50 protein-coding genes and 1 riboswitch are annotated in these 45,401 nt (G+C 37.5%); of the genes, 27 read left to right on the top strand and 23 right to left on the bottom strand.

The features are described from left to right. The 4 genes from FFR48_RS03515 to hisA all read right to left on the bottom strand — a co-directional run. The coding region (locus FFR48_RS03515) for a phosphate signaling complex PhoU family protein (protein WP_307722504.1) at positions 1–373 on the bottom strand (373 nt) is incomplete at its 3' end. A 28-nt stretch (positions 374–401) separates the two neighbouring features. Further along, the gene (locus FFR48_RS03520) at positions 402–1,724 is read right to left on the bottom strand and encodes a PAS domain-containing sensor histidine kinase (protein ID WP_137666397.1); all 1,323 of its coding nucleotides are present in this window, start codon (positions 1,722–1,724) and stop codon (positions 402–404) included. Positions 1,725–1,777: 53 nt separating this feature from the next. Then, complete coding sequence (locus FFR48_RS03525; protein ID WP_137666398.1) at positions 1,778–2,530, bottom strand: winged helix-turn-helix domain-containing protein; 753 nt, start codon at positions 2,528–2,530, stop codon at positions 1,778–1,780. 999 nt (positions 2,531–3,529) lie between these two features. After that, positions 3,530–4,303, bottom strand: a complete 774-nt coding sequence (gene hisA / locus FFR48_RS03530) for a 1-(5-phosphoribosyl)-5-[(5-phosphoribosylamino)methylideneamino]imidazole-4-carboxamide isomerase (protein WP_137666399.1) — start codon at positions 4,301–4,303, stop codon at positions 3,530–3,532. A gap of 146 nt (positions 4,304–4,449) precedes the next feature. Here hisA and FFR48_RS03535 point away from each other — a divergent pair, with 146 nt between their 5' ends. The 3 genes from FFR48_RS03535 to FFR48_RS03545 all read left to right on the top strand — a co-directional run bounded on the left by FFR48_RS03535 (position 4,450) and on the right by FFR48_RS03545 (position 6,021). Beyond that, entirely contained in the window at positions 4,450–5,331 is an 882-nt protein-coding gene (locus tag FFR48_RS03535) for a DMT family transporter (RefSeq protein ID WP_162501837.1), read from the top strand. A gap of 179 nt (positions 5,332–5,510) precedes the next feature. Next, on the top strand, positions 5,511–5,786 hold the full coding sequence (locus FFR48_RS03540) for a BrnT family toxin (protein ID WP_137666401.1): 276 nt from the start codon (positions 5,511–5,513) through the stop codon (positions 5,784–5,786). Continuing rightward, positions 5,770–6,021: a hypothetical protein gene (locus FFR48_RS03545; protein WP_190347993.1), complete on the top strand. Its 252-nt coding sequence runs from the start codon at positions 5,770–5,772 to the stop codon at positions 6,019–6,021. The genes FFR48_RS03540 and FFR48_RS03545 overlap by 17 nt, the downstream gene beginning before the upstream one ends. 398 nt (positions 6,022–6,419) lie before the next feature. Here the strand turns inward: FFR48_RS03545 and FFR48_RS03550 are convergent, their stop codons facing one another. Further along, on the bottom strand, positions 6,420–7,157 hold the full coding sequence (locus FFR48_RS03550; protein ID WP_137666402.1) for a Uma2 family endonuclease: 738 nt from the start codon (positions 7,155–7,157) through the stop codon (positions 6,420–6,422). Positions 7,158–7,272: 115 nt separating this feature from the next. Further along, a complete protein-coding gene (locus FFR48_RS03555) occupies positions 7,273–8,370 on the bottom strand; it encodes a Gfo/Idh/MocA family protein (protein ID WP_137666403.1) in 1,098 nt (365 codons plus the stop codon). Between the two features lie 109 nt (positions 8,371–8,479). Between FFR48_RS03555 and FFR48_RS03560 the strand changes: the two genes are divergently transcribed. Beyond that, entirely contained in the window at positions 8,480–8,713 is a 234-nt protein-coding gene (locus FFR48_RS03560; RefSeq protein ID WP_137666404.1) for a DUF6737 family protein, read from the top strand. Between the two features lie 57 nt (positions 8,714–8,770). Here the strand turns inward: FFR48_RS03560 and FFR48_RS03565 are convergent, their stop codons facing one another. Continuing rightward, positions 8,771–9,346, bottom strand: coding sequence for a thioredoxin family protein (locus tag FFR48_RS03565; RefSeq protein WP_096571998.1), 576 nt, complete (start codon positions 9,344–9,346; stop codon positions 8,771–8,773). Positions 9,347–9,412: 66 nt separating this feature from the next. Here FFR48_RS03565 and FFR48_RS03570 point away from each other — a divergent pair, with 66 nt between their 5' ends. Beyond that, positions 9,413–9,817 (top strand): NIL domain-containing protein, encoded by a 405-nt coding sequence (locus FFR48_RS03570; protein WP_137666405.1) that lies wholly within the window; start codon positions 9,413–9,415, stop codon positions 9,815–9,817. 146 nt (positions 9,818–9,963) lie between these two features. After that, entirely contained in the window at positions 9,964–10,944 is a 981-nt protein-coding gene (locus tag FFR48_RS03575; RefSeq protein WP_137666406.1) for a CHAD domain-containing protein, read from the top strand. Positions 10,945–11,003: 59 nt separating this feature from the next. On the opposite strand, the gene FFR48_RS03580 is transcribed toward FFR48_RS03575, so the two are convergent. Continuing rightward, positions 11,004–11,945 carry an N-acetylmuramoyl-L-alanine amidase gene (locus tag FFR48_RS03580; protein WP_137666407.1) on the bottom strand — a complete coding sequence of 314 codons (942 nt, stop codon included), beginning with the start codon at positions 11,943–11,945 and terminating at the stop codon, positions 11,004–11,006. A gap of 309 nt (positions 11,946–12,254) precedes the next feature. Here FFR48_RS03580 and bchH point away from each other — a divergent pair, with 309 nt between their 5' ends. The 4 genes from bchH (at position 12,255) to FFR48_RS29250 (ending at position 18,261) form a co-directional block, all read left to right on the top strand. Beyond that, positions 12,255–16,001: a magnesium chelatase subunit H gene (gene bchH, locus FFR48_RS03585; RefSeq protein ID WP_137666408.1), complete on the top strand. Its 3,747-nt coding sequence runs from the start codon at positions 12,255–12,257 to the stop codon at positions 15,999–16,001. Positions 16,002–16,237: 236 nt separating this feature from the next. Then, positions 16,238–17,557 carry a DNA (cytosine-5-)-methyltransferase gene (gene dcm, locus FFR48_RS03590; protein ID WP_137666409.1) on the top strand — a complete coding sequence of 440 codons (1,320 nt, stop codon included), beginning with the start codon at positions 16,238–16,240 and terminating at the stop codon, positions 17,555–17,557. 271 nt (positions 17,558–17,828) lie between these two features. Beyond that, positions 17,829–18,035 carry a type II toxin-antitoxin system HicB family antitoxin gene (locus tag FFR48_RS03595; RefSeq protein ID WP_137666410.1) on the top strand — a complete coding sequence of 69 codons (207 nt, stop codon included), beginning with the start codon at positions 17,829–17,831 and terminating at the stop codon, positions 18,033–18,035. Positions 18,036–18,129: 94 nt separating this feature from the next. Next, entirely contained in the window at positions 18,130–18,261 is a 132-nt protein-coding gene (locus FFR48_RS29250) for a type II toxin-antitoxin system HicA family toxin (RefSeq protein WP_228051754.1), read from the top strand. Positions 18,262–18,343: 82 nt separating this feature from the next. Here the strand turns inward: FFR48_RS29250 and FFR48_RS03605 are convergent, their stop codons facing one another. The 3 genes from FFR48_RS03605 to FFR48_RS03615 form a co-directional block, all read right to left on the bottom strand. Continuing rightward, complete coding sequence (locus FFR48_RS03605) at positions 18,344–18,907, bottom strand: Uma2 family endonuclease (protein WP_137666411.1); 564 nt, start codon at positions 18,905–18,907, stop codon at positions 18,344–18,346. A 115-nt stretch (positions 18,908–19,022) separates the two neighbouring features. After that, on the bottom strand, positions 19,023–19,433 hold the full coding sequence (locus FFR48_RS03610) for a type II toxin-antitoxin system death-on-curing family toxin (RefSeq protein ID WP_137666412.1): 411 nt from the start codon (positions 19,431–19,433) through the stop codon (positions 19,023–19,025). Then, positions 19,411–20,046, bottom strand: coding sequence for a hypothetical protein (locus FFR48_RS03615; RefSeq protein WP_137666413.1), 636 nt, complete (start codon positions 20,044–20,046; stop codon positions 19,411–19,413). Before FFR48_RS03615 ends, FFR48_RS03610 begins: the two co-directional genes overlap by 23 nt. 156 nt (positions 20,047–20,202) lie before the next feature. Between FFR48_RS03615 and FFR48_RS03620 the strand changes: the two genes are divergently transcribed. Both FFR48_RS03620 and FFR48_RS03625 read left to right on the top strand, forming a co-directional pair. After that, the gene (locus FFR48_RS03620) at positions 20,203–20,763 is read left to right on the top strand and encodes a Uma2 family endonuclease (RefSeq protein ID WP_137666414.1); all 561 of its coding nucleotides are present in this window, start codon (positions 20,203–20,205) and stop codon (positions 20,761–20,763) included. 190 nt (positions 20,764–20,953) lie between these two features. Beyond that, the gene (locus FFR48_RS03625) at positions 20,954–21,481 is read left to right on the top strand and encodes a cytochrome b (RefSeq protein WP_236103978.1); all 528 of its coding nucleotides are present in this window, start codon (positions 20,954–20,956) and stop codon (positions 21,479–21,481) included. Between the two features lie 106 nt (positions 21,482–21,587). On the opposite strand, the gene FFR48_RS03630 is transcribed toward FFR48_RS03625, so the two are convergent. Then, entirely contained in the window at positions 21,588–21,881 is a 294-nt protein-coding gene (locus tag FFR48_RS03630) for a hypothetical protein (RefSeq protein ID WP_096571987.1), read from the bottom strand. 220 nt (positions 21,882–22,101) lie between these two features. Then, the gene (locus tag FFR48_RS03635) at positions 22,102–22,920 is read right to left on the bottom strand and encodes a SirB1 family protein (protein WP_096571986.1); all 819 of its coding nucleotides are present in this window, start codon (positions 22,918–22,920) and stop codon (positions 22,102–22,104) included. A 333-nt stretch (positions 22,921–23,253) separates the two neighbouring features. On the opposite strand from FFR48_RS03635, the gene FFR48_RS03640 reads away from it, so the two are divergent. Next, on the top strand, positions 23,254–23,508 hold the full coding sequence (locus tag FFR48_RS03640) for a TIGR03643 family protein (protein WP_096571985.1): 255 nt from the start codon (positions 23,254–23,256) through the stop codon (positions 23,506–23,508). 53 nt (positions 23,509–23,561) lie between these two features. Here the strand turns inward: FFR48_RS03640 and FFR48_RS03645 are convergent, their stop codons facing one another. Together FFR48_RS03645 and FFR48_RS03650 are read right to left on the bottom strand one after the other, a co-directional pair. Then, positions 23,562–23,795 (bottom strand): toxin-antitoxin system TumE family protein, encoded by a 234-nt coding sequence (locus tag FFR48_RS03645; protein ID WP_236103979.1) that lies wholly within the window; start codon positions 23,793–23,795, stop codon positions 23,562–23,564. Between the two features lie 7 nt (positions 23,796–23,802). Next, positions 23,803–24,207 (bottom strand): hypothetical protein, encoded by a 405-nt coding sequence (locus FFR48_RS03650; protein WP_236103980.1) that lies wholly within the window; start codon positions 24,205–24,207, stop codon positions 23,803–23,805. A 206-nt stretch (positions 24,208–24,413) separates the two neighbouring features. Here FFR48_RS03650 and atpD point away from each other — a divergent pair, with 206 nt between their 5' ends. The 5 genes from atpD to FFR48_RS03675 all read left to right on the top strand — a co-directional run bounded on the left by atpD (position 24,414) and on the right by FFR48_RS03675 (position 28,580). Then, positions 24,414–25,862 carry a F0F1 ATP synthase subunit beta gene (gene atpD / locus FFR48_RS03655; RefSeq protein WP_137666417.1) on the top strand — a complete coding sequence of 483 codons (1,449 nt, stop codon included), beginning with the start codon at positions 24,414–24,416 and terminating at the stop codon, positions 25,860–25,862. Positions 25,863–25,962: 100 nt separating this feature from the next. Then, positions 25,963–26,376 carry an ATP synthase F1 subunit epsilon gene (atpC, locus tag FFR48_RS03660; RefSeq protein ID WP_137666418.1) on the top strand — a complete coding sequence of 138 codons (414 nt, stop codon included), beginning with the start codon at positions 25,963–25,965 and terminating at the stop codon, positions 26,374–26,376. Positions 26,377–26,909: 533 nt separating this feature from the next. After that, entirely contained in the window at positions 26,910–27,524 is a 615-nt protein-coding gene (locus FFR48_RS03665; RefSeq protein ID WP_137666419.1) for a type I restriction endonuclease, read from the top strand. Positions 27,525–27,720: 196 nt separating this feature from the next. Beyond that, entirely contained in the window at positions 27,721–27,960 is a 240-nt protein-coding gene (locus FFR48_RS03670) for a hypothetical protein (protein ID WP_096571979.1), read from the top strand. 242 nt (positions 27,961–28,202) lie between these two features. Beyond that, on the top strand, positions 28,203–28,580 hold the full coding sequence (locus tag FFR48_RS03675) for a GxxExxY protein (protein ID WP_096571978.1): 378 nt from the start codon (positions 28,203–28,205) through the stop codon (positions 28,578–28,580). Positions 28,581–28,756: 176 nt separating this feature from the next. On the opposite strand, the gene FFR48_RS03680 is transcribed toward FFR48_RS03675, so the two are convergent. The 5 genes from FFR48_RS03680 to FFR48_RS30500 form a co-directional block, all read right to left on the bottom strand. Next, complete coding sequence (locus FFR48_RS03680) at positions 28,757–29,761, bottom strand: transaldolase (protein ID WP_137666420.1); 1,005 nt, start codon at positions 29,759–29,761, stop codon at positions 28,757–28,759. Between the two features lie 272 nt (positions 29,762–30,033). Next, a complete protein-coding gene (gene pyk / locus FFR48_RS03685; RefSeq protein WP_096572853.1) occupies positions 30,034–31,464 on the bottom strand; it encodes a pyruvate kinase in 1,431 nt (476 codons plus the stop codon). A gap of 219 nt (positions 31,465–31,683) precedes the next feature. Further along, entirely contained in the window at positions 31,684–32,697 is a 1,014-nt protein-coding gene (gene gap / locus FFR48_RS03690) for a type I glyceraldehyde-3-phosphate dehydrogenase (protein ID WP_096571976.1), read from the bottom strand. 313 nt (positions 32,698–33,010) lie between these two features. Continuing rightward, a complete protein-coding gene (locus tag FFR48_RS30495) occupies positions 33,011–33,175 on the bottom strand; it encodes a hypothetical protein (protein WP_371851422.1) in 165 nt (54 codons plus the stop codon). 45 nt (positions 33,176–33,220) lie between these two features. After that, positions 33,221–33,502, bottom strand: coding sequence for a hypothetical protein (locus FFR48_RS30500; protein WP_347239074.1), 282 nt, complete (start codon positions 33,500–33,502; stop codon positions 33,221–33,223). Positions 33,503–33,693: 191 nt separating this feature from the next. Here FFR48_RS30500 and menB point away from each other — a divergent pair, with 191 nt between their 5' ends. Beyond that, on the top strand, positions 33,694–34,527 hold the full coding sequence (menB, locus tag FFR48_RS03700) for a 1,4-dihydroxy-2-naphthoyl-CoA synthase (protein ID WP_096571975.1): 834 nt from the start codon (positions 33,694–33,696) through the stop codon (positions 34,525–34,527). 170 nt (positions 34,528–34,697) lie between these two features. Here menB and FFR48_RS03705 read toward each other — a convergent pair whose 3' ends face one another. Together FFR48_RS03705 and FFR48_RS03710 are read right to left on the bottom strand one after the other, a co-directional pair. Continuing rightward, entirely contained in the window at positions 34,698–35,021 is a 324-nt protein-coding gene (locus FFR48_RS03705; protein WP_096571974.1) for a hypothetical protein, read from the bottom strand. Positions 35,022–35,294: 273 nt separating this feature from the next. Beyond that, entirely contained in the window at positions 35,295–35,888 is a 594-nt protein-coding gene (locus FFR48_RS03710; RefSeq protein WP_137666421.1) for a DciA family protein, read from the bottom strand. Between the two features lie 293 nt (positions 35,889–36,181). Between FFR48_RS03710 and FFR48_RS03715 the strand changes: the two genes are divergently transcribed. The 4 genes from FFR48_RS03715 to FFR48_RS03730 all read left to right on the top strand — a co-directional run bounded on the left by FFR48_RS03715 (position 36,182) and on the right by FFR48_RS03730 (position 39,822). Further along, entirely contained in the window at positions 36,182–37,366 is a 1,185-nt protein-coding gene (locus tag FFR48_RS03715) for a hypothetical protein (protein WP_137666422.1), read from the top strand. 111 nt (positions 37,367–37,477) lie between these two features. Then, entirely contained in the window at positions 37,478–38,167 is a 690-nt protein-coding gene (locus FFR48_RS03720; protein WP_137666423.1) for a PspA/IM30 family protein, read from the top strand. A 225-nt stretch (positions 38,168–38,392) separates the two neighbouring features. After that, complete coding sequence (locus FFR48_RS03725) at positions 38,393–39,184, top strand: PspA/IM30 family protein (RefSeq protein ID WP_137666424.1); 792 nt, start codon at positions 38,393–38,395, stop codon at positions 39,182–39,184. Positions 39,185–39,486: 302 nt separating this feature from the next. Further along, positions 39,487–39,822: a thioredoxin family protein gene (locus FFR48_RS03730; protein ID WP_137666425.1), complete on the top strand. Its 336-nt coding sequence runs from the start codon at positions 39,487–39,489 to the stop codon at positions 39,820–39,822. Here FFR48_RS03730 and FFR48_RS03735 read toward each other — a convergent pair whose 3' ends face one another. Continuing rightward, on the bottom strand, positions 39,823–39,966 hold the full coding sequence (locus tag FFR48_RS03735) for a hypothetical protein (protein ID WP_162501838.1): 144 nt from the start codon (positions 39,964–39,966) through the stop codon (positions 39,823–39,825). Between the two features lie 27 nt (positions 39,967–39,993). Between FFR48_RS03735 and FFR48_RS03740 the strand changes: the two genes are divergently transcribed. The 4 genes from FFR48_RS03740 to FFR48_RS03755 all read left to right on the top strand — a co-directional run bounded on the left by FFR48_RS03740 (position 39,994) and on the right by FFR48_RS03755 (position 45,240). Beyond that, a complete protein-coding gene (locus tag FFR48_RS03740) occupies positions 39,994–41,220 on the top strand; it encodes an LL-diaminopimelate aminotransferase (RefSeq protein ID WP_193944122.1) in 1,227 nt (408 codons plus the stop codon). A 143-nt stretch (positions 41,221–41,363) separates the two neighbouring features. Then, entirely contained in the window at positions 41,364–43,250 is a 1,887-nt protein-coding gene (gene uvrC, locus FFR48_RS03745) for an excinuclease ABC subunit UvrC (RefSeq protein WP_137666426.1), read from the top strand. Between the two features lie 88 nt (positions 43,251–43,338). Next, positions 43,339–43,436: riboswitch (TPP riboswitch) on the top strand. Positions 43,437–43,442: 6 nt separating this feature from the next. Next, positions 43,443–44,819: a phosphomethylpyrimidine synthase gene (gene thiC / locus FFR48_RS03750; protein WP_137666427.1), complete on the top strand. Its 1,377-nt coding sequence runs from the start codon at positions 43,443–43,445 to the stop codon at positions 44,817–44,819. Between the two features lie 238 nt (positions 44,820–45,057). Further along, positions 45,058–45,240 (top strand): PCP reductase family protein, encoded by a 183-nt coding sequence (locus FFR48_RS03755; RefSeq protein ID WP_096571967.1) that lies wholly within the window; start codon positions 45,058–45,060, stop codon positions 45,238–45,240. Positions 45,241–45,401 lie beyond the last annotated feature (161 nt).

Consider the following 45,401-nt stretch of genomic DNA (forward strand, 5'->3'; position numbering starts at 1 on the left):
AAGGATGAGGTGGATAAGGAAATATTTTAATGGCTATTTCCGCTAAATCCTTGGCATAATCTCCAATACGTTCTAAGTCTCGTACTAATTGCATAAAGGCACTAAAACAACGTAACTCTTGAGGTGTAGGTGCTTGCAGTGTCATCATGGATGTACAATCTGATTCTATTTGTCTATAAAAGTGGTCAATTTTTTTATCTAATCGGGGAAGTTTCTCGGCTGCGGTTAAATCGCGATTAAATAAAGCTTGATGGCTCAGGCGAAATGATTGTTCTACCAAAGCTCCCATACGCAATATATCGCGCTCTAAACGCCTAATGCTGCGTTCAGGTTCAGGTCGTTCAAAGTTGGGATTATAAAAAACAGCTTTCACATCTTTAATCTCAAAATTTTATATATTCTTAACTATAGTCTTCACTTAGTGGGTTTGCCATGACTTGAGGCAGGTGAATTTGTATCCAAGCACCACCGGTTTCGGGATGGTTCATGGCCTTGATTGTGCCACCGTGGGCTATGATAATCTGGCGGACGATGGACAAACCTAAACCACTACCAGTAATTGCGGTTTCACTACTTTCAGGCTCATGGTGTCTGGCTTTGTCTCCTCGGTAAAATCGATCAAAGACGTGGGGTAAATCTATAGGCGCAAAACCAAGACCAGAATCAATGATATTAATTTCCAATAGTTGAGATTGATGATCGTTCATCATAAATTCACTCACAGAAATCACGTTAACTTCAATGTGAATATTAGTGTGAGGGAGGGTGTATTTAATACAGTTATCTAATAAATTGACAAATACTTGGTGAATGCGGGATTTATCAGCTTGGATGCTGATGCTTTCTAAACCGGAATAAGAAAGATTAAGATTGTGATATTGCGCTAATGGCTCTAAATTTTCCCACACTGAGAAAATCAGCGATCGCACTTCCACCGTTTCCAGATGTAACAACATGGTGGAGTTAGTTTCCATTTGTGTTAGTTCTAACCAACTTTGCACCAAATTAATCAACCGGTCAACTTCCTGCATCAAACGCTTCACCCAACGATTCAAGGGCGGATCTAAACGGCTTTGCAGGGTTTCTGCTACCAGACGAATAGAAGTGAGGGGTGTTCTCAGTTCATGAGCGAGATCAGAAAAAGAGCGATCGCGCTGCTGATTCATATCTAGCAATGGTTGGCGATTTTCTAAGAATACACCTACCTGTCCTGCTGGTAAAGGTAAACTGGTAGCCTCCAAAGCCAAAGGCTTTAACTCTAACATAGCTTTAGCATGATCACGGGAAGGGTGAAAAATCCATTCTCGCACCTGCGGTTTTTGCCAATCACGGGTTTGCTCAATTAATTGATCAAGTTCATAAGACCTTACCAACTCTAACAATAAGCGCACCTGTCCAGGTTGCCACCTTTGCAGATGCAATATTTCCCGTGCTTGCTGATTACACCATAATAGTTGATTTTCCTCATCTACTTGCAAATATCCTAAAGGTGCAGAATCAAGCAGTTCTTTGTAGGTTTGCAATGACAACTGCAAATCTTGTTGCTGTTGCTTCACCATTGACATTTCCTGCCGTAAGCGGGGGAGTACAGGCAATGCTATTTTATAAGAATGGGAGTTTAAAGGCTGGATCACTCGCTCCAAATAACTATTGAGTTGAAACTGTTGCCAAAGCCAAAAACCAAGGCCGACTGCCAAACCCAGAAGAAATCCCAATAAGAACATTTGAGTCGTTAGTTGCTATTTAATTACTCAAAACTAACAACTATATGCACCAATTAGCCAAAACGATAGCCAAAACCTCTCACAGTCACAATATACTCTGGATGGCTGGGATCTTGCTCTAACTTTTCCCGTAACCAGCGGATATGCACATCTACTGTTTTGCTATCACCTAGAAAATCAGGTCCCCATACCTGATCTAACAATTGCTCCCGTGACCATACTCGACGAGCATAACTCATAAATAGTTCCAGCAAGCGGAATTCTTTTGGTGATAAATTTACCTCTTTTCCCCGCACCAACACCCGGCATTCTTGAGGATTCAAACTAATATCTTTATACTTGAGTACGGGTATTGATGGTAAATTACTTAAACGTTGCCGACGGAGCAGGGCGCGACATCTAGCCACCAGTTCCCGCATACTAAATGGCTTGGTTAAATAGTCATCTGCTCCTACTTCTAAACCCAGAACTCGGTCAGTTTCACTACCCTTAGCACTGAGAATCAAAATAGGTACTGAGTTAGCTTGATGACGCAATAACCTGCAAATATCTAATCCATTAATTTGCGGTAGCATCAAGTCTAAAATTACCAAATCAAAAGCAGATTCTTCTGAATTGGATCCGCAATTTCTGAGATACTCTACAGCAGATCGTCCATCATTAGCAGTGATGACTTCATAACCTTCTTCTTCCAAAGCCATAACTAGCATTTCTCGGATGAGTTCTTCATCTTCTACTACTAGAATGCGGCTAGTTTGTCCAAGTTCCGCTTTAGCAGAATATTTAGTTAATTCAGTGGTATACATTGATGGCACAAGGTTTTGAGACTGTACTCGTCTTGATAATTGCTTAACTACTCATCATCTACATTGATTGCAGAGTAGCTATTTTGGGCTGATTGTATTGAATATCACAACTCAAATATATCATAAATCACATTTCCTCGCAATGAACAAGTATTTTCAACCACTTTGGTGATTTATTCTGGTTAATTGACATTCCCTCGACTAGAATTCGGGGTATTGGGTTTGCTGAAAAAGTTATCTGTGAAGGACCAGTGACAGGTGACAGTTTCAAGAGTTGCAGGACTTACGCAAAAGGGAACGAAAGTAGGGGTAATTCATGAATTACCCCTAGGCAAGAATAAGGTTTTCAGTCACATCTTGCGTAAGTCATAAGTTGGATAGGAACGATTTTTTCTTTAAGTAGGAATTAAATGCAAGGTTTTTCAGTTGCCACCTCATACAAGCTTGCACTTTTGAAAGCACTTCGGCTTACTTCGACTTACTTCGACTTACTTCGACTGCGCTCAGTACAAGTCGCTCAGTACAAGTCGCTCAGTACAAGTCGCTCAGTACAAGTCGCTCAGTACAAGTCAAAATAGCTAAAACCCTTTACCTGTAAAGTTTTCAGATTTATATGGCTAACGCCACGCTACGCTATCAGCAAGCCATAAATAATGCCAGTATTTATTGCGTGGCAAGGGGTTCATCGTTTTGATAAACGCAATTTAGCATAATATGTAATGCAGAACCATCAATAATAAATAATTGATAATTATCAATTATCAATTATCAATTATCAATTAATCTATTCTGTCTTTGGTTTTCCTAGTCCTTTTGGTGGTTGTGGTCTTTTACTTTTGGCTTTATTATTTGTTTGCGCTTTTTGGTTATTTTGATTGGAATTACTGTTTTGGTTAGACATGAGATTTATCTGTAATATTTATTTAGTGCCGATTTTATCTACATCAGCAATATCTATTATTCCCGAAATCTATCAGAGATATTACTGATGTCACCTATTTAAGCAAAGCTAGAAAAATCCAAATTGGGTGGAATATCTTGAATACGTCCAGGACCAATGGCTTTTAAAGCTTCATTTAACAAGATATCCCCAGTATACAAAGCTTTACCCACAATTACACCTGTGACTCCTTGGGGTTCTAAAGATAATAAACTTAACAAATCGGTAACAGAACTAACACCACCAGAAGCGATGACGGGTATAGAAATTGCTGCTGCGAGTTCTCGTAATGCGTCTAAATTCGGTCCTTGTAATGTACCATCACGGTTGATGTCGGTGTAGATGATAGCTGCTGCACCTAATTCTTGCATTTGGGTAGCGAGTTGGGTAGCTAAAACTTCCGAGGTTTCTAACCAACCGCGTGTAGCAACTAAACCATTACGGGCATCTATGCCAACTATAATCTGTTGGGGAAATTCTTGACAAAGTTCTTGGACTAGCTGGGGTTGTTCGACTGCCACAGTTCCCAGGATACCCCATTGCACACCGAGATTAAATAATTGTACAACACTAGAGCGATCGCGTAAACCTCCACCAACTTCAATGGGTACTGAGACTACATTACAGATGGCTTCAATGGCTGCTAGGTTAACGATTTTACCAGCTTTTGCCCCATCTAAGTCAACTAAGTGTAATCTGGTTGCACCTTGGTCTACCCACATTTTCGCAGTTTCGGCGGGGTTTTCGCTGTATACTTGCGATTGTGCATAGTTGCCTTTATATAGGCGTACACAACGACCTTCTAATAAATCAATTGCTGGTATTACTTGCATAATTGGTGATTGGTGATTGGGTAATTAATTTTATGTTTCCCCATTATTACCTATTCCCCATTTCCACAAAAAGACTTTCTCAGCAAACCCTAAGAGGTTGTTGGAAAGTTACGCTGACGTTAACACACCCTACATTTACTGAATCCATGACTTGGCTATATTTCTCACTGGCGGCGGCTACCTTTGAATCTCTGCGAGATGTCTTTAGTAAAGTTGTGACAAATAAAGGCAATCAACCCTTAGATGAGTATTTAGTTGCGTGGGCATTAAGGGCATTTACTCTAATTATTTATATTCCTTGGTTGTTATTATCACCTAACCCAATACCTACCATCGGGAAAGATTTTTGGTGGGCTTTGTTAGCTGATGCTACTCTATCTACTATTGGCGGCATTTTATATATGAGGGCGTTGCGTTTTGGAGATATATCTTTAACTATACCGTTAATGGGATTTTCGCCGTTATTTTTAGCGATCGCTTCTCCTTTGATTCTGAATGAGTTTCCTGCAAAATCACAACTTATAGGTATTTTATTAATCTGTTTTGGTGCCTATTTTTTAAATATAAAGCCCAAGGAGAACAATTATCTCACACCGTTAAAATCTTTGATGACTACCCAATCTTCTCAATTAATGTTAATAGTAGCTTTTCTCTGGGCTTTAACTACTTCTTTTGATAAAATTGGGGCAACAAATTCCTCGCCATTATTTTTCTCAGCTTCTCTCTATTTTTGTACAGCTATCATGACTTTGCCTATTGTAATCTTATGCTCTCCTAATTGGTTTTCTAAGTTAAAAAGTAATTTCTATAAATTGGTTTTATTAGGTAGCTTAAAAGCACTTGATATGTGGTGTCATGTGATAGCGATCGCATCTACAGTAGCAGCAAATTCCGTGGCGGTAAAACAAAGCAGTTTATTGATGACTGTAGGATATGGCTATTTCCTCTTTCATGAAAAAAATATTAAACATAGATTCTTAGGTTGTATTATTATCATTGTTGGTGTATGTGTATTAAGCATTTTTTAGAGTATTTTCTAGAGTATTTTCTAGAGCGATCGCTATTAGTGTAAGTTTCTGTGGGCATATTGCGATAAATTTTAAATTTTAAGGCGATCGCCGATTGGTTGGCTCAATGAAATGTAATGTAATGCACTTTTTTAATGCTAAACTCAGATTTTGAATTATAGTAACTAAGTATTGTTTAGATGCAGTTTGAATGGAATCCAGACAAAGCGAACTCAAACTTGAAAAAGCATGGTGTTTCATTCAAGGAAGCATCTACTGTTTTTAACGATCCTTTATCTGTGACATTTCCTGACCCAGATCGCTCTTTTGGCGAGGAGCGTTACGTTATCATTGGATTATCAAGTACCAATCGTATCTTGATAGTCCCTCATACAGATCGAGTAAATCGAGTTCGGATTATTAGCGCGCGAGAGGCAACCCGAAATGAAAGGAGGTTTTATGAAGATGGAGAGTAACCACGAACTAGAAGACGACTTAAGACCTGAGTATGACTTTAGCAAGATGCAGGGTGGTGTTAGAGGGAAATATGTCGAACGCTACAAGGCAGGAACGAATGTAGTGTTACTCGATCCTGATGTTGCTCAAGCATTTCCAACAAGTGAAGCGGTTAATGAAGCACTCCGGCTGCTCATGCAAATTGCCCAAAGACAGAAGCCTAACAATGCGTTGGAGCAGACCTCTCAAACGTGATCTTTAAAAGCTAAAGGTCATCTGCGGCGAGCATCCGATTGATTACTCGGCAATAATAGGTTGGATTATTAGCAGAGCAAATGAAGAAGGATACACATAAACCGGATTATTATCATTGTTGGTGTATGTGTATTAAGCATTTTCTAGAGTATTTTCTAGAGTATTTTCTAGAGTATTTTCTAGAGCGATCGCTGTTTTCTCATTGGAAGAGGGAACACTATTTTCACCTGACTATTAAGCGTGTCGAGTAATTGTAAATTTTTGTTACAAATATCGGAAGCTGAGGTTGATGCTGTTCATATCGCAGTTGCAATGGTTAATTTGATTTTTTTCAACAATGAAAGCTGATCAATGTTGGGCTTCCTAAAGTCAACCCAACCTACATCTACATACCCAATTTACTCAGCATGATTAGGTAAATTATGAGGATCAACTCCTTGCGATCGCAAATAAGCCATTAACCTTTCTTTCTCCTTACGTTCTTTTTCAATCATTTCCAGCGCCCAAGGTAACAAATTACCTGTTTGATTCCACCATCGCAACCAATAACCTGTACGTCCTTCCTTTGCACCTTGCCAAGTTCCTAAAAATAGACCCATTGACTCAATCCAATGACGACCATTTTCCTCTGGTTGCTTTAATTCATAACGTCCATTTTCCAGTTGATAATATTCTAATAATCCTCCATCTGGATCAAAAATGATATAAATAGGAACTTGCAAAATCTGTTCATAAAAAAACCATTTTCCCGGCGGATAGGTACGTTTAAATGAATATTCTCCGCCGTCTTTATCTGACAAAAATTCCATAACCACAGCCGGTATATCCCCTTCTAAATGGGGTGTATAGCTTTTCCGTCCTGGTAATATTTCTTTAACTGAAGGTATATATAGCCAATCTGGTGCTTTGGCGATAAATTGATTATTTAATGTGGCACATAAAGCAAAATTAACAGCAATTAACATCTGTGGTTGAATAAAACCACTGATTTCTAAACTTTCACACAAAGCACCTGCTAAAAGTGGTTGTCCTGTATTGTCCACTGGTTCATCCTCTAGTTGATAACCATCGGGTAACGCTTCCCATGAGATAACCAGTCCCGTCTGTGATTTACTTTCACTGAGTAGGGTTGCCATAAAAGTTACGTTTACTTGATTTATTTTTATTCTATCATCTGAATTTCATCTATTATTATTTTCGTAGTGAGGACTTCAGTCCTCAAAGGAGGAATAAATTCCTCACTACAGTTAACTATTCAGCTAAAAACTCTCCTAAACTTGGAACATCTACCCACATTTTAGAATCATTTGATTGATGAGACAAATCCATCAATAATTGAGAATAAACCCCTTCTTTCAAAGATGGTATAATCTCTTGTTTGCTTTCAATTCCTGTCACCCATTGATCTACAACTCTTAAAAATGAACAAATTCGACCATCAGCATAATGTTGAGGAAATAATAATTGTTGAGGAATTTCCATTTCTGTTAAACTTCCCCCAACTTGAGAACGCCAAATTTTAAACCCGTGAATATAATCTTTTTGTTCTTCACTTCCTAAAACTAATGTTCCTTTATCTCCATAAACTTCTATCCAATGGGGTCGAGCTGCATGAACTACTGCACTAATAGCAATTTGACATGGTGTACCATTTGTTAATTCCAAAGATATCAAACAATTATCATCTGTATTTACTGCTTTTAATTCCCCATTTACAGGATCAATTCTTTGGGAAATAGCTGTATTAAAATAAGCATTTAATTTCCTAACTGGTCCAAATAACCAGTTAATATAATCAAAAGCATGAGAACCTAAAGAACCCAATACCCCACCACCTTGATCTTTACGAGAATACCAATTATAAGGACGGGATGTATCAGCACGAGAAGAACCTAACCAGTCAATTTTTATTAACCGAATATTTCCCACATAATTTGTATTTAACAACTGCTGAAAATATTGCCATGCAGGAATAAAGCGGAATTCAAAATCTACTGTGGCAATGACATTTTTAGTTTTGGCTAATTGATATAATTCTTTAGCTTCATTTGCGTTTAAAGTCACTGGTTTTTCTAATAACAGATGTTTACCAGCTTCTAATACCTGTTTCCCCATTTTATAATGTAAAAATGGCGGTGTGGAAATACTCACAGCGTCTACCTCTGGTAAATTGATAATTTCAGTGAAGTTATCACTAAAATGAGGAACATTATTATTTTCTGCAATGATTTTTGCTTTGTTGATATCTCGATGATAAACCGCAGTTATTTGGGTTTTGTGATGTGCTTGAAATGCGGGAATATGTACTTTTTGACCAAAACCAGTACCAACAATTGCAACCCCAATCATATTGTATCTTTGATTTATTTGCTAAATTTACCTTTTAGTATTATACTAAATATTGATACTATTAATTGTTTTAAATAAAATCCAATTTCTTAACTATGGATTTACTAGGATGAATGAAAAACAAACTATCAATCCTTGGAATTATAAACCTTGGTGGTGTCAACCTTGGTCAATTATCCTCACAGGTATCACATTAATTGGCGGTAGTTGGTTAATACTCAAACTTATATGGTTGACAATTATTGTTGCTATCCCTGTATTAAGTTGGATGGGTTTCTTTTTATTAATCTGGCCAAAATTAATGGTTGAAAGCGGCATTTTAGATCAAAAAAGTAATGAGTAATAAGTAATTATCAATTACCAATTACCCATTATCAATTACCTATTACCCAGTCCCCAGTTACCCTCCATGACTGCGGGGATCATCTTGACTATTTGTTGATACTGGGGCGGAAAATTTGGAAGTTTTACCACTCATTTGCGCGTAGGGTAGGGGAGAACCATTTACCAAAGCTTCTAAGTTGCTGGCCATGATGGAACGGGGTATGTCACCAATAGCTTCGGCTATACTTTCTCCTTGTTTACCCAAAAATACAAAGTGAGGAATACCATCTACTCGATATTTGAGCATTTCTGGCAACCATTTGTTATTATCTACATTCAGCATGACAAAGTTTAATTTGTCTGCATATTGTTGTTTGAGTTCGGCTATGTCGGGTGCCATTTTTTGGCAGACTGTACACCAATCTGCATAAAATTCTACTAAACTGGGTTTATTATTGCTAACTGCAACTTCTAAGGGTGTGGATGCAGCATCTAGTTCGGTGAGAGAAACTGAGGTTGTCTGGGTTTGCAGTCCTAAAAATAGGGCAGCACTCAGGGCGATCGCTACAATAACAATGAGGAAGTTTCTCAAACGCTTGCCCAATGTAGATTCAGGCTTGGTAGGAGCATTAAATGGTGCATCTGTACTCATAATTTATTTATTAAGACTTATTAAGCAGTTTCATCATCTAGTTTAGCAAAACTTAGTTTTTTACCCATGAAAAAACGAGTCACCCTGACTTTTCCTAAACGTGCAATTCAAATGCCTGTCACTTACCGACTGGCAAAAGATTTTAATGTTGCGGCGAATATTATCCGCGTTCAGGTAGCCCCTAATCAAATTGGTAAACTGGTAGTGGAATTATTGGGGGATATTGATCAACTAGATGCAGCTATTGAGTGGATGCGATCGCAACACATCAGTGTTTCCCATAATTTAGGTGAAATTGTCATTGATGATGATCTATGCGTTGACTGTGGTTTGTGTACTGGAGTTTGTCCAACGGAAGCTCTTTCTCTCAACCCAGATACATATCAACTTACATTTACGCGATCGCGTTGTATTGTTTGTGAACAATGTATTCCCACTTGTCCGGTACAGGCTATTTCTACCAATCTTTAAAATCTTTAAAAATGAGATTATCTGAATAATTACATATCAAATAACTAGCAGCCAATGTTGTTAAAAAGTCTATAAAATAATAGATTTCAATTTTTCGCTACTGCTATGATGCAAAAATATGATGAGATAGTGAATTGATATAACCTATGAACTTAGCCACAACACCCACAGTCAAAAGTCTAGGAAATTGTGCATATCAAGCAATCGAAAAACACTTTCACAAAACCATAAAATGGGAAAAATCAGTTAAAAAAGACGAAAATCCAGAAGCACTACACCAAATGCGTGTGGGAATGCGTCGTTTACGTACAGCAGTTAGTCGGTTTGAGCTATGTTTAAATTTACCCAAATCAGCCAGCGATAAAAATATTGGTAAAATTGCCAGAATACTAGGAAATCTCCGAGATTTGGATGTCTTAAAAGAGATACTGGAAAATAATTATAAACCACATTTACTTCCAAAGGAACAAGCATCTTTAGAGATAGCTTTTTCTACTTTAGCCAAACAACGGGAAGTTGCTTTTTCCCAGGTGCAAAAAATATTGAAAGATGAAACTTATAAATCTTTGAAAAATCATTTTCAACAATGGTTAGAAAAGCCTAGTTATCAACCATTAGCAGATTTGCCAATTCAGCAAGTGCTACCAGATTTACTGTTACCTGAAGTCAGTAAATTATTATTGCATCCAGGATGGATGGTTGGTACTCAAGTTGTAAACTCAGAAGTAGTTGTACAAAGCAACTGGACACCGGAAGAGTTAGAAAAAAATCTGAAAAATCAAGGGAAAATTCTTCATGATTTGCGAAAACAAGCTAAAAGAGTTCGCTATCAAATGGAATTATTTACTGATTTATACGGTGAAGCTTTTACCACACATATTTCACAGGTAAAAAGTATCCAAGAAATTTTGGGAATGCTGCAAGATAGCATGGTTTTAAATGAGTGGCTGGAAAATATCTTTAAGTCAGAAATTAACGAGCAAATAAGTGGTCTAATAACTTTATTAGCTGTAAATCGTTACCAATTATGGCAGCAGTGGCAACCACTACAACAGCAATATTTAAAACCAGAAACGAGACAGAATTTATATCTAACAATATTGCCATCTTTATCAATTGATAATTGATAATTGATAATTGATAATTATTAATTATTAATTATCAACTATCAACTATCAATTGTTCATTAACCTATTAATTTCTGCCAAGTTGCAGGACCAATAATACCATCAGCAGTTAAACCATTTTGCTGTTGAAATCTCTTAATTGCCGCTTCTGTATTGCGACCATAAATACCATCTGCAACAGTACCTACACGATGTTGTATATATCTCATTACTGGTCCGGTGGTTTGATTTCCTTGCACTAATCGTTTTGATAATATCTGATTAATGGCATTCCATGTAGTGCTAGTTGCCATTCCACTGGGAATAATTCCCACAATTCTTTGAAACTTCTCTACAGCAGAAGTTGTGGCAGGTCCAATAATATTATCCTCATCCAAACGCCTATTATTTCTATCAGTTATTTGCAGTCGATTTAAAGTTTGTTGCAATCTGAGAACAGAGGTATCTGTATTTTGTTCCTCATCTCCTACTATGTTTACAGGAGAAGATACCACTTTACCAGTTAACCCTGTAACAATAGCATTGGCCATTGCTTCCCCATCATAAAGTTGCATATCTTTCGCGGAATCAATAAAGCAACATTCTATGAGAATACCTGGCATATTTGTATTTCTAATCACGTACAGGTGAGAACCATTCTTGACACCGCGATTAAAAAATCCTAACTTGATAATTTCATCTAATACTGGTTGGGCGATTTTTCTCCCAGCATCACTCATAGCAAATACTTCTGTTCCATTAGCTTGCCCATTAAAGACATTAAAATGAATAGAAACAAAAACATCAACTTTGTTTCTATTAGCTATATCACAACGTCTACCCAGAGATTGACTAACTGATCTGGCACTATTTGGTGTACAAGATATTGCTTCATGACCTAAGCTTTTTAACTTAGCTATAACTTTATTTCCCACGTCCATAGTTAAGTTATCTTCAAATTTAATACCTCTTACTCCCGTATCTGGAGGACAATTATGTCCCATATCAATTCCAAATTTCATGGTGTATCCTCAACGTACTTTCAACAGAAAAGATTTAATTAAGAAAATGGGCTTGTTTGGGATTTTTTCTAGTCAAAAACCAGAATTATGATATCACATATTATAATTGCTCAAAATCGACAGCAACTAGATATTTATGTAATCACAATGTAACTTGTAAATTTCCCAATACAGTGAAAAAAGGTAAATCCATCTTAACTTCAGTTTCAATAGGCAAATGAGATATTCTACTCTTTAGGTAGATATTCCCCCATTAGTCCGCAACAATGTTTAAGATCAAAGTAAAGAAAGATTTCGTAACTGAGTGACATGAAACGTATTGTCTTAATTGCTGGTTTTGAATCCTTTAACGCTGATTTGTACCGAAAAGCGGCTTTTTTGGCTGTTTCTCGCTGTCCTGAGTTAGATATTCGCGTTTTTAGCGATCGCAATATTACCACCAACCCAGAAGAGGTACAAGCCGCACTTCAAGGTGCTGATGTATTTTTCGGTAGTTTAATATTTGACTATGACCAAGTTTTATGGTTAAGAGAACATATTGCTAACATTCCCATCCGGCTTATTTTTGAATCAGCACTAGAATTAATGAGTTTAACGAAAATAGGGGTGTTTTCTATCGGTGATAAACCTAAAGGAATGCCTAAACCTGTTAAATTCATACTCGATAAATTCAGTAATGGTAAAGAAGAAGACAAACTCGCAGGTTATATAAGTTTCTTAAAAATTGGACCAAAACTATTAAAATTCGTACCAGTACAAAAAGTCCAAGACCTCCGCAACTGGCTCATTATCTACGGTTACTGGAACGCAGGAGGAACGGAAAATGTAGCAGCTTTATTTTGGACACTTGCGGGAAAATACTTAGATTTACAAGTCGGTGATATTCCTGCACCTATCGAAACCCCCAACATGGGTTTATTACATCCCGACTATCCAGGGTATTTTACATCACCTAAAGCATATTTGGAGTGGTATGAAAAAAGGAGTCAGGAGTCAGGAGTCAGGAGTCAGGAGAAAGAAAAGAATAAAATTACCCAGTCACCAGTCCCCAGTCACCAGTCCCCAGTTATCGGAATTTTACTTTATAGAAAGCACGTCATTACAAAACAGAATTATATCCCCCAATTAATCAGAAAATTTGAAGATTCGGGTTTAATACCTTTACCAATTTTTATTAACGGAGTTGAAGGTCATGTTGCTGTGCGTGACTGGATGACAACCGACTATGAAACCCAACAAAGACAACAAGGAAATATTGAAACTCCTTCCCTTTCTTCAGCAGCAGTCAAAGTTGATGCGATCATTTCTACAATTGGGTTTCCTTTAGTTGGTGGACCTGCGGGTTCAATGGAAGCGGGAAGACAAATAGAAGTTGCAAAACGCATTTTAACTGCTAAAAATATTCCCTATATTGTCGCTGCACCTTTATTAATTCAAGATATTCATTCATGGACTCGTCAAGGAATTGGCGGTTTACAAAGTGTAGTTTTATATGCACTTCCTGAATTAGATGGGGCAATTGATACTATACCTTTAGGTGGTTTAGTTGGTGAAGATATTTATTTAGTTCCAGAAAGAGTACAAAGGTTAATTGATAGAGTTAAAAATTGGGTTTCCTTACGTCAAAAATTAGCATCAGAAAGAAAAATTGCCATAATTTTATATGGTTTTCCTCCTGGTTATGGTGCTGTAGGAACTGCTGCTTTATTAAATGTTCCTCGCAGTTTAATTAAATTACTTCATGCACTTAAAGAACAAGGTTATACAGTAGGGAAAATTCCTGAAGATGGAGAGGAATTAATTAAACAAGTAAAAGCAATAGATGAAGAAATGGAAACCTGGGAAAAAGATAAACCTTTCCCCACAGATGCTAATACTGTCAATGCTAGAAAATTAGAAAAATGGTTAGGATATCTCCGCACTTCTAAAATTGAAAAACAATGGAAATCTTTAACAGGTGCAGGAATTAAAACCTATGGCGATGAATTACATCTTGGGGGTGTAACATTAGGAAATGTTTGGATCGGTGTTCAGCCACCTTTAGGAATACAAGGCGACCCGATGCGGTTAATGTTTGAGCGAGATTTAACTCCCCATCCTCAATATGCTGCTTTTTATAAGTGGTTGCAAAATGAATTTCAAGCTGATGCAATTGTCCATTTTGGAATGCACGGAACTGTGGAATGGTTGCCTGGTTCACCTTTAGGAAATACTGGTTATTCTTGGTCGGATATTCTGTTAGGAAATCTGCCAAATTTATATATCTATGCTGCTAATAATCCTTCAGAATCAATTTTAGCTAAACGTCGTGGTTATGGGGTTTTAATTTCTCATAATGTACCACCCTATGGACGGGCGGGTTTATATAAGGAGTTGGTAAGTTTACGGGATTTAATCGCAGAATATCGGGAAGATCCAAAGAAGAATTATGTGCTGAAAGAAGGTATTTGTAAGAAGATTGTTGATACTGGTTTGGATGTTGATTGTCCTTTTGATGATGCGAAAAAATTGGGTATTGCTTTTACGCCGGAAAATGTCAGGATGTTTAGTGGTCATGCTTTTGATGATTATTTAATTAAGTTGTATGAGTATTTGCAGGTGTTAGAAAATCGGTTGTTTTCTTCTGGTTTACATACTTTAGGTGAAGCGCCAAGTGAGGAGGAGTTAAAGGGTTATTTGGATGCTTTTTTTGGAGAAGAGAACGAACCGCAAAGACGCGAAGAACGCGAAGAAAGAAGAGAAGAAGAAGAGAAAATAATTACAAGTTTGTTGAATCAATCTACTGATGAGTTGACGAATCTTTTGCGGGGTTTAAATGGTGAGTTTATTCCTCCTGCACCGGGTGGAGATTTGTTGAGGGATGGGGCGGGTGTGTTACCTACTGGGAGAAATATTCACGCTTTAGATCCTTATAGAATGCCTTCTCCTGCTGCTTATGAAAGAGGTAGGGAAATTGCACGGAAGATTATTGATCAGCATTTAGCAGAACATCAGAAATATCCTGAAACTGTGGCGGTTTTATTGTGGGGTTTGGATGCTATTAAAACTAAGGGTGAATCTCTTGGTATTCTGTTAGAATTGGTGGGTGCTGAACCTGTTAAGGAGGGTACGGGAAGGATAGTAAGATATGATTTAAAACCTCTTTCTGATGTGGGACATCCGCGCATTGATGTGTTAGGAAATTTATCTGGTATTTTCCGTGATAGTTTTGTGAATATTATTGAATTATTGGATGATTTATTTCGACGTGCTGCGGAAGTTGATGAACCGGAAGAACAGAATTTTATTAGAAAACACGCTTTAGAATTAAAAGCGCAAGGTGTGGAAAATTCCTCAGCAAGATTGTTTTCTAACCCCTCTGGTGATTTTGGTTCTTTGGTTAATGATAGAGTGGTTGATGGTAATTGGGAAAATGGCGAGGAGTTGGGTAAAACTTGGGAAAGTCGCAATGTTTTTAGTTATGGAAGAAAGGATAAAGGACAAGCTAGGCCGGAGGTTTTGCAGACATTATTAAAAACGAGCGATCGCATTGTTCAAGAAATAGATTCTGTTGAATATGGTTTAACTGATATTCAGGAATATTATGCCAATACTGGAGGTTTAAAAAAAGCGGCTGAACAACAAAGCGGGAAAAAAGTTACAGCTAGTTTTGTGGAAAGTTTTTCTAAGGATACCACCCCTAGAAATTTAGATGATTTGTTAAGAATGGAGTACCGAACTAAGTTATTAAATCCTAAATGGGCGGAAGCAATGGCTAACCAAGGTTCTGGTGGTGTTTTTGAAATTTCCCAACGAATGACGGCTTTAATAGGTTGGGGTGGAACTGCTGATTTTCGAGATCATTGGGTTTATGAACAAGCTGCGGATACTTATGCTTTAGATGCAGAAATGGCGGAAAAGTTACGCAAAGCAAACCCGGAAGCTTTTAGAAATATTGTTAGTAGAATGTTGGAAGCACACGGGCGCGGTTTATGGAATGCTGATGGTAATAGGTTGGAAAAATTGCGTCAGTTGTATGAATTGAGTGATGAACAATTAGAAGGTGTGACAGTTTAGAAACTTAAAAACGTAGGTTGGGTTAAGCACCGCGCAACCCAACACATTTACAGTACAATTAAATTGATAAATCAAATAAAAACATTATGAAATTTATCATTACGATATTTCAAGATAAAGATGGGATGTTTATTGCTGAATGTCAAGCATGACAAAATAAATTCTTAAAAAGTATTTACAAATAATCCAATTAATAATAAGATAAAAATCTCAAATATTTTTACGTTCGTAACTCTATGTTAAAGACTATTAAATTTATTGATTTGTTTGCCGGAATTGGAGGAATGCGTTTAGGTTTAGAAAAAGCGTGTGAAAATTCAGGAATTAAAAACGAGTGTGTTTTTACATCAGAAATAAAAACCTCAGCAATTAAAGTTTATCAAGATAATTTTAAAGAAGATAAAATTTGGGGTGATATTACAGAAATATCAACTCAGGAAATCCCTGATTTTGATATTTTACTGGGGGGTTTTCCTTGTCAACCTTTTAGTAGTGCAGGAACAAGACAAGGATTTTTAGATACTAGAGGAACGCTGTTTTTTGAAATTGAACGTATTCTCGAAGATAAATCACCTTTTGGTTTTTTATTAGAAAATGTGGAAGGTTTAGTACAACATGAACAGGGAAGAACATTAGCAACTATTATCAATCAATTAGAAAAATTAGGTTATCAGGTAAAATATAATGTTTTAAATGCCCAAAATTTTGGTATTCCTCAAGATAGAAAAAGAGTGTATATAGTGGGAACTAAAAATAATGCTATTTCTTTAACATTTTCTAAAAATGCTAAACCTAGACTATTAGATATTTTAGACACAGGTTGTCCAACTTTAAAGACTAATTTTGTGAAAAACCTCCTACAAAATTATCCTATTGAACAACTGTATGGGAAATCTATCAGAGATAAAAGAGGAGGAGAAGATAATATTCACAGTTGGGATTTAGAATTAAAAGGAAGTGTGAGTTTAGCACAAAAGGAATTATTGAACTTATTGTTAAAACAAAGAAGAAGAAAAATATGGTCTGCGAAAAAAGGGATTCACTGGATGGATGGAATACCCTTAACAGTAGATGAAATTGCTACTTTTTATCCTCATGCTAACCTAGCAGAAATGTTAGATGATTTAGCAAATAAAGGTTATTTAAAATATGAACATCCAAAAGATATTCAAGAAGTAGTGAATAAAAATGGTAACAAAGTGAAAAAACGAGAATATAGATATGATTTACCCAAAGGTTATAATATAGTAGTGGGAAAATTGAGTTTTCCTGTTAATAAAATTCTCGATCCTCAAGACATTGCACCCACATTAGTAGCGACAGATATGCAGAAATTAGCAGTAGTTGATGGGGATGGTATAAGATGTTTAACCGTGAGAGAGGGGTTAAGATTGTTTGGTTTTCCTGAAGATTATCAGATTAATTTACCTATTAATAAAGCATTTGATTTATTAGGAAATACTGTAGTAGTTCCTATTGTGAGAGAAATTGCAGAAAGAATCGTTATACAAAAAATGTTATCAATTCCTAATCAAGTATATATATTAAGTAGATAATAAATAAGGTGACTTAATTATATCATCATAATGGTTTTTGACACAAGTGTTGAATCCTGCAATAAAACTTTACAATCTTGGCGTTTTACCCAGGTAAAACATTTGAAATTATAGTATCATCAATGTAAAAATTTATTGTTTATTTAAGATTTTTTTTATACTTCGCTAAAACAGCATGATCATTTCCTATGGTAATCGTAGGTTGGGTTAAGCATCGCGCAACCCAACACATTTACAGTACAATTAAATTGATAAATCAAATAAAAACATCATGAAATTTATCATTACTATGTTTCAAGATGAAGATGGGATGTTTATTGTTGAATGTCCCTCTATTCCTGGTTGTGTCAGTCAAGGAATAACTGACGCAGAAGCACAGGAAAATATTCAAGAAGCTATTAGGGAATGTTTAGAAGTTAGGTTAGAAAAAGGGATGCCTTTAACAGTAATAACTCGTGAAGTGGAAGTGTATATATAATGCCATCTGTACCAATATTAAAACCTGCGGAGGTTATTAAAACTTTTACAAAACTTGGCTGGGAAGTTTCTCGTCAACGCGGAAGTCTATTATTATGACCAAAGAAGGACATCCTGCTACTCTTTCTATCCCTAATCATAATCAAGTAGCACGGGGTACTTTACGCAGTCTTATTGCTAAAGCAGGAATAACAGTAGAAGAATTTATGAATGTTTTAGAAAATTAAAATTATAATCGTAGGTTGGATTAAGCAACGCGCAACCCAACCAAATGTTTTATCTAACAATCAGTTGACTTTAATGTGGATTTCAAATTTGTAATTCAAACCCTGGTAAAACATCTTCCCCGGAAAGTACAGCAGAAAGTTGGACAATTTCTACAGGTTTTTCACTTCTATAAATTTCTACTTCTTTATCCTGTGGGTTAATTAACCAACCCAAACGCAAACCATTATCTATATATTCCTGCATTTTTTCTTGCAGAGTTTTCAATCTATCGGTTTCTGATCTCAGTTCAATGATAAAGTCTGGTGTAAGTGGGGGAAATTTCTTTCGTTCTTCTTCTGTTAATGCTTCCCAGCGTTCTAATTTTATCCAAGCAACATCAGGTGAACGTTTTGCACCATTGGGAAGTCGGAATATTGTTGAGGAACTAAATACTATCCCTAATTTTGTTTGGTAATTCCACAGACTGACTTTAAAATTTAAGTCGGCTTCACTACGGCCGCTTTCTCCTCCTACTGGTGGCACAATAATTAACTCTCCTTCTGCATTTAGTTCTAAGCTTACATCTTTATTAGCCATACAGAGTTGGTAAAATTGTTCATCTGTAAGGCGAATAATTGGATCTAGGTTTAAGGTGACTGTGTTCATTTAACTACTCTTAGCCTTTAAGTAATATGTTTTTTGATGTAAAAACCTCAAGTAGATTTTTTCCGTTCTAATTTTCAAGGGTTATGGATATTACAATCTTATCAAGAATCATCTGTTAAAATAATTCTATAATACAATCTCTCAATATTTCTATCAAATCTTCCTTACTCACTTTATTATCAGCAACCTGCATTGTTAATTGATATGCTTCCTCTGGTGTCATATTCAAATCATAATCATTGATATTTAAAAACGTCACCATCACATCAAAAGCTGTGCGTTTATTACCATCTACAAAAGCATGATTTTTACAAATGTGAAATAAATAAGCTGCTGCTTGTTCATAAATTGTTGGATGTAATAATTCACCTCCAAAACTTGCTTGAGGTTGGTAAATTGCAGAATCTAATAAACCTTTATCGCGGATACCATCTGATCCACCATATAGCTTAATCTGTTTTTTATGTATACTTAATACATCTTCTTTATTAATGAATTTAGGATTATGCCAGTTTTCTATACACATAATCCCATTTTTTTGTAGATGCTAAAGAAATTAACATGGCTTCTGATTCTTGAGGTGTTATATCTCCTAAGTTAAAAGCATTAATTTCTTTTTCCGTGAATACATTTGTCCTTAAACAAGCCTTGATAAGTGATTGTAATAAGTGCTTTAAAGATTCAATCCAAATGTATATTTCAGATTCACACAGTTTTAAAAAAACCTTATCTAGAGTTTCTCTTTGAAATTTATATTGATTATAAATTTCTACAAAACCTATAGTCATTTTTTTGAGACTTTCTCCATTTATGATTAGGAATGAATCAGAATCTATAATTTCTTTCATCATAAAATACTGTTTTATAGATAATAACAATTGATTAAAAGGGTGTTCACCATTGCTTGATTTTTCAAGAATTACCTGAGATATTTTTCTTACTCTAATGAATTTTTCAATTAACTTTAACAATTCCTCCTGTAGTTGAATAACAGATATTTCCTGAATATTAACCAACTCAAGTATCTCCGCCATTTTTTCATCTTGCGGGTTAGGATCATTTAAGCATCTTTCCAGAACTTCTATCCTTTCCTGGATGCTATCAATAATCTCTTCGGGAAATGTAAAGCTGTATACCATACCTTATCTACCTTTATGGTGACATTATGTGCCTTCCTAAAACTCTTTTAACTCAAAAATACATAATCTTGAGTCCTAAAATCAGTATTTTGACAAAATTGGCAATAAATCTATTATAATAAAACATAAAAATATGTACTAAACCCATTTTAATATATGATCGCAAATCACGATATTTACATCACTCCCGAACAATATTTAGCACTGGAAGAAAAAAGCCCCGTCAAACATGAATACATCAACGGTTACATCTACGCAATGGCTGGTGCGTCAGATCCTCATATTACAGTAACAGGTAATATTTTTACTCTCATTCGGAATCACATTCGTGGTAGTGGATGTCGAGTTTTTTTTACTGACATGAAAACCAGAATAGAAACCATCAATCGTTTTTACTATCCTGATGTGATGGTTACTTGTGATGAAAGAGATAAAGGATTATTAAATTATAAAAAATTCCCATGTTTAATGATTGAAATATTATCTGATTCTACAGAAGCATTTGATCGGGGTGATAAATTTAAAGACTATCAAAATATCGAAACTTTACAAGAATATGTTTTAATTGATGTCAAAAAACCTCAAGTAGATCGTTTCCGACGTAATGATCAAGGTTTATGGGTTTTACAATCTTATCAAGAATCATCTTTTGAATTGCAAAGTATTAATTTTCAGGGAAATATGAATGATTTATATGAAGATGTAAGTTTTTTATAGTAGATACCTACCTAGCGAGATTTTCCACTACCTTCAATCTACCTTAACCCCAAAATACAAGCGTATAACTTAAATCCTTGCTAAACTAAATTTACAAATGTTCATAATCATAGATAAAAATCAATCATAATATATGATTTCAACTAATACACCCTCAAAACCTAGACAAAATTCCGCATTTAAACACCTCATGTCTATCCATTGGTGGATGTCAATTGGTTATTTAATCCTATTTTTAACTGGTACAATTATGTCCAGGTTGCCAAGAGAGGTTTTTATTCGTCCTTCTCTTTATGATTTTCATAAATCAATTGGCGCTTTAACAATGGCCATTCTCACTTGGAGAATTTTAGTATTGTTGCGGGTTTGGTGGCGCAAATATACAAAAAAATTTCCTAAATTCACTACCGAATGGTTTCAAACTGTCGCCCTTCATACCAGTTTGTATATCTTTATGTGGGTTGTTCCTGTTACGGGTTTCTTACTTTCTAATTCTTTTAAAAGTAATAATGTTAAAATTTTTGGTATTCTTTTACCTGATATGTTTCCCCAAAATTCAGCAATGGTGGAAGTCGGTAGAAGTTTACATTTTTGGTTAGCTTACACATTTTTGGCTTTTATTATTTTACACTCAATTCAACAAAAAAAAGTAGTGCGATCGCTTTGGCGTAAATTTACCAAAACTATCACACTTGGGAATAATTTATCTAGTAACTAATGACGCAAGTTTTCTGAGTTTTACAATTATCAGTTATCAGTGAGAATAGGGTATAGGAAGGAAGGAAAGCAACTCCTGACTCTTGACTCCTTACATAATTAGCTGATTATTGTTCATGTTCCTGTTGATTATTATGTATCGTGTTATCTGCTTCCAATAACCTAGACATAAATACATCTGGTTTTCTACTCATTACAGATATCACTTTATCAATAGCAATGACTTCACTGATTTTCACCACCATTTCCCACAAAGTATCTTCTTCTGTCTCTTTGTTGTGCGTTCTGTGTTTAAACCACAATAAGTCATCTACAACCCCGATAATTGTTGCCAAATACCATTTATCTCTGATTAACAACCATATCTCTTTCTCTATGTAGGTTTGCAGAATAGATTTCATGATGGTTTAGATAACAAAAACTTATTGCGCTACATAGTATGCTGATGGGACAGAAAACGCAATAGTATATTTACTTATCTTTTCGTATTAAAAATAACGTTTATGTGTTAACAAAAATATGTATATTTTGAAACACTCACTGATTAGATTTAGTCCAGAAGTTGAGAAAAATCCCATATTTATTCTTTGTTAAGAATTATCAACTATCAACTATCAACTGTCAACTATCCAAGTTACTTAGTAATTGCCGAATTACATTAGCATCTTCGGCTTCAGGAACTTTAGTTAAATAAATTTGCAGATCCTCTACTGCTTGGGTAAAGTAACCAAGTTGATAATAAAGCAAACCTCTGTCTCTTAATTCTAAACTCACACCAGGAAACAACAACAAAATTCTTTCTACCACAGACAGGGTTTTTTCTAAATCTTGGCGATTTAAATAAATATACTTCAAATTTGTGAGCATCCTCGCCAAAAACTGCCGCTTACTAACCACAGCTAAAAATTCTGGTTGTAATGTCACCGATTGCTGATAAATTTGAGATAGTCTTTCTTGACAGTCTTGAGGAAACATCACCTCACCACCATTAAAAGCATCCACAAAAATCTCAATGTCTGCAATATCGGGACGGATTAAAAAATGTCCAGGCATTCCTATGCCCACCATTGGAAAGTCAATGCGTTTTCCTACCTCCATGTAAACTAACGCTAAAGTAATAGGAATCCCGGTTTTGCGTTCTATGACATCATTAAAAAAACTATTACGCGGATCATAATAATCAATTTTATTACCTGTAAAACCTAATTCATCGTATAAATACTGGTTTATACTTTGAATCATCCGCAGTGGATAGCGGGAAGATGGTAAACGCTCCTCTAAATCTGTTGCCATTGTATCTAGGGCGTTTAAGTATTCTTCTGGATCAAGATTGGGATATTCTTCCTGGGCGATATATAAAGCAGCCCTGGCCAGGTTGATAGACTCGTCAGGTTGCTGGATTTCTTGGTAAAAATATTGACGTGCTGACGAGAAGTTCATAAGCAGTAGGTATGAGGCGACATACTCTTATTTTAAGGCAATTGAGGCAGTTGGGAGCGATCGGATCTCAAAATCGTATTTTTACCAGTTGTTTCATTAGACATCTCCAGAAAAGAAATTATGGAACTTATTTATGGGGGCAGGGCGAAGCTTATGGGATATCTAGATGTCTGATTTTTCCGTTAAATTATCGCCCAAATGCTTCGCCCCTACAACATATTACAAATTAATACATTCTATTGTGGAGATGTCTATTAATTGATCATGTATGATCAACATATACCAAATATACTAAAATAAGATATTTGTCTAGTTCTCCACATCTGTCAACTTATGAAATTACCTGACTTAAACACTGAAACTATAGATCGTATTATCGAAATGGCTTGGGAAGATAGAACCCCATTTGAAGCTATAGAAGCACAATTTGGACTTTTAGAAAAGCAGGTAATAGCCTTGATGAGAAGAGAAATGAAATCTTCTAGTTTCCAGATGTGGAGAGAAAGAGTTACTCAACGCAAAACCAAACATCTGCAAAAGCGAGAATTTATTGCAGGTAGGTTTAAATCCCAAAATCAAAGAACATGAAATACAGCTTTAAAAAAGGGGGGGTGATCTACATTATCCCATCTTTTTCTTAACTAGGTTCTAGTACCATCGATCCATTGATAACGATAGGTTTCTGTAATACATTTATCTCCCTGTACTTTAAAAAATTCCACCACTTCTAAAAAGTCACCATTCGTTAAATTCAATCTTGCCCGAAAATAACCTTGATCAGATAATGCTCTTTCTTTGACAATCTCAATTTTATCAATTGTCGAACTGGTAATTAGTTTAGCTTTTATTTCTGTAAAATAATCCTCAACAATCATATTCAAATTAAGATTGAAGTAACGCTAAACGACTTTGTAAATCAGACCACATTTGATAAAAAGCACTCCATTCCACAAAATCAACTTCATCTCCTAATTTACCAGCTTTAAATTGTTGATAAAACTCCACAGATGATAATTGATAACGCTGCTCAAATACTTGCAAATCGCTTTCTAATTCTCTGATTTGCTGTTGAATATGTTCTCTTTCTTGATGAATAATCTTTCTGAGTGATGAAGCTAAAATATCACTATATCCTCCTTGTTTAGAAAGTGCTTCTAGGACTTTTAATTGATTGATTATTTCTGCTTGAGTTGTCATGATTACTTTTAATTCCTGATTACTGATTAATAAAACTTTACTAATTCTATGATAATATATCAATTTAGCATTGTTTGTACCCGTACCCACATCGCAGAATTCTCTAATAAGCAGGGGATATAATTTAGTATATTTTATCGTATATTAGCATTTGTTAGCATATATCAGCATTTAGTTTTAATAATGAATTTAAGGAAAAGATGGGATCATTCAGTGCTAACCTAAAAGATGATATTGCTTGATCTTAGGTCTTTGAAGACCAACTCTGAAAAATAGCTTCATTCATTAGGCGCAGCATGGTCACCACCGCAGAAAAAACAAACATAGGTTACATTACCCAAGTAATTGGTCCGGTTGTAGACGTTAAGTTCCCCGGCGGTAAATTACCCCAAATCTACAACGCTTTGACCATCAAAGGCACTAACGAAGCTGGACAAGAAATCAACCTCACCGTTGAAGTACAGCAGCTTTTAGGCGATAACCAAGTTAGAGCAGTTGCGATGAGCAGCACCGACGGTTTAACCCGTGGTTTAGAAGTTGTTGACACCGGCGCACCCATCAGCGTACCCGTAGGTAAAGCTACATTAGGACGTATTTTTAACGTTTTAGGCGAACCAGTAGACAACCAAGGTCCTGTAAACAACTCCGAAACTTTACCCATTCACCGTGAAGCTCCCAAACTCACAGAATTGGAAACCAAACCTTCTGTGTTTGAAACCGGGATCAAGGTTGTGGACTTGTTAACTCCCTACCGTCGTGGTGGTAAAATCGGTCTGTTCGGCGGTGCTGGTGTTGGTAAAACCGTGATCATGATGGAATTGATCAACAACATCGCTACTCAACACGGTGGTGTGTCTGTATTCGCTGGTGTAGGTGAAAGAACCCGCGAAGGTAATGACCTCTACAACGAAATGATCGAATCTGGGGTTATTAACAAAGATAACCTCAATGAATCTAAAATTGCTCTAGTATATGGTCAAATGAACGAACCACCCGGAGCTAGAATGCGGGTTGGTTTGTCTGGTTTGACAATGGCTGAATACTTCCGTGATGTGAACAAGCAAGACGTACTGTTGTTTGTTGACAACATTTTCCGGTTCGTACAAGCTGGTTCTGAAGTATCTGCGCTGTTGGGACGGATGCCTTCTGCGGTAGGATATCAGCCCACTCTCGGTACTGACGTAGGTGCGCTACAAGAGCGTATTACCTCCACAACCGAAGGTTCTATTACTTCTATTCAAGCTGTATATGTACCTGCGGACGACTTGACCGACCCCGCACCCGCTACAACCTTCGCTCACTTGGACGGTACAACAGTATTGTCTCGTGGTTTGGCAGCTAAAGGTATTTACCCTGCGGTAGATCCTCTGGGTTCTACTTCCACAATGTTGCAACCCAATATTGTAGGTAAAGAACACTATGATACTGCACGTGCTGTTCAGTCTACCTTACAACGTTACAAAGAATTACAAGACATCATTGCTATCTTAGGTCTAGATGAATTGTCTGAAGAAGACCGTCTCACCGTAGCACGCGCTCGTAAGATTGAGCGTTTCTTGTCTCAGCCCTTCTTCGTAGCAGAAGTATTTACCGGTTCTCCTGGTAAATATGTGAAATTGGAAGACACCATCAAAGGTTTCCAAAGAATTTTATCTGGTGAATTGGATGATCTGCCAGAGCAAGCTTTCTACTTGGTAGGCGATATCAACGAAGCGATCGCTAAAGCCCAAAAGCTCAAAGGTTAATAGGTAATGGGTAATGGGTAATGGGTAATGGGTAAGAAATTCTCCCAACTACCAATTACCAATTACCAATCACCAATAATTAAGTAGAAACTAAAAGAATATGACTCTGACCGTTCGTGTAATTTCCCCAGACAAAACTGTTTGGGATGCTCCCGCTGATGAAGTAATTTTACCTAGCACTACTGGTCAGTTGGGTGTTTTAAGTGGACACGCTCCCATGTTGACAGCATTGGATACAGGTGTAATGCGGGTTCGTGCCAACAAAACTGCTAACTGGCAAGCGATCGCCCTTTTGGGTGGTTTTGCTGAAGTTGATGAAGATGAAGTTACCGTTCTAGTAAATGGTGCTGAACGTGGGGACGCTATTAATCTAGAAGAAGCCCGCACAGCTTTCAACCAAGCACAAACCAAATTAAACCAAGTTCCCGCAGGGGATAGACAAGCTCAAATCCAAGCCACACAAGCCTTTAAACGCGCACGCGCTCGTTTTCAAGCTGCTGGCGGTTTGGTGTAACTCAATCCTGAAATGGACGATAAATAGGGTAGGCAATTAGCCTACCCTTGTTTATTTTTTGATTATGATGTTTAAAAATGTAATATTAAGTTTGTAACCCACATTCCGCACTCTGCTATATAAAACCTAGACAAAACTAGACTTTACTTTCTACTTCAACGGGAGCATGGGAGCAGTTATCCCTCAGTAGACTTTCACGCCTTAGCCAGACGCGATCGTGTTCCAATTAAGTTTCTGAAAAAGACTACCACCATCATTGCTTGGTTTTCGCGTCGGCAATAGTCTCAATTCAATACTTGATATCACCGTATTATATATCAAGTAGTTGATTTTTTCCTAAAAATATATTGATTTTTGTCAATATAAGTATAGTTTTGTCTATGAAATTGTCAACTTAGGACTTGCTCAACTGTCACAGATCAAAAAAGCCATAGCATCAAAAACAGAAAATTATGCAGGAATAGAACAAAGATGGCTTTTTCTGAACACAATTCCTTTCACCATATCCCCATTGACTGTTTCACCCAAAGCTTATGACTATTGCAGTTACAGAAAATATTCAATCGCTTCATGATGTAGAGACAAAGTTAGGGCTGCGGCGATCGCATGATCCAGACTTCTTCATGGAATGGTGTAGAGATTTTGAAGAATTAGAAGATACTGAAAAAACAACTCTAGATCGGATCAAAGGGTCTTATGTATATCATATTAATCAAGGCTTTTTGTCCGAGGGGACGGTAAATTTGTTGATGGTTTCACCATTACTATTTTTGGCAGGTTTTCTGGAATCACCTTTTAGTTTGCGAAGTGAGCAGTCAGTTGAGATTAACGATTATAATGGTAGTGTTACTTATCACGGAAGAATTGATGCTTTAGTTTTGAATAATAACTTATGGATAGTTTTAGTTGAAGCAAAGCGTTCTAGTTTTTCATTTTTAGTGGCAGTACCACAAGCTCTTACCTACATGACAGCAAGCCCGAATGGTGATAAACCAACCTATGCACTCGTCACCAACGGCGATCATTTTATGTTTGTGAAGCTGCAACAATCGCAATACGATCTTTCTGATGATTTTTCACTTTTTAAGCGATCAAGTAATGAACTCTATCGCGTGCTGCAAATTCTAAAATCCTTCCAGAATCTATAAATAATGAATTTGAACACGGATTAAATGGGTTACACAGATTTCATGGATTTTCTGGGATTAAGAGTTATTAAGGTATTTTATTAGTAGAAGGTTATATGATTAAAATAAGTAAAATCCGTGAAATCTTTTAATCCGTATAATCCGTGATTCAGAGGTTGTTTTAATATTAACTTAACTATTAGTTGTTGAAGAGATTGTGACAGTTTTAGATGGTGCTTTTCCGTCTTTTAGTAAAGAGATAACTGGTAAACAGATCACAGGACAAAACAAGGAATTATTGCGTCATTGGTTTACCCATGCGACGGTAGCTGAAGCCTATGGACTTAACGCCGAAGACATAGCCGAAGTTGAGAATTGGTATGCGCGTAGATATCCAAAATTATCTCAAGCTCAGAAAGCCAACCTGCGGAAACTACAACATTTGAACACGGATTAGGCAGATTACACAGATTGCACGGATTAAATTGCTTGTGGTAAGCTGTTACACAGCTAAATTGTATAATCCTAATATTCTGAACTCTTGTTTAACAGGCAAGATGCCTGTTCCACTTATACAAATTAAATGCACAACAGCTTAGTGACAGACATCAAAATCAGCGCAATCCGTAAAATCCGTAAAATCCGTGTTCTAACATATTAAAATCAGCGTAATCCCATCTAATCCACGTTTCAACTACTATGCCCCTCAAACATGAAGACATCACCCAAAAAATAATCGGCGCATCCTTTGAAGTGCATAAGTTTCTCGGTAACGGATTCCAAGAAGTAATTTATCAACGCGCCCTAGCCTACGAATTTCATCAAGCAGGATTAAACTTTGCCAGAGAAATCGAACAGCAAATATATTACAAAAACCTACCCGAACCCATCGGCACACGCCGCGCTGATTTTGTGGTTGAAGAAAAAATATTAGTCGAACTAAAAGCCACCAAACAACTAGAAGATGTCCACTTTGCCCAAGCCCTAAACTACCTCAAAGTCTATAAACTCGAAGTCGGACTATTAATTAACTTCGGAAGCAAAAGTTTAGAATTTAAAAGGCTGATACGAACATAAAACATCTGAACACGGATTACACAGATTTTAATTACCTCATCTAATCCGTCGATAAAAGCTAGTAAGGTTTTGCAGAATTACCAAAGGTTATTTCCCCCATGCCAACAAAAAAACAGATCCCCGGTTTCTTCAAGAAACAGGGGATCTAAATCACCTAAATCATCTAATAATTATCCTTAACCAGCAGCTACCATTTCTTTTTCCAGACGTTCCAATCTTTCAGCTAATAATTGCTCTAAAGTAATTAAAGCCTTGGTAAAACCGTCAATACCTTCAGAAAGTTTATCAGATGCCATCCGATCGCCAGCGTGCATCTTATCAAAAGTGGCTTTATCAACAGAGATTTTTTCAATAGACAAACCTGCAACCTTAGCAGGATCAAGTTTGCGGGGTAGTTCACCCACAGTATTTTGCAATTCTGATAATAAACCAGGAGAAATAGTCAACAAATCACAACCAGCTAACTCTGTAATTTCGCCAATGTTACGGAAACTAGCACCCATAACTTCAGTCTTATAACCAAACTTTTTGTAGTAGTTATAAATCTTGGTTACAGACAATACACCAGGGTCTTCTGCGGAAGGATAGCTATCCCGTCCGGTATCTTTCTTGTACCAGTCAAGAATACGACCCACAAAAGGAGAAATCAGAGTGACACCAGCTTCAGCACAGGCGATCGCTTGGTGAACACCAAACAACAAAGTTAAGTTACAGTGAATACCTTCTTTTTCCAAAATTTCCGCAGCCTTGATACCTTCCCAAGTCGCAGCAATTTTAATTAAAACCCGTTCCTTAGAAATACCCGCAGCTTTATATTGAGCAATCAAATCTCTAGCTTTAGCCACTGTAGCATCAGTATCATAGGATAACCGTGCATCTACTTCAGTAGAAACACGACCGGGGATGATTTGCAGAATTTTCAAACCAAAAGAAACCGCCAAACGGTCAAAAGCTAAAGAAACTACCTCGGTTTGGGTAGCCTTAGTACCAGCATCTTTTTTCGCTTTAATTAAAGTTTGGTCAACAATATCTTGATATTCCGGCATTTGTGCCGCCGCAGTAATCAAAGAAGGATTGGTAGTAGCGTCCTGGGGTTTAAACTTTTCAATTGCTTGGATATCTCCAGTATCCGCCACAACAACGGTTACTTCCCGCAACTGTTCCAGTAAATTTTTAGCCATAACATACTCCGTAAATTTTTTTGGTGTAGGATTTACCAATCCCCAATTATTTAAACTCTTTGATCTTGCATACGATTCTGATTTTGGCAACTTTTCTTAATAATTGCCTAACCTTACTTGACTAAATCATTCCTCTCAGGTGTGCAGTTGCCAACTTTTTTTGATTTATTAACCGCAAAGTACGCAAAGTACACAAAGGAAGAGAAGGAATGAAGTTGAGAATTTTTGAGCAGGAAGAGAAAAGTTCCAGCCTCAGCCCTATTTTAAACGTCTCAAGCTGTAATAGGCTGTCCAATAGAATGCACTTTGATTAAACTGGTTGTTCCTGACATACCAATTGGTACTCCAGAGGTAATTACAACTTTGTCACCTTTTTTCACAAAACCCTTTTCTACCACTGTGTTAACCACATTGGTAAACATCTCCTCTGCATGGTGAACAGGGTTGATTAACAAAGGTTCTACACCCCAAGATAAAGCCAACTGACGATAGGCAATGGGTTCAGAAGTCAGGGTAATAATTGGTGTCAGAGGACGATATTTAGAAATCAATCTAGCCGTATTTCCAGAAGTTGTATTACAAAGAATCGCCTTAGCACCTGTTTCATAAGCAATGCGACAAACCGCTTGGGCAACTGATTCTGTAACACTCAGACGACCGGCTTCATGATTCCAGGTATGTTTAGCACCCGCTTGCAATGCTTTTTCCGTTTGCAAAGCGATATTGTGCATTGTTTGTACCGCCGCAATGGGATATTCACCCACGGCAGTTTCTCCCGACAACATCACCGCATCTGTACCATCCAAAATGGAATTAGCCACATCCGTGGCTTCGGCGCGAGTGGGGTCAGGGGCGCTAATCATCGACTCTAACATCTGCGTAGCTGTAATCACAGGCTTACCAATGAAATTACAGAGACGAGTGATATCTTTTTGAATTAGTGGCACTTGGTGAATGGGCATTTCTACTCCCAAATCACCACGGGCAATCATAATCGCATCAGCAACTTCTAGGATGTCATTTAACTGGGCGACAGCTTCCGGGCGTTCAATTTTGGCAATCAGACGGATTTTAGAACCAGCAGCTTCAATCATGCGTTTTGCCGGTTCTAGGTCTGCGGGCGATCGCACAAAAGAAACCGCTACCCAGTCTACACCCAATTGAATCCCAAACCGTAAATCCTGCAAATCCTTTTCTGTAATGGAACTCACAGGTAAAGGAGTCGCAGGTAAATTTACACCCTTATGAGAAGAAATCAACCCTCCAATATCCACATGAGCGCGAATTTTATCAGCATCACGACTGGTTACAGTTAACTTCACCCGACCATCATTAATCATAACTGGTTCACCAGGTCGGATCATTGCAAATAAAGTAGGTAGAGGTAGGGGAAGTTCATCAATATTTTCCCCCTTTTCCTGTAACAGAAAAGTCACCTCACTCCCAGCTTCCAGCATCAAACCTTCCGGTGGTAACTTCCCCAAGCGAATTTTCGGACCACACAAATCCTGCATAATCGCAATGGGTCTTTTTAACTCATCACTAATGCGTCGTAAATGGTGAAAAGTTTGAGCGTGAGCTTCATAAGCACCATGCGAGAAATTCAACCGAGCCATATTCATTCCCGCTTCCACCAAAGCTTGCAGCTTTTCCGGTGCAGCAGTAGCAGGACCAACAGTACAGATAATCTTGGTTCGACGCATCATAAAAAGTAGGGGGTAACGGTCTAGGTAGTGCAACCTCGTTAAGCCCATACTGGGGACTGGGGATTGGTGATTAGTGACTGGTGACTGGGAAGAGATGGGGAGGTAGGGAGGCAGAGAAATTTTAGATTTTAGATTTTAGATTTTAGATTGGAGATAACAAAAACAATCCAAAATCCAAAATAGCCCAATCCCCAATCACCAGTCACCAGTCCCCAATCACCTATTTGCCATTGACAACATCAAATCAACAACACGGTTAGAGTAACCCCATTCGTTGTCATACCAAGAGACAACTTTAAAGAAGTTAGAATTTAATTCAATTCCTGCACCTGCATCAAAAATGCTAGAGTGGGCATCACCTTGAAAATCTGTAGAAACTACTTCTTCATCGGTATAACCCAAAATACCTGCTAACTCACCCTCAGCAGCTTTTTTCATTGCTGCACAAATTTCTTTGTAACTTGTAGATTTGACAGTTTTGAAAGTTAAGTCAACTACCGAAACATCAGGGGTAGGAACTCTAAAAGCCATCCCTGTTAACTTACCTTTCAACTCTGGTAAAACCAAAGCCACAGCTTTAGCCGCACCAGTGGAAGAAGGAATAATATTTTGAGCCGCACCTCTACCACCGCGCCAGTCTTTTTTACTTGGTCCGTCTACTGTAGGTTGAGTAGCAGTCATCGCATGAACTGTAGTCATCAAACCTTCAGCCAAACCAAAGTTATCATTAATAACTTTAGCAATTGGCGCTAAACAATTTGTAGTACAACTAGCATTGGAAACAATTAAATCCTTTGCAGGATCATAGGATTGATGGTTTACACCCATCACCATTGTTTTCACTTTTTCAGGATCTTTTGTAGGTGCAGAAATCACAACTTTTTTTGCACCAGCTTTTAAGTGATTTTCCGCCCCAGCATAATCAGTGAAAAGTCCTGTAGATTCCACAACATAATCTACACCTAATTTACCCCAAGGTAATTCTGCGGGATTTCTGACAGAAACACAGGGGATAAAATGCCCATCAATTACCATGCCATCTTCCCTAGCTTCCACCTTACCTTTTAACTTACCGTGTGTGGAGTCGTACTTTAAAAGATAAGCCAAATTATCCGGTGGTACTAAGTCATTAATCCCCACAAATTCAATGTTAGGATTATTAATACCCGCACGGAGTACCAAACGACCGATCCGCCCAAAACCGTTAATAGCGACTTTCAACTTAGCCAAAATTTAACCTCCTGTTTGTAGAGATTTAACCAGAGAAAATTGGCCAGATTAATTCTACTCTGACTTAGCTGATTCTTACAGTAAAAAAAGTCATAAAGCTAATTTAATCAGTATATTTTAATGTTTGGTAATGGGTGATTGGTAATTGGTAATTGGTAATTGGTAATTGGATAAAACACTTTTCTGTCACCTGTCACCTGTCACCTAATTACTTGACAGCACTCGTTAAAATACCCATAATTTTACCAACATCATTTAAAAAATACTCAGCCAAATCAATTTGTACCCGTTCACCTGATAACTTTAAAAACTTTCAAATTTCCCCAGTGGTCACTACACCATAAATTTCTGTAATTTCATTTTCTTCTCTTTCATTAAATAATTTAGCAGCATACATTTCTGCTATACATTGACCTAAACCGCCTTTAATATTTTCATTTTTGGCTTCAACAACTAAAATTACCGGGGCATTAATCAATAAAAATTCAGGAGAACGACTAATAATAAAATCACAATTACCAGTTTAACCCTGACTAGAATCAACATTAAATTCTACACCAGAAAACAAACTAATTTCCTGATTTTTCTTTTTAGTTAACTCCAATAAAATAGGTGTAATAATCATCTCAGAACGAGATTTTTCTGTATTACTAGCCAAAGCAAAAGGAACATTATAAGCTAAAGCTTCCTGTAAATAATCACTGATTTGTAATGGTGCAAATTCAGCAAAAATATTATCTCTCGTAGAAATTTTGAGATTCAGGTTTTTCTTAACAGCTTCTAAAGTAAAATCACTGTAAGACATAAAATCATCCTATTGGATTTTTCCAACTTCAGAATACAATAATAATCAAATAATATCATGTCTGTTTAGTTATTAGTTATTAGTTATTAGTTATTTTTCCCAATCACCAGTCACCAGTCCCCACCCCAGTCACCAGTCCCCAATCACCAATACCTGATAAAATTCTCAAGCACCATAGTTAACTCATCCCTATGTCAACTGACTGGAAAACTGTTAAAACCTACGAAGATATTCTGTATCAAAAAACCGATGGTATCGCTAAAATCACCATCAACCGTCCCCACAAACGCAATGCTTTCCGCCCAAAAACTGTCTTTGAACTTTATGAGGCTTTTTGTGATGCTCGTGAAGATACTAGTATTGGTGTAGTTCTATTTACGGGTGCGGGACCTCACACAGATGGAAAATATGCTTTCTGTTCCGGTGGTGATCAAAGTGTACGCGGACAAGCTGGTTATGTTGATGATGAAGGGATTCCGCGCTTAAATGTGCTAGATTTACAACGTTTGATCCGTTCTATGCCTAAAGTAGTGATTGCTTTAGTCGCTGGTTATGCTATTGGTGGTGGTCATGTTTTACATTTAATTTGTGATTTAACCATAGCTGCGGATAACGCCATTTTTGGACAAACAGGACCAAAAGTAGGAAGTTTTGATGGTGGTTTTGGGGCGAGTTATTTAGCACGAATAGTTGGACAGAAAAAAGCGCGAGAAATTTGGTTTCTCTGTCGTCAATATAATGCCGAACAAGCTTTAGAAATGGGATTAGTTAATACAGTAGTTCCTGTAGCAGAACTCGAAGCTGAAGGGATAAAATGGGCGCAGGAAATATTAGAAAAAAGTCCCATTGCCATACGTTGTTTAAAAGCAGCATTTAACGCTGACTGTGATGGCCAAGCAGGGTTACAAGAACTGGCTGGTAATGCAACTTTACTTTATTACATGACCGAAGAAGGTTCAGAAGGCAAACAAGCTTTCTTAGAAAAACGGACTCCCAATTTTCGGGACTTTCCTTGGTTGCCTTAACCATCCTCACAACCGCACCTGATCACAAGGTGCGATGCTAATAAGGCTTGATTAAAAACAAAATTGCAGCACCAAAAAATTAGCTAACTAAATGCAATGCCAATGTTATATTTAGCAGTCTGATTGGGAAAAATATAATTAGAGTAGTCACCAAAAGTAGTAACCAAGTCTTAAACAACTATAACTTTAGTTTTTATCTCTGGTAATGAGGAAACAGATGTTTCAGCAACAGTTGTAAATTCTAGATTTTCTAAATCGGAATTGATATTAGCTGCAACGGGTAGGATAGGTACAATAGGTTTAGATAATGGTAAGCTCCAATTATCTTCTAAAGATTCCCATGTAGGAGCAAAGGCGGGGATCGCTAAAGAGCAAGCTTTCCAACCAGCTTGAACAGGTGCGCTTAATTGCTGACACATACCACCACGACGGCCTTCTGGTTGGTAATGACGACAATACCTACAGGCTGATGTTAAAGGGTTAATTGGCTTCATAATCTTGAGTCTTGAGTGGGAACGAAGGGTAATTATCACACTTAATATTTTCGTTCCCTGACAAAATGGGTATAAAAGCCAAGAAGTAATTATCTAATAAGGGTTTTAGGTATTTTTTTGAAAAAAAAATTTTTATTATGTTTTTATATTTTTGTCATATTTGTATATGATTAGTGAAGTGTCCACATACTTGTTTTTGCTTATAACGCATTGGGGATCAAAGGTAAAGAGTGAGATTTGGATGACATGAGCCTTTTAGATGTTGCATTTTGGCTATTCTTTGTTTCCTGCTTGATCAATGACAAATTTAGCGGCACAAGGAGAACAAACACCCCAGCGTTGGACTTCACCTGGTGGGGATGGGCATTGACATTGGGGGCAAAGAGGTAAGTTTAAGTTATGCGATCGCTCTTGTCTATTTCTAGCCCATTGTTCAAAAGCTGTCTGAGCATTTTTAGCACTAGCTTTAAGTTCAGGTTTGGAAATACCCACACCTACATCACCCAAATAACTGGGGTGTGCTTGGGGTGATAAAGTTTGTTGTGGGTTGTCTGGTAATGGTGTTTGTTTCCATTGGGCAGTAGAAAACCGAATATCTATCAAAGGTGTAGATATCTCGTGATTCAACTTTTTATTTAACTTTAAAAGTAGATTTTTGCGTTGAAAAGTCAAATTTTGCGCCCAAGCTGCACTAGAAGTTGCTACCCACAAAACATCACGCTGAATCGACAAAGGGCGTGTTTGTGCAGCAACCTTAACCCCAACAACTTCTTGCCAACACTTGAGCAAGCGTGAAAAAGGTTGTTCCTGCCATTGGGCTTCCACTTGGAGAATGCCTAAAATATCATTAACAGATTTCAACGACATCTAGATTTGGGTTTGCTGAAAAAGTTATCTGTGTTCCCGCAGCGTGACGTAAGTCATGGGCTAGGAGATTAAGCAGTCAGGAGTCGTAGGGGCGAAGCATTCGGGCAACAAAATTATCAATTTTATCAACACGCTATTTTCCTGTCAGGGCGAAGCATTCGGGCAACAAATTATCAATTTTATCAACACGCTATTTTCCTAATGCTTCGCCCCTACTTCGCCCGTACAGGAGTCACTTGAATTTTTTACTGATAAAATTCATACAGCACTATCATATTGAAGGCATCCTGGCAATGAGTCAAAATCCCACAATTGATTCTGTTACTTCATCCGCTAAAACCTCTGGCTTACAACCAGCACTAGCAGCAGCACTAGGAAGTTTAGAAGTGCAGTTGGATCAAGAGTTAACTAGATACCGACGCGCACGCAATGGAGTGAGGCAAACGAAAAAAGTTAGTGTAGAAAATTATATTCCTCAGCCATCCCAAGAGTTAAATACCATAACTGAGACATTGGTAACAACTCAGCCATCAACGTCAGAATTTAAGAATAACTCAATTTTTCTAGAAAATTCTGTCTCAGATGTGGAAAAACAGGAACAAATCAATCATTTACCACTGTCTTCTGCCGAACAGTCTACCAAAATACAAACCCCACCACCGCCACCTGAGTCAAAGCCTATCAGTAGTATAGTACCGACAAAGCCCAAGGCTGAAGGTGAAACTCCTGTAGCGGCAAATCATACTCCCAAACACCCAGATGATTATTTAGAATCCAGTGAAGCACTGCTGCGAAGTCTCCAAGAAGAACAACCACCAACCAACAAATCAACTAATTCTAACGACAGTTTACTGTCACCGTTGGGTATTGGTTCTATGCTGCTGCTGTTAGCTAGTTTAACTTTAGGCTATGTAGTATTTAATCCCCGAACTTTACCACAGTTGCATTTGAGCCAACTTTTTAACCGGATCTCCTCAAAAAATAGTGAAAATACTTATGTTTCGGAAAGTAATCCCTCACCTATAGCCCAACCAGAAATCACACCTATCCCCAAATATCCTAACTTGGCGGCTCGTGAGTTTCCACAGGTGAGAGATCCTAATGATGTAATAGGTTTAACACCGAAAGTTAAACCAACCCCGACAGCTACTCCCCAACCCATAGTCATCGAAACACAAATAAGTCCAGTAGTTCCACTAACTTCAGTCCCCAATGTTTCCGCTATACCCAAGCCCAAGGAAACTTTACCAGGACTGAATACAGAAATAAAACCATCAGCGGATGGGTACTATTATATTGTGGCTGATAATCAAGGCAATAATGCTTTAGCAAGTGCGCGGCAAGTTGTTCCTGATGCTTATTTATCAGATGGACAAAAGTATATTTATCTTGGTGTGTTGAAGACTGAAGAGGAAGCAAAACAACGTTTACAGCAACTACAGGCAAAAGGCATTAAAGCCCGTGTACGAAAACCATGATAGGTAATTGATAATTGATAATTGATAATTGATAATTGATAATTCAGAATTGATCATGGAAAGAAGCCTAAACTTGCTGGTTGCTAAAACCTGAATGGAGCATATTTAAGTATGGAAGTGATGAAGCGCATTTTGCGGGTGATTCGTGCTAATGTTAACAGCTTGGTGAATGGTGCTGAAGATCCAGAAAAAGTTTTGGAGCAAACCTTTCTGGAAATGCAGTCAAATTTGGTACAATTGAGACAGGGAGTTGCTGGTGCGATCGCTACCCAAAAACGCACTGAACGTCAAGCACTTGCAGCAGAATCTCAATCTCAAGAATGGTATCGTCGCGCTCAACTAGCTCTCCAACAAGGTAATGAAGTTTTAGCACGGGAAGCTCTCACCAAACGCCAAACTTACCAACAAACGGCTACAGCTTTGTTTGAGCAAATAGAACAGCAAAAACAAGTAGTAGACAAGTTAAAACAGGATATGCGTAGTTTGGAGTTGAAAACCGCAGAAGTAAAAACTAAAAAAGATATGTACATTGCTCGCGCTCGTTCTGCTCAAGCTTCCTATAAACTTCAGGAAATGCTGAGTGAATTTTCTACTACATCTAGTCTGAGTGCATTAGAACGCATGGAAGATAAGGTGTTGCAGATAGAATCACAAGCAGAAGCAATTGGTCAACTGGGTAGTGATAATCTGGAAACAAGGTTTGCTAATTTGAATTCTATTAATAACAATGTCGATGTTGAACTGGCAGCAATGAAAACCCAAATGTTAAAGGAGGTAAATAACCAGCCGACAGAGATATAGCCTTTCAGTGCAGCAAGTAGCCAAAACTCCAAGGTGAAAACTCCAAAGTGTTAAATGTGATGAGTTAATGTAGCTGAATTATAGGGTGATGATTCAGAATGGAGAGAGGAAACCAATCCAGACTGAAAAGATTAAATTGAAATAGGTAACTATTAAACAGTAAAAAACTTCACTGTCTAACAAATTGCGTAAACCTCAAGCATAAAAACAAGGAAAAACAAAGTTATGGGATTATTTGATCGGCTTAAAAGAGTAGTTAGTGCGAATGTTAACGATTTAATCAATAAAGCAGAAGATCCAGAAAAAATGCTGGAACAAGCCCTGTTGGAAATGCAGGAAGACTTGGTACAGTTACGTCAAGGTATTGCACAAGCCATTGCTGCCCAAAAACGCACAGATAAACAATACAATGAGGCTGTAAATGAAGTTAATAAGTGGCAACGTAACGCCCAACTAGCTCTGCAAAAAGGTGATGAAAACTTAGCCCGTCAAGCATTAGAGCGCAAGAAAACTTTTAATGATACTGCTACAGTATTAAAAGTCAGTTTAGATCAGCAGACTGTACAGGTGGAAACTCTGAAAAAGAATTTGATCCAGCTAGAGAGCAAAATTTCTGAAGCTAAAACCAAGAAAGAAATGCTCAAAGCGCGAATTACTGCTGCTAAAGCTCAGGAACAACTAGGTTCAATGGTTAGTGGGATGAGTACAAGCAGTGCTATGGCTGCTTTTGAGCGCATGGAAGAAAAGGTTTTGATGCAAGAAGCTCGCGCTCAGTCTACAGCAGAATTAGTAGGTGGAACTTTAGAAAGCCAATTTGCCCAGTTAGAAGGTAGTAGTGATGTTGATGATGAATTGGCAGCTTTGAAAGCAAGTATGCTACCACCAGCAGCACCTCAACCGCAACTACCCCCACAACAACAACCCACCAATACACAACAACCAACTACCACAGCTAAACCTGCGGAGCCAGTGGATGCTGAATTGGAAGCTTTAAAAAGACAATTAGATCAGTTGTAAGTTTTGCAGAAAACACATTTGAGAATATCCCACACCTCAAGGTTGTGGGATTTTGTTTCGTTGGGGACTGGTGACTGGTGACTGGGAAAGAAAATTTTAGATTTTAGATTTTAGATTTTAGATTGGAGTTAACAAAAACAATCCAAAATCCAAAATCCAAAATCCAAAATAAATAACTCCTGACTCCTGACTCCTGACTCCTGACTCCTGACTCCTGACTCCTGACTCCTGACTCCTGACTCCTTTTTACGATACAGTAATGTGTGTGTCAACTTGGAAGATGCCACCTAATGGAGACTTTAATGAGTAAGGGTGTAATAACTATCACTGACGCTGAGTTTGAAACTGAGGTTTTAAAAGCCGAGCAGCCTGTATTAGTTTACTTTTGGGCTTCCTGGTGTGGTCCTTGTCAATTGATGTCGCCAATGATTAGTTTAGCTGCTAATAAATACAGCGATCGCCTAAAAATTGTCAAGATGGAAATTGACCCTAACCCCCTAACTGTGAAACAGTATCAGGTGGAAGGTGTCCCTGCACTCAGGTTAATTAAAGAAAAGCAACTGCTAGAATCGACTGAGGGAGTTATCAGCAAAGATCAATTACTCAGTCTTTTGGATCAGCATTTAAATAGTAATTAGTCAATGGTCAGGTACTGGGGACTGGGGACTGGGGACTGGGGACTGGGGACTGGAGGCAGAAGAGAGGTATTTTCCTCCTTGCTCCCTTTCCTCTTTCCTGTTCCCTATTTTTTGACTTTTGACTTTTGACTTGATTTTGCCCAATGACTAATTACTAATGACCCATGACTAATGACTAAAATGCAATTTGCACAGCGTTTACAACCCTTACAAGCTAATGTATTTGCGGACATGGACAGGGCTAAGGCTCTAGCTGTGTCTGCTGGAAAAGAATTAATTGATTTGTCTCTGGGGTCTTCTGATTTACCAGTAGATAATCATATTATTGATGCGATCGCCAAATCTCTTGATGATCCTAACACTCACGGTTATTTGCTGTTTCGAGGAACTCAAGGATTTCGTCAAGCTGCTGCTCAATGGTATGAGCAAAAATTCGGTATTAAAGTTGACCCAGAAACAGAAGTTTTACCTTTGATTGGTTCTCAGGAAGGAACTGCACATTTACCTTTAGCAATTCTCAATCCTGGTGATTTTGCCTTGTTATTAGACCCTGGTTATCCTTCCCATGCAGGAGGAGTTTATTTAGCAAGTGGGCAAATTTACCCAATGCCCTTAAAGGCAGAAAATAATTTTTTACCAGTGTTGACTGATATTCCCGCTTCAGTTTTAGCTCAGTCACGGCTGATGGTGTTAAGCTATCCCCATAATCCTACCAGTGCGATCGCTCCTTTATCTTTCTTTCAAGAAGCTGTAGCTTTTTGTCAAAAGCATAACATTGTTTTAGTCCATGATTTCCCCTACGTAGATTTAGTATTTACCCAGGACGAAACTTTCAATCCAAAATCCAAAATCCAAAATCTAAAATCCTCAGTTCCCTCAATTTTACAAGCTGACCCTGAAAAAAGCGTTTCTATTGAATTTTTCACCTTGTCTAAATCTTATAATATGGGTGGTTTCCGTATAGGTTATGCAATTGGTAACGCTCAATTAATTCAAGCTTTAAAACAAGTCAAAGCCACCGTTGATTTTAATCAATATTTGGGAATTTTGCATGGGGCGATCGCTGCACTTACAGGCAATCAAGACGGTGTAAAAAAATCAGTTGCTATTTTCCGCCAACGTCGTGATGCTTTCATCAATGCCTTGCACCGCATTGGTTGGAACGTTACCACACCAGAAGCAACTATGTATATTTGGGCAAAATTACCAGAGCCTTGGAGTAATAATTCTATCAAATTTTGTACAGAGTTAGTTAAACAAACTGGTGTAGCTGCTTCTCCGGGTGCTGGTTTTGGTCCAGCGGGGGAAGGATATGTGCGTTTTGCGTTGGTGCAAGAACCACAGATATTAGAAACTGCGGTAGATAGAATTGCTGAATTTATTAATTCTAGCGTTTGAGAAACCATAATCTTTGCAAAATAGTCGGTTTTAACCGACTTTAGCTATAAGACAGGGAATTTATTCCCTGGCGTGCTGTTACATTAAAAATATTTCTTAAAATAAAGAAAGGTATTTATTTGTAAAATTACCTAACATTAGCCGTGACAGTATCATCTCAAACTCTACCATTAGTTAAAAACCCAGAGAAACTAGAAACCCGTTTAGCAGAAATTCCCCCAGCACCAGGGGTTTATTTAATGCGGGATGAAAGCGATCGCATTATTTATATAGGTAAATCTCGCAAATTGCGATCGCGTGTTCGTTCCTATTTCCGTGACTACACTAATAAAACCCAACGCATCAACACGATGGTTAAATTAGTGACAGAAATTGAATTTATCGTCACTGATACGGAAGCGGAAGCTTTAGCATTAGAAGCAAATTTAATCAAACAGCATCAACCATATTTTAATGTTTTATTAAAAGACGATAAAAAATATCCTTATCTCTGCATTACCTGGTCTGAGGAATATCCACGCATTTTTATTACTCGTAAACGTCAACTGGGAAAACCCAAAGATAAAAAAGATAAATACTACGGACCATACACAGACTCAGGTTTATTACGGGAAATTCTGCACCTGTGTAAACGCATTTTTCCCCAAAAACAAAGACCCCAACCTTTATTTAAAGATCGTCCTTGTTTAAATTATGATATTGGTCGTTGTCCTGGAGTTTGTCAACAGTTAATTTCTCCTGAAGAATACCGGACAATTATCCAAAAAATAGCAATGGTATTTCAAGGAAGAACTCAGGAATTAATAGATATTTTAACAACACAAATGGAAGCAGCAGCGGAAGAATTGAATTTTGAAACCGCAGCTAAAATCAGAGATCAAATTATTGGTTTAAAATCCTTAACTGCACAGCAAAAAGTATCCTTACCTGATGATACAGTATCAAGAGATGCTATTGCTTTAGCCGCAGATAATCAACACGCATACATTCAATTATTTCAAATTCGTGCAGGTCAATTAGTCGGAAGATTAGCGTTTATTGCTAACTCCCAAGCTGAACCAGGAGCAATTTTACAAAGAGTATTAGAAGAACATTATCAAACAGCAGATAGTGTAGAAATTCCTAGTGAAATTTTAGTACAACATGAATTACCCGATGGGGAAATTTTAGCAGAAATTTTAACACAAAGAAAAGGCAGAAAAGTAAATATTATTGCACCTTTGCGACAAACAAAAGCAGAATTAATAGAAATGGTAGAAAAAAACGCCCAATTTGAATTACAAAGAATGCAAAAATTGGGTAATAGTAATCAAAAATCCTTAGAAGATTTAGCAGCAATTCTTGATTTACCAGACTTACCTCACCGCATTGAAGGTTATGATATTTCTCACATTCAAGGAAGTAATGCAGTAGCTTCTCAAGTGGTATTTATTGATGGTTTACCAGCAAAACAATATTACCGTCATTATAAAATTAAAAATCCCAATGTGAGTATTGGACATTCTGATGATTTTGCCAGTTTAGCAGAAGTGATTCACAGAAGATTTAGGAAATATATTGAAGATCCAAAATTACCAAGATTAGGAAATTCTGACTGGCCAGATTTAATTATGATTGATGGTGGTAAAGGTCAATTATCTGCGGTAGTATCTATTTTAGAAGAAATGAATTTATTAGCAGACTTGCGAGTTGTGAGTTTAGCAAAAAAACGGGAAGAAATCTTTTTACCCGGTGAGTCTTTACCTTTAGAAACAGATGCAGAACAACCAGGAGTACAGTTATTGCGAAGGTTGCGAGATGAAGCACATCGGTTTGCTGTGAGTTTTCATCGACAACAAAGAAGTGATAAATTGAAAAGGTCGCGATTAGATGAAATTCCCGGTTTAGGACACCATCGACAAAAGTTACTACTAGCTCATTTTCGCTCCGTTGATTATATCCGTCAAGCTACACCACAGCAATTAACAGAAGTTCCCGGAATTGGATCGAGATTAGCACAGGAAATTTATACCTATTTTCATCCAAATTGAGGAATATTGCACTTTCACACACCAAAATACCAAAATACCAAAAAATATTAACCCCCTCCCCTTGCTGATCATTAAAATGCTAAAATTCCATTGATGCTAGGGGTGCTTGTGAAAGCCAAGCTGAGATCAAACCCTTAACACCTGAGACTGGGTAATACCAGCGTAGGGAAGCTGTATATTGAGGATTATTGTATGCGAACTGAATGGGTAGCCAAGCGACGTGGACAGGGTAATGTTACACAAATGCACTACGCTCGCCAAGGTGTAATTACTGAGGAAATGTACCACGTCGCTAAGGTGGAAAACCTTCCTCCTGAACTGATCCGCGAAGAAGTAGCACGGGGAAGAATGGTGATCCCTGCGAATATTAATCACACTAACCTAGAACCGATGGCTATAGGTATCGCTTCTAAATGTAAAGTCAATGCCAATATTGGTGCATCTCCTAATTCTTCCGATGTTCAAGAAGAACTGGAAAAATTAAGATTATCTATTAAATACGGTGCTGATACCGTGATGGACTTGTCCACAGGTGGTGGTAATTTAGATGAAATTCGTACTGCTATTATCAAAGCTTCACCTGTTCCTATCGGTACTGTACCAGTTTACCAAGCTTTAGAAAGCGTCCACGGCAGAATGGAAAACTTCACCGCTGACGACTTTCTTCACATCATCGAAAAGCACGCTCAACAAGGGGTAGACTATCAAACTATTCACGCGGGTTTGTTGATAGAACATTTACCTTTAGTGAAAACTCGTCTTACAGGTATTGTTTCCCGTGGTGGCGGTATTTTGGCTAAGTGGATGTTGCTGCACCGCAAACAAAACCCCCTGTACACCCATTTCAATGACATCATTGAGATTTTCAAGAAATATGATGTTACTTTCAGTTTAGGCGACTCCCTGCGTCCTGGATGTACCCATGATGCGACAGATGCAGCGCAGTTAGCGGAACTGAAAACTTTAGGTCAACTTACCCGCAGAGCATGGGAACATGATGTACAGGTAATGGTGGAAGGTCCTGGTCACGTGCCTATGGATCAAATTGAGTTTAATGTCCGCAAGCAAATGGAGGAATGTTCAGAAGCTCCTTTCTATGTTCTAGGTCCTTTAGTTACAGACATTGCTCCTGGTTATGATCATATTACTTCAGCCATTGGTGCAGCCATGGCGGGATGGTATGGTACAGCAATGTTATGTTATGTGACACCTAAAGAACACTTAGGTTTACCTAACGCTGAAGACGTGCGTAATGGCTTAATTGCTTATAAAATAGCTGCTCATGCTGCGGATATTGCTAGACATCGCCCTGGTGCTAGAGATCGGGATGATGAATTGTCTAGAGCGCGGTATAATTTTGATTGGAATCGTCAATTTGAATTAGCTTTAGATCCTGAGCGAGCTAGGGAATATCATGATGAAACTTTGCCTGATGATGTTTATAAAAAGGCTGAGTTTTGTTCTATGTGTGGTCCTAAGTTCTGTCCGATGCAGACTAAGATTGAAGATGAGGCTTTAACTGAGTTAGAGGAATTTTTGGCTAAAGAACCTGTAGCGCAACAATGCTAAAATAGTTCTGGTTAAATATCGTTACTGGGTTAAACCTGGTAACGATATTATAGTGATTTTCGTGAACTATATTTTTATATCTCACGCAATCTCCGTGAGGAGATCCCGCAGGGTAGACGCAAAGGCGCAAAGGAAGAAAGAAGAGAAAAAGAAGATTGAAGAAATACATTAAAAATGCTGTATTTTTGTAACTGTGCATAAATCGAAATCTGTCACATCATTCACAACCTAAAAATCTATGAGTGAACAAATAAAATGGACTGCGGAAGCGGAAGCGAAAATTAAAGAAATTCCTTTTTTTGTGCGTCCTTTTGCACGGAAGAAGATTGAAAATTATGCTCAGGAGAATGGGATAGTTGTTATTGATATTCAGGTTTATGAACAGGCTAAACAGTTGTTTAATAAGAATTTTAATAAGTAGTTGAAATTACGAAACTAATATTTTTCATGTTTACTGTGATTTTTGGAAAAATGTGATTTTCAATATCATCAAATGACTCGACAAACTCACGATCAATTTGCTAAAGAATACCTAGAGGAATTATTAACACCTGTAGGAACAATCAAAAAAAGCGAAAAGGT

The sequence above is a fragment of the Sphaerospermopsis reniformis genome, from assembly GCF_005402885.1.
GTDB lineage: Bacteria > Cyanobacteriota > Cyanobacteriia > Cyanobacteriales > Nostocaceae > Sphaerospermopsis > Sphaerospermopsis kisseleviana.

Bases quoted from the DNA above. Each gene is read 5' to 3' on its own strand.
- FFR48_RS03715 (WP_137666422.1), top strand. From the start codon at position 36,182: ATGAGTCAAAATCCCACAATTGATTCTGTTACTTCATCCGCTAAAACC.
- FFR48_RS03560 (WP_137666404.1), top strand. From the start codon at position 8,480: ATGAATGAAAAACAAACTATCAATCCTTGGAATTATAAACCTTGGTGG.
- FFR48_RS29250 (WP_228051754.1), top strand. From the start codon at position 18,130: ATGACCAAAGAAGGACATCCTGCTACTCTTTCTATCCCTAATCATAAT.
- FFR48_RS03545 (WP_190347993.1), top strand. From the start codon at position 5,770: ATGAAGATGGAGAGTAACCACGAACTAGAAGACGACTTAAGACCTGAG.
- menB (WP_096571975.1), top strand. From the start codon at position 33,694: ATGTCAACTGACTGGAAAACTGTTAAAACCTACGAAGATATTCTGTAT.
- FFR48_RS03550 (WP_137666402.1), bottom strand. From the start codon at position 7,157: ATGGCAACCCTACTCAGTGAAAGTAAATCACAGACGGGACTGGTTATC.
- FFR48_RS03680 (WP_137666420.1), bottom strand. From the start codon at position 29,761: ATGGCTAAAAATTTACTGGAACAGTTGCGGGAAGTAACCGTTGTTGTG.
- FFR48_RS03635 (WP_096571986.1), bottom strand. From the start codon at position 22,920: ATGAACTTCTCGTCAGCACGTCAATATTTTTACCAAGAAATCCAGCAA.
- FFR48_RS03675 (WP_096571978.1), top strand. From the start codon at position 28,203: ATGCCCCTCAAACATGAAGACATCACCCAAAAAATAATCGGCGCATCC.
- FFR48_RS03705 (WP_096571974.1), bottom strand. From the start codon at position 35,021: ATGAAGCCAATTAACCCTTTAACATCAGCCTGTAGGTATTGTCGTCAT.
- FFR48_RS03570 (WP_137666405.1), top strand. From the start codon at position 9,413: ATGAAAAAACGAGTCACCCTGACTTTTCCTAAACGTGCAATTCAAATG.
- pyk (WP_096572853.1), bottom strand. From the start codon at position 31,464: ATGCGTCGAACCAAGATTATCTGTACTGTTGGTCCTGCTACTGCTGCA.
- atpC (WP_137666418.1), top strand. From the start codon at position 25,963: ATGACTCTGACCGTTCGTGTAATTTCCCCAGACAAAACTGTTTGGGAT.
- FFR48_RS03665 (WP_137666419.1), top strand. From the start codon at position 26,910: ATGACTATTGCAGTTACAGAAAATATTCAATCGCTTCATGATGTAGAG.
- FFR48_RS03710 (WP_137666421.1), bottom strand. From the start codon at position 35,888: ATGTCGTTGAAATCTGTTAATGATATTTTAGGCATTCTCCAAGTGGAA.
- FFR48_RS03595 (WP_137666410.1), top strand. From the start codon at position 17,829: ATGAAATTTATCATTACTATGTTTCAAGATGAAGATGGGATGTTTATT.
- FFR48_RS03730 (WP_137666425.1), top strand. From the start codon at position 39,487: ATGAGTAAGGGTGTAATAACTATCACTGACGCTGAGTTTGAAACTGAG.
- FFR48_RS30500 (WP_347239074.1), bottom strand. From the start codon at position 33,502: ATGTCTTACAGTGATTTTACTTTAGAAGCTGTTAAGAAAAACCTGAAT.
- FFR48_RS03580 (WP_137666407.1), bottom strand. From the start codon at position 11,945: ATGAAATTTGGAATTGATATGGGACATAATTGTCCTCCAGATACGGGA.
- FFR48_RS03645 (WP_236103979.1), bottom strand. From the start codon at position 23,795: ATGATTGTTGAGGATTATTTTACAGAAATAAAAGCTAAACTAATTACC.
- hisA (WP_137666399.1), bottom strand. From the start codon at position 4,303: ATGCAAGTAATACCAGCAATTGATTTATTAGAAGGTCGTTGTGTACGC.
- dcm (WP_137666409.1), top strand. From the start codon at position 16,238: ATGTTAAAGACTATTAAATTTATTGATTTGTTTGCCGGAATTGGAGGA.
- FFR48_RS03520 (WP_137666397.1), bottom strand. From the start codon at position 1,724: ATGTTCTTATTGGGATTTCTTCTGGGTTTGGCAGTCGGCCTTGGTTTT.
- FFR48_RS03720 (WP_137666423.1), top strand. From the start codon at position 37,478: ATGGAAGTGATGAAGCGCATTTTGCGGGTGATTCGTGCTAATGTTAAC.
- FFR48_RS03620 (WP_137666414.1), top strand. From the start codon at position 20,203: ATGATCGCAAATCACGATATTTACATCACTCCCGAACAATATTTAGCA.
- FFR48_RS03565 (WP_096571998.1), bottom strand. From the start codon at position 9,346: ATGAGTACAGATGCACCATTTAATGCTCCTACCAAGCCTGAATCTACA.
- FFR48_RS03605 (WP_137666411.1), bottom strand. From the start codon at position 18,907: ATGAACACAGTCACCTTAAACCTAGATCCAATTATTCGCCTTACAGAT.
- thiC (WP_137666427.1), top strand. From the start codon at position 43,443: ATGCGAACTGAATGGGTAGCCAAGCGACGTGGACAGGGTAATGTTACA.
- FFR48_RS03555 (WP_137666403.1), bottom strand. From the start codon at position 8,370: ATGATTGGGGTTGCAATTGTTGGTACTGGTTTTGGTCAAAAAGTACAT.
- FFR48_RS03740 (WP_193944122.1), top strand. From the start codon at position 39,994: ATGACTAAAATGCAATTTGCACAGCGTTTACAACCCTTACAAGCTAAT.
- FFR48_RS03535 (WP_162501837.1), top strand. From the start codon at position 4,450: ATGACTTGGCTATATTTCTCACTGGCGGCGGCTACCTTTGAATCTCTG.
- FFR48_RS03755 (WP_096571967.1), top strand. From the start codon at position 45,058: ATGAGTGAACAAATAAAATGGACTGCGGAAGCGGAAGCGAAAATTAAA.
- bchH (WP_137666408.1), top strand. From the start codon at position 12,255: ATGAAACGTATTGTCTTAATTGCTGGTTTTGAATCCTTTAACGCTGAT.
- FFR48_RS03575 (WP_137666406.1), top strand. From the start codon at position 9,964: ATGAACTTAGCCACAACACCCACAGTCAAAAGTCTAGGAAATTGTGCA.
- FFR48_RS03630 (WP_096571987.1), bottom strand. From the start codon at position 21,881: ATGAAATCTATTCTGCAAACCTACATAGAGAAAGAGATATGGTTGTTA.
- FFR48_RS03610 (WP_137666412.1), bottom strand. From the start codon at position 19,433: ATGTGTATAGAAAACTGGCATAATCCTAAATTCATTAATAAAGAAGAT.
- FFR48_RS03725 (WP_137666424.1), top strand. From the start codon at position 38,393: ATGGGATTATTTGATCGGCTTAAAAGAGTAGTTAGTGCGAATGTTAAC.
- atpD (WP_137666417.1), top strand. From the start codon at position 24,414: ATGGTCACCACCGCAGAAAAAACAAACATAGGTTACATTACCCAAGTA.
- FFR48_RS03625 (WP_236103978.1), top strand. From the start codon at position 20,954: ATGTCTATCCATTGGTGGATGTCAATTGGTTATTTAATCCTATTTTTA.
- FFR48_RS03640 (WP_096571985.1), top strand. From the start codon at position 23,254: ATGAAATTACCTGACTTAAACACTGAAACTATAGATCGTATTATCGAA.
- FFR48_RS03540 (WP_137666401.1), top strand. From the start codon at position 5,511: ATGCAGTTTGAATGGAATCCAGACAAAGCGAACTCAAACTTGAAAAAG.
- FFR48_RS03525 (WP_137666398.1), bottom strand. From the start codon at position 2,530: ATGTATACCACTGAATTAACTAAATATTCTGCTAAAGCGGAACTTGGA.
- FFR48_RS03615 (WP_137666413.1), bottom strand. From the start codon at position 20,046: ATGGTATACAGCTTTACATTTCCCGAAGAGATTATTGATAGCATCCAG.